The organism is Pseudonocardia oroxyli, from assembly GCF_900102195.1.
In the GTDB taxonomy this organism is placed as follows: domain Bacteria; phylum Actinomycetota; class Actinomycetes; order Mycobacteriales; family Pseudonocardiaceae; genus Pseudonocardia; species Pseudonocardia oroxyli.
This window is the reverse complement of record NZ_FNBE01000019.1, coordinates 115,344-157,346: the sequence shown is the minus strand read 5'-3', so window position 1 is coordinate 157,346 and position 42,003 is coordinate 115,344. Positions and strand designations below refer to the sequence as shown.

At 74.5% G+C, this 42,003-nt stretch carries 37 protein-coding genes and 1 pseudogene (1 of these 38 cut by a window edge); 25 read left to right on the top strand and 13 right to left on the bottom strand.

What is annotated here, in order from left to right:
* Nucleotides 1-88: 88 nt before the first annotated feature.
* A complete protein-coding gene (locus tag BLS43_RS25075) occupies nt 89-739 on the bottom strand; it encodes a FadR/GntR family transcriptional regulator (protein WP_093089150.1) in 651 nt (216 codons plus the stop codon).
* 47 nt (nt 740-786) lie between these two features.
* Here BLS43_RS25075 and BLS43_RS25070 point away from each other — a divergent pair, with 47 nt between their 5' ends.
* Both BLS43_RS25070 and BLS43_RS25065 read left to right on the top strand, forming a co-directional pair.
* Nucleotides 787-2,049 carry a CynX/NimT family MFS transporter gene (locus BLS43_RS25070; RefSeq protein ID WP_093089149.1) on the top strand — a complete coding sequence of 421 codons (1,263 nt, stop codon included), beginning with the start codon at nt 787-789 and terminating at the stop codon, nt 2,047-2,049.
* 57 nt (nt 2,050-2,106) lie between these two features.
* Nucleotides 2,107-2,562, top strand: coding sequence for a hypothetical protein (locus tag BLS43_RS25065; RefSeq protein WP_143030210.1), 456 nt, complete (start codon nt 2,107-2,109; stop codon nt 2,560-2,562).
* Here BLS43_RS25065 and BLS43_RS25060 read toward each other — a convergent pair.
* On the bottom strand, nt 2,535-3,305 hold the full coding sequence (locus BLS43_RS25060) for an SGNH/GDSL hydrolase family protein (protein ID WP_176921530.1): 771 nt from the start codon (nt 3,303-3,305) through the stop codon (nt 2,535-2,537). The two genes, BLS43_RS25065 and BLS43_RS25060, sit on opposite strands and share 28 nt — an antisense overlap.
* Before the next feature lie 256 nt (nt 3,306-3,561).
* Here BLS43_RS25060 and BLS43_RS30660 point away from each other — a divergent pair, with 256 nt between their 5' ends.
* From BLS43_RS30660 to BLS43_RS25040, 4 genes are all read left to right on the top strand, one after another.
* The gene (locus BLS43_RS30660) at nt 3,562-3,843 is read left to right on the top strand and encodes a thioredoxin domain-containing protein (RefSeq protein WP_218130000.1); all 282 of its coding nucleotides are present in this window, start codon (nt 3,562-3,564) and stop codon (nt 3,841-3,843) included.
* Between the two features lie 96 nt (nt 3,844-3,939).
* Nucleotides 3,940-4,242, top strand: coding sequence for a hypothetical protein (locus BLS43_RS30655; protein ID WP_218129999.1), 303 nt, complete (start codon nt 3,940-3,942; stop codon nt 4,240-4,242).
* Nucleotides 4,233-4,751 carry a UGSC family (seleno)protein gene (locus tag BLS43_RS31780; protein WP_425438569.1) on the top strand — a complete coding sequence of 173 codons (519 nt, stop codon included), beginning with the start codon at nt 4,233-4,235 and terminating at the stop codon, nt 4,749-4,751. Before BLS43_RS30655 ends, BLS43_RS31780 begins: the two co-directional genes overlap by 10 nt.
* Nucleotides 4,752-5,197: 446 nt before the next feature.
* A complete protein-coding gene (locus BLS43_RS25040) occupies nt 5,198-6,196 on the top strand; it encodes a M23 family metallopeptidase (RefSeq protein WP_245707782.1) in 999 nt (332 codons plus the stop codon).
* A 7-nt stretch (nt 6,197-6,203) separates the two neighbouring features.
* Here the strand turns inward: BLS43_RS25040 and sthA are convergent, their stop codons facing one another.
* Entirely contained in the window at nt 6,204-7,613 is a 1,410-nt protein-coding gene (gene sthA, locus BLS43_RS25035) for a Si-specific NAD(P)(+) transhydrogenase (RefSeq protein WP_093089145.1), read from the bottom strand.
* Nucleotides 7,614-7,898: 285 nt separating this feature from the next.
* Here sthA and BLS43_RS25030 point away from each other — a divergent pair, with 285 nt between their 5' ends.
* Complete coding sequence (locus BLS43_RS25030; protein WP_176921528.1) at nt 7,899-8,927, top strand: DUF4192 domain-containing protein; 1,029 nt, start codon at nt 7,899-7,901, stop codon at nt 8,925-8,927.
* 11 nt (nt 8,928-8,938) lie between these two features.
* Here the strand turns inward: BLS43_RS25030 and galE are convergent, their stop codons facing one another.
* Nucleotides 8,939-9,898: a UDP-glucose 4-epimerase GalE gene (gene galE / locus BLS43_RS25025; RefSeq protein ID WP_093089143.1), complete on the bottom strand. Its 960-nt coding sequence runs from the start codon at nt 9,896-9,898 to the stop codon at nt 8,939-8,941.
* 165 nt (nt 9,899-10,063) lie between these two features.
* On the bottom strand, nt 10,064-10,783 hold the full coding sequence (locus BLS43_RS25020; protein ID WP_093089142.1) for an iron-dependent transcriptional repressor DtxR: 720 nt from the start codon (nt 10,781-10,783) through the stop codon (nt 10,064-10,066).
* 452 nt (nt 10,784-11,235) lie between these two features.
* Between BLS43_RS25020 and BLS43_RS25015 the strand changes: the two genes are divergently transcribed.
* Together BLS43_RS25015 and BLS43_RS25010 are read left to right on the top strand one after the other, a co-directional pair.
* The gene (locus BLS43_RS25015) at nt 11,236-12,408 is read left to right on the top strand and encodes an acetoin utilization protein AcuC (RefSeq protein WP_093089141.1); all 1,173 of its coding nucleotides are present in this window, start codon (nt 11,236-11,238) and stop codon (nt 12,406-12,408) included.
* A 3-nt stretch (nt 12,409-12,411) separates the two neighbouring features.
* The gene (locus tag BLS43_RS25010; RefSeq protein ID WP_093089140.1) at nt 12,412-15,216 is read left to right on the top strand and encodes a bifunctional acetate--CoA ligase family protein/GNAT family N-acetyltransferase; all 2,805 of its coding nucleotides are present in this window, start codon (nt 12,412-12,414) and stop codon (nt 15,214-15,216) included.
* A gap of 97 nt (nt 15,217-15,313) precedes the next feature.
* On the opposite strand, the gene BLS43_RS25005 is transcribed toward BLS43_RS25010, so the two are convergent.
* A complete protein-coding gene (locus tag BLS43_RS25005) occupies nt 15,314-16,969 on the bottom strand; it encodes a fumarate hydratase (RefSeq protein WP_093089139.1) in 1,656 nt (551 codons plus the stop codon).
* 95 nt (nt 16,970-17,064) lie between these two features.
* Here BLS43_RS25005 and BLS43_RS25000 point away from each other — a divergent pair, with 95 nt between their 5' ends.
* The 4 genes and pseudogenes from BLS43_RS25000 to BLS43_RS24985 all read left to right on the top strand — a co-directional run bounded on the left by BLS43_RS25000 (nt 17,065) and on the right by BLS43_RS24985 (nt 22,271).
* Nucleotides 17,065-19,422: a xanthine dehydrogenase family protein molybdopterin-binding subunit gene (locus BLS43_RS25000; protein ID WP_093089168.1), complete on the top strand. Its 2,358-nt coding sequence runs from the start codon at nt 17,065-17,067 to the stop codon at nt 19,420-19,422.
* A 53-nt stretch (nt 19,423-19,475) separates the two neighbouring features.
* Nucleotides 19,476-20,630 (top strand): annotated as a pseudogene (locus BLS43_RS24995) (serine hydrolase domain-containing protein).
* 76 nt (nt 20,631-20,706) lie between these two features.
* Nucleotides 20,707-21,546, top strand: coding sequence for a fumarylacetoacetate hydrolase family protein (locus BLS43_RS24990; protein WP_093089138.1), 840 nt, complete (start codon nt 20,707-20,709; stop codon nt 21,544-21,546).
* On the top strand, nt 21,543-22,271 hold the full coding sequence (locus BLS43_RS24985; protein WP_093089167.1) for a maleylpyruvate isomerase family mycothiol-dependent enzyme: 729 nt from the start codon (nt 21,543-21,545) through the stop codon (nt 22,269-22,271). The genes BLS43_RS24990 and BLS43_RS24985 overlap by 4 nt, the downstream gene beginning before the upstream one ends.
* 16 nt (nt 22,272-22,287) lie before the next feature.
* Here the strand turns inward: BLS43_RS24985 and BLS43_RS24980 are convergent, their stop codons facing one another.
* The 3 genes from BLS43_RS24980 to BLS43_RS24970 form a co-directional block, all read right to left on the bottom strand.
* The gene (locus tag BLS43_RS24980; protein ID WP_093089137.1) at nt 22,288-22,977 is read right to left on the bottom strand and encodes a hypothetical protein; all 690 of its coding nucleotides are present in this window, start codon (nt 22,975-22,977) and stop codon (nt 22,288-22,290) included.
* A 173-nt stretch (nt 22,978-23,150) separates the two neighbouring features.
* Nucleotides 23,151-23,330, bottom strand: coding sequence for a hypothetical protein (locus BLS43_RS24975; RefSeq protein ID WP_093089136.1), 180 nt, complete (start codon nt 23,328-23,330; stop codon nt 23,151-23,153).
* An 88-nt stretch (nt 23,331-23,418) separates the two neighbouring features.
* Nucleotides 23,419-24,435: an esterase/lipase family protein gene (locus BLS43_RS24970; RefSeq protein WP_093089135.1), complete on the bottom strand. Its 1,017-nt coding sequence runs from the start codon at nt 24,433-24,435 to the stop codon at nt 23,419-23,421.
* 38 nt (nt 24,436-24,473) lie between these two features.
* Between BLS43_RS24970 and BLS43_RS24965 the strand changes: the two genes are divergently transcribed.
* Nucleotides 24,474-25,859, top strand: a complete 1,386-nt coding sequence (locus BLS43_RS24965; RefSeq protein WP_093089134.1) for an RNB domain-containing ribonuclease — start codon at nt 24,474-24,476, stop codon at nt 25,857-25,859.
* A 55-nt stretch (nt 25,860-25,914) separates the two neighbouring features.
* Nucleotides 25,915-26,991, top strand: coding sequence for a glutamate-cysteine ligase family protein (locus tag BLS43_RS24960; RefSeq protein WP_093089133.1), 1,077 nt, complete (start codon nt 25,915-25,917; stop codon nt 26,989-26,991).
* Nucleotides 26,992-27,018: 27 nt separating this feature from the next.
* Here the strand turns inward: BLS43_RS24960 and panB are convergent, their stop codons facing one another.
* Nucleotides 27,019-27,894: a 3-methyl-2-oxobutanoate hydroxymethyltransferase gene (gene panB / locus BLS43_RS24955; RefSeq protein WP_093089132.1), complete on the bottom strand. Its 876-nt coding sequence runs from the start codon at nt 27,892-27,894 to the stop codon at nt 27,019-27,021.
* 395 nt (nt 27,895-28,289) lie between these two features.
* Here panB and BLS43_RS24950 point away from each other — a divergent pair, with 395 nt between their 5' ends.
* Together BLS43_RS24950 and glnA are read left to right on the top strand one after the other, a co-directional pair.
* A complete protein-coding gene (locus BLS43_RS24950; protein WP_237190905.1) occupies nt 28,290-29,849 on the top strand; it encodes an alpha/beta hydrolase in 1,560 nt (519 codons plus the stop codon).
* Nucleotides 29,850-29,923: 74 nt separating this feature from the next.
* A complete protein-coding gene (glnA, locus tag BLS43_RS24945; RefSeq protein WP_093089130.1) occupies nt 29,924-31,264 on the top strand; it encodes a type I glutamate--ammonia ligase in 1,341 nt (446 codons plus the stop codon).
* A gap of 61 nt (nt 31,265-31,325) precedes the next feature.
* On the opposite strand, the gene BLS43_RS24940 is transcribed toward glnA, so the two are convergent.
* Nucleotides 31,326-31,919, bottom strand: coding sequence for a hypothetical protein (locus tag BLS43_RS24940; RefSeq protein ID WP_093089129.1), 594 nt, complete (start codon nt 31,917-31,919; stop codon nt 31,326-31,328).
* A gap of 35 nt (nt 31,920-31,954) precedes the next feature.
* Between BLS43_RS24940 and BLS43_RS24935 the strand changes: the two genes are divergently transcribed.
* Both BLS43_RS24935 and BLS43_RS24930 read left to right on the top strand, forming a co-directional pair.
* Entirely contained in the window at nt 31,955-32,320 is a 366-nt protein-coding gene (locus BLS43_RS24935) for a DUF6027 family protein (protein ID WP_093089128.1), read from the top strand.
* A 25-nt stretch (nt 32,321-32,345) separates the two neighbouring features.
* Entirely contained in the window at nt 32,346-35,360 is a 3,015-nt protein-coding gene (locus BLS43_RS24930; protein ID WP_093089127.1) for a bifunctional [glutamine synthetase] adenylyltransferase/[glutamine synthetase]-adenylyl-L-tyrosine phosphorylase, read from the top strand.
* A gap of 13 nt (nt 35,361-35,373) precedes the next feature.
* Here BLS43_RS24930 and BLS43_RS24925 read toward each other — a convergent pair whose 3' ends face one another.
* Nucleotides 35,374-36,474, bottom strand: coding sequence for a DUF5685 family protein (locus tag BLS43_RS24925; RefSeq protein WP_176921527.1), 1,101 nt, complete (start codon nt 36,472-36,474; stop codon nt 35,374-35,376).
* 77 nt (nt 36,475-36,551) lie between these two features.
* Between BLS43_RS24925 and BLS43_RS24920 the strand changes: the two genes are divergently transcribed.
* Both BLS43_RS24920 and BLS43_RS24915 read left to right on the top strand, forming a co-directional pair.
* Nucleotides 36,552-37,187, top strand: a complete 636-nt coding sequence (locus BLS43_RS24920) for a LysE family translocator (RefSeq protein WP_093089126.1) — start codon at nt 36,552-36,554, stop codon at nt 37,185-37,187.
* A gap of 64 nt (nt 37,188-37,251) precedes the next feature.
* Nucleotides 37,252-38,292 (top strand): M23 family metallopeptidase, encoded by a 1,041-nt coding sequence (locus BLS43_RS24915; protein WP_093089125.1) that lies wholly within the window; start codon nt 37,252-37,254, stop codon nt 38,290-38,292.
* A gap of 222 nt (nt 38,293-38,514) precedes the next feature.
* Here BLS43_RS24915 and BLS43_RS24910 read toward each other — a convergent pair whose 3' ends face one another.
* The gene (locus BLS43_RS24910; RefSeq protein WP_093089124.1) at nt 38,515-39,417 is read right to left on the bottom strand and encodes a helix-turn-helix domain-containing protein; all 903 of its coding nucleotides are present in this window, start codon (nt 39,415-39,417) and stop codon (nt 38,515-38,517) included.
* A 39-nt stretch (nt 39,418-39,456) separates the two neighbouring features.
* Between BLS43_RS24910 and BLS43_RS24905 the strand changes: the two genes are divergently transcribed.
* From BLS43_RS24905 to BLS43_RS24890, 4 genes are all read left to right on the top strand, one after another.
* On the top strand, nt 39,457-40,302 hold the full coding sequence (locus tag BLS43_RS24905) for a TIGR03619 family F420-dependent LLM class oxidoreductase (RefSeq protein WP_093089123.1): 846 nt from the start codon (nt 39,457-39,459) through the stop codon (nt 40,300-40,302).
* Nucleotides 40,303-40,315: 13 nt separating this feature from the next.
* Nucleotides 40,316-40,987, top strand: a complete 672-nt coding sequence (locus BLS43_RS24900; RefSeq protein WP_093089122.1) for a M50 family metallopeptidase — start codon at nt 40,316-40,318, stop codon at nt 40,985-40,987.
* Between the two features lie 15 nt (nt 40,988-41,002).
* The gene (locus tag BLS43_RS24895; RefSeq protein ID WP_093089121.1) at nt 41,003-41,434 is read left to right on the top strand and encodes a nitroreductase family deazaflavin-dependent oxidoreductase; all 432 of its coding nucleotides are present in this window, start codon (nt 41,003-41,005) and stop codon (nt 41,432-41,434) included.
* 62 nt (nt 41,435-41,496) lie between these two features.
* A protein-coding gene (locus BLS43_RS24890) for an efflux RND transporter permease subunit (RefSeq protein ID WP_093089120.1) crosses the window boundary here: on the top strand, nt 41,497-42,003 show its 5' end (the start). 2,988 nt of this gene lie beyond the right edge of the window; only the first 507 of its 3,495 coding nucleotides appear in the window; its start codon is at nt 41,497-41,499; its stop codon lies off the right edge, out of view.

The following is a 42,003-nucleotide window of genomic DNA, read 5'->3' as shown; positions in this document are numbered from 1 at the left end:
GCGGATCAGACCGTCCCTGCACCCCGACAGCCTCCCAGCCGGGCGAGATCAACACCCGATCCCACGCCAGCGGATTTTCAGCAGTCTCCTAGGCGCCCCCGCCGTCCAGTGCCGCGTCCAGGAAGTCCCGGGCCTCGGCCGCCGCGGCCTCGCCGTCGCCCGCCCGGATCGCTGCGAGCAGGCCCGTGTGGCACGTGAACGGGTGGGCGGCGGCCACCGCCGCGACGCTGGCGTGCACCACCTCGGTCAGCCCGCGGTAGAGCTCGGCGAGCACGGCGTTGTGCGCGGCGGTGAGCACGAGCTGGTGGAACCGCAGGTCCGCGTCGACGAACGCCACCTGCCCGTCGGCCTGCACGCACTCGGCCATGGCGGCCTCGAGGGCGGTCAGGTCCGCGGCCGTGCGATGGCGGGCGGCGAGCCGGGCGCCCTCGGACTCGATCATGCGCCGCACCTCGAGGACCTCGCGCAGCTCGGTGCCCGCGAGCCTGCGCAGCGCCCCGGAGATCTCGCTGGTCGCGCGCACGTAGGTGCCGTCGCCCTGGCGGACCTCGAGAATGCCCGCGTGCGCGAGCGCCCGGACGGCCTCGCGCACGGTGTTCCGGCCGACTCCGAGGGTGGCCGCCAGCTCGGGTTCCGGCGGGATCCGGGTGCCGACCGGCCAGTCCGTGCCCACGACCGCGCGCAGCTGCGCGATCGCCTGGTCCACGAGCCCGGTGCGCCGGGTGGTGGCGAGAGGCATAGCGGATCCTTTCGTCCGAACATCGGATGTCTGACAGACTACTGGGTATGGCAGTGGGTGAGGCGGGCAGCTCCGGCGTGTCCGAAGGCAAGGTGTTCCCGGAGCTCGCGGGGGAGGCGGCCGCCGAGGGCAGGCTCGCCCGGATCGGACCGTTGCGCGGGACCGTGCTCCTCGCGGTCGGTGTGGTGCTGGCCGCGCTGAACCTGCGGGCGGCGGTGACCAGCGCGTCCTCCCTGCTCGGCGACGTCCGCGGCGGACTCGGGGCCTCGGCCGCCTGGACCAGCCTGCTGACCACCGCACCGACGCTCTGCTTCGCCTTCGCGGGGCTCGCCGCGCCCGCCGTGGCGCGGCGGATCGGCCTGGCGCGGGCCATCGGGTTCGCGTTGGTGGCGCTGGCGCTCGGGCTGGCGGTGCGGGTCTGGGGTGGTCCGGCCGTGATGCTCGGCGGCACGTTCGTCGCGTGCGCCGGGATCGCCCTGGCGAACGTGCTGGTCCCGGTCGTGGTCAAGGAGTCGTTCGCCGGGCGGGTCGGGTTGATGACCGGGCTCTACACCGCGGCGCTGCAGGGCAGCGGTGCCCTCGGCTCGGCCGTGACCCCGGTGCTCGAGGGGCCCGCGGGCGGCTGGCGCCAGGCGCTCGTGCTGTGGTCGGGCCTGGCCCTGGTGGCACTCGTGGTGTGGGCGGTCGGCGCCCGTCACCGGACCGCCCCCGCGGGTACGCAGGAGGCTCCGCCCGTGCCCTGGCGGCGGTTGCTGCGCAGCCGCGTGGCGTGGTCGGTGACCGCGTTCATGGGCTTGCAGTCCTTCCTCGCCTACGTCGTGATGGGCTGGCTGCCGGAGATCTACCAGGACGCGGGCCTGTCCAAGGGGGCCGCCGGGGTGATGCTCAGCCTGGCCTCGCTCGTCGCGGTCCCGTTCAGCCTGCTCGTGCCCGCGCTCGCGGCGCGCAGGCGCAGCCAGTCGGGGTGGAACGCCCTCATCGCGGTGCCCCCGATCGTCGGCGCGGTCGGGCTCATGCTGGCGCCCGCCACCCTGCCGTGGCTCTGGGCGCTGCTGCTGGGCTCGGGGTTCACCGCGTTCGGGCTGGCCATGACGGCGATCGCGCTGCGTGCCGTGGGCCCCGAGACCGCCGCCGGGCTGTCCGCGATGGCTCAGGGCTTCGGCTACCTGATCGCCTCCACCGGGCCGATGCTCGTCGGTCTCCTGCACGACGCCACGGGCTCCTGGACCCTCTCGCTGACCGTCCTGGTCGCGGCGCTGGTGGGCCAGCTCCTCGCGGGCGTGGCCGCGGGGCGACCCCGCGTCGTCTGACACCCGTCCGTGATCCTACGGAGGCGGGCGGGTGGGATCGCGGGGAAGCTGGGCGTCATGACCGGAGTACCGCCCGTGACCGCAGCTCTGCTGCGCGGCCCCCGACGGCTGGTCGGGGCCGCGGCCCTCGTGCTGCTCACCGCCGCGTCCTGGCTGCTGTGGTCGGGGTGGGCGGCACTCGCGCCCGGGCTCGAGCGGTTCGCCCCGTGGCAGGTCGCGGGCACCGCGGTCACCGCGGCGGTGCTGGCGATCCTCGCGCCGCGGTGGCTGCCCGCCTGGCTGGTCGGGACCCTGATGCCAGTGTCCTTCACCGCCGCGTGGGGGCTCACGGCCGCGGCGACGGACGACTCCGGGCTGTGGGTGATCGGCGCGCTGACCGTGCTGGTGGGCGCGGTGGTGGCGGCCGCCGTGCTCGTGCCGCTGGGGGTGGCGTTGCGGCCCGTCCGGCTCCGCGGCCCGCAGGGACTGCTGGGCGCCGGGGACGGTCAGGACCGCGCGAGCGCGGGCAGGTAGCCGCGGGCGTACCCCGTGGCCGTCGGGTGGAAGGCGCCGGGGGAGCCGGGGCCGACGATCCACGGGTCCGCCGAGCAGAGGCCGTGGCCCGCGAAGGCCGCGCGGACGTCCACGAACTCCGCGCCCCACCGCTGCACGCTCTCCGCGAGCTGGGCGTTGAGGACGTCCGCGCCCGCGTCGATCCGGTCGCGGCGGGCCTGGGTGAGCGGGCACGAGGTCCCCGCGCCGAACAGGTGCGGGTAGCCGAGCACCACGACCCGCGCCTTCGGGGCCTGCGCCCGCACGGCCCAGACCACGCCCGCGACCGTCGACGGCACCACGTACCGGGCGATCCGCTCGCCGGCCCGGACGGCCTGGTCGCAGTCCGCGTCCGAGGGTGCCGTCGCGCAGCGGGCGAGCACCGGCCCGAACCCGCTGTCGTTGCCGCCCACCGTGATCGTGACGAGGTCGGTCGCCCGGGACACCGCCCGGACCTGGTCCGCCAGGACGCCCGCGGTGGTGGCGCCGCTGCAGGCGACGAACGTGAAGGACCGGACGCCCTCCCGCGCGGCGTACCGGGCCGGGTAGGAGGCGTCGGTGCGCCCGCACGGGCCCGTGCCCGCGCCCACCCCCGCGGCGTAGGAGTCACCGAGCGCCACGTAGTCCACCGGTGCGGCCGCGGCTGCGGTCGCCGCCGGGGCGACCGCCAGCGCGGCCGCGAGGGCCAGCACGAGCGGGACGACCGTCCGGCGGAGAGCGCGCACCGATCCAGTAGGCCATCGGGCGGTCCTCGGCCACAACCGCCGAGTGAGCGGCGGGAGCTACCCGGCGGCCGTCCGCCCGGCCACCGTGCGAGGTGTCGACGCCGACCCGCGCACTTCCCACCGACGGGTTCGTCGCCGTGGTGAAGGCGGACTGCCCCACCTGCCGGCTGGTGGAACCGGTGTTGGCCGCGTTGCCGCAGGTCGCGGTGTTCACCCAGGACGACCCGGACTTGCCGACCGGCGGGACGACACGGCGTTGGACGGCGGCCTCGCGCTCGAGGTCGAGACCGTCCCGACGCTCGTCCGGTTCGAGGACGGGCGCGAGACCGGGCGGATCGTCGGCTGGCTGCGGGAGCAGTGGCAGGACTTCACCGGGGTCCCGGAGCTCGGCGCGGAGCTGCCCGAGCACCGCCCGGGCTGCGGTTCGCGGACCCTGGACCCGGACCTGGCCGACGCGCTGCTCGTCCGGGCCAAGGAGGGGTCGCTGCGGTCCCGGCGGCTGCAGATCGCCGAGCTCGAGGACGAGCTGGAGGACTAGATCTCGCGCACGCCGGAGTCCCTCGCCGGCTCGCTCGCGCAGGCCCTGCGGTCGGTCTGCCACTGGAGGCTGGCGGGCGGGTTCGACGCCTCGCTGGTGCTCAGCCCCGAGCACGGCCGGACCTTCCGGGAGGCGGGCTGGGACCGGGCCCGGCTGCACCGCGAGCTCGACGCGCGGTTGCTGCTGGACCGCGCGGAGATCGCCCGCGGGGCGGGCGGGATCGACGAGGGGATGCCCGGCGGGGGAGCGGACCGACCGCTGCCCAAGTTCCGGCCGGGCGGCTACATGATCATGTACGCCGGTGGCGGCGCCGGGATGTTCTCGGCCGTCATCGGGGGGTGGGCGGGCGGCCCCGGTGGCAGCGCGCCCGTGACGAGGGAGGTCGACCCGTGGCGCTAGAGATCCTGGACCCGACGGACGAGTCGACGGCGGACAGCCGCACCGCCCTGGACCGGCCCGCCTCGCTGGACGGGCTGCGGGTGGGCCTGCTCGACATCTCCAAGGCGCGCGGCGACGTCTTCCTCGACCGGGTGGCGGAGCTGCTGGCCGAGCGGGGGATCACGGTGCGGCGCTACGCCAAACCGACCTTCACCAAGCCGATGCCGCCGGACCTGAGGCGGGAGATCACCACCGAGTGCGACGTCGTCATCGAGGCCCTCGCCGATTGAGGCTCGTGCACGTCGTGCAGTGTGCACGACTTCGCCGCCCTCGAGGGCCGGGGCGTCATCGCGGCCTTCCTCGCGTCCACGGAGTTCGTCGTGGCCGCGGCCGCGCAGGCGTCGGCGCTGGGCTACCGCGCGGTGCCCGCCGTGTTCGTCTCGCACCCGATCCAGGACCGCACGGACGCCGAGCTGCGGGCGCTCGCGGACGCGGCGCTGCCCGAGATCCTCGCCGCGGTGACCCGGTAGCGGGCGCGCCCGGGGCACTTGACGACGCACGGATCCCGCGTTCCCGATCTTGTGGCGCGCGTCGCAGAACACCGTTCGTCGCGTCCGCGCCGCGCCACCCTCGTGGCCCGCGCCACGTCGTGGATACGCAGAGCGACGTCTCCGCTGCTCAGAGGCGCGCCGAGCGGGCGGCGATGCCGATCGCTGCGCCGAACGGCAGGCCCGAATGCGGCGTGCCTGCGCCGACACGCCGGGCCTCGGGCTTCCCCGCCGTTCGCCGCGCCGCTCGATCCTCCCGTCTCGCCGGACGCAACCGCGTGGGGCCGACGCCCGGTGGACCGGCTAGCGTCCTCCTCGGATCACGACGAGGTCACGAAGAGGACACCCGGGTCGACTCCCCCGACCGGCCCGGCTCCGGACCCCCGACCGGAACGTCCGGCCTCGCCCGATCCACGGAAAGGTTGATCGTGGCACGGCATCGCTCCCCCCGGAGCCGTCGCACGATCGCCGGATCCCCGCCGGCCGCCGCACTCGCGGCGCCGGCGGGGGGCGGCGGACTGCGGACGGCGTTCCCCCTCACCACTCTCGCGACCGGTGCGCTCACCGACCGGTCCCTCCAGTGGCGCATGGCCGCCGTCGTCGCCGCGGGCGGCGTGGTCGCCGCCGCCGGGCAGGCCGCCTACACCGGCGCACTGCCGGACTTCGAGGCGGGCGCCAACGCCCTGCAGGCCGGCGTCACCGAGCTGGCCGCCACCTTCACCACCGCCCCGGACCCGACCGCGCTCGCCGAGCCCCCGGTGACCGGCCCGGGGATCGCCGAGGTCGCCGAGCTCGGTGGCCGTGCCGTGCGGATCCCGCTGGCCCCGGTCGCCGCCCCGCCCGCCGTCGGCGCCCCGGGCACCGTCACCGGCGCGGACGTGGTCGCGGACGTCGTGAAGGCCGCCGACCTGCACCAGGCCGCCGCGGACGCCGCCCGCAAGGCCGCAGCGGAGGCGGAGGCCGCCCGCCAGGCCGCCGAGGCCGAGGCGAAGCGCCAGGCCGACGAGCTGGCGAGGGTCGGCGCCTCGGCCTCCGCCGCCGGGGGCATCCAGATGCTCGTCGGCCGCGTGAGCAGCGGGTTCGGCCTGCGCGGCGGGGCCTCGCACATGGGGTTGGACATCGCGGCGCCGATCGGCACCCCGATCCACGTGCCGCTCGCGGGCACTGTGATCAGCTCCGGCCCGGCCAGCGGCTTCGGCCTCTGGGTCCGGGTGCAGCACGCGGACGGCACCATCACCACCTACGGCCACATCAACCGGTCGTTCGTGAGCGTCGGTCAGCAGGTGGCCAAGGGCGAGCAGATCGCCGAGGTCGGCAACCGCGGCCAGTCCACCGGGCCGCACCTGCACATCGAGGTCACCACGCCGGGCGGCACGAAGATCAACCCGAAGCCCTGGCTCGACGAGCACGGGATCGGCTACACGTAGTGCGGCGCTAGCGATACGACTCCAGCGCGCGGATCTTGTTGGTGACGTCCAGGGCGGCGACCTTGTAGGCCTCCGAGAGGGTCGGGTAGTTCAGCACCGCGTCGACCAGGTAGTCGACGGTCCCGCCGCACCCCATGATCGCCTGCCCGATGTGCACGAGGTCGGTAGCGTTGGTGCCGAACACGTGCACCCCGAGCAGGGTGCGGTCCTCGGTGCTGACCAGCAGCTTCAGCATCCCGTAGGAGTCGCCGACGATCGCGCCGCGGGCCAGCTCGCGGTACCGGGACATGCCCACCTCGTACGGAACGGCCTCCTTGGTCAGCTCCGCCTCGGTCTTCCCGACGTAGCTGATCTCCGGGACCGTGTAGATGCCGATCGGCTGCAGCCCGTGCAGCTCCCGGGCCGGCTCGCCGAACGCGTGGTAGGCGGCCAGCCGCCCCTGGTCCATGCTCGTCGCCGCCAGCGCCGGGAAGCCGATCACGTCGCCGACCGCGTAGATGTGCTCGACCTCGGTGCGGTAGTGCTGGTCCACCGAGATCCGCCCGCGCGCGTCCGCGCTCAGGTTCGCCTTGTCGAGGGCGAGCTCGTCCGTCACGCCCTGGCGCCCGGCGGAGTACATCACCATGTCCGCGGGGATCTTCTTCCCGCTGGCCAGCGTGGTGATGGTGCCCCGCGCGGTGTTCTCCACGCGGCTCACCTCCTCGCCGAAGCGGAAGGACAGGCCCTGGTCGCGCAGGTGGAACTTCAGCGACTCCACGACCTCGGGATCGCAGAACTCCAGCAGGTTCCCGCGCCGCTCGACGACGGTCACCTTGGTCCCGAGCGCGGCGAACATGCTGGCGTACTCGATGCCGATCACCCCGGCGCCGACGACGACCATCGAGGTGGGGATGCGGTGCAGCTGCAGCACCGCGTCCGAGTCCACCACGTGGTACTCGACGTCGTCGAACTCGACCTCCGGCGGGCGCGCGGGCCGGGTCCCGGTGGCGATGACGATCTTGTCGGCGGTGACGGTGGCGTGGTCGCCCCGGTCCGTGCCCTGCACGGTGACGGTGTGCGGGTCGTCGAAGTGGGCGGTGCCGCCCAGGATGTCGACGTGGTTGCGCAGCAGCTGGTTGCGGATGATCTCCACCTCGCGCCCGACGACGTGCTGGGTGCGCGCCAGCAGGTCCGCGATGGTGATCTCCGACTTGACCCGGTAGCTCGCGCCGTACATCTCGCGCTGCGCGAACCCCGTCAGGTACAGGACGGCCTCGCGCAGGGTCTTCGACGGGATCGTCCCGGTGTTGACGCAGACGCCGCCCATCATGTCGCGGCGCTCGGCGATCGCCACCCGTTTCCCGAGCTTGGCCGCCGCGATGGCGGCCTTCTGGCCGCCGGGGCCCGAGCCGATCACCAGCAGGTCGTAGTCGTACACCGACCGTCCCTCCGTCCGTCCCGCGCCTCTCGGGAAGCCTCCCCGGCTCCGGGGACGGGGGCAAGCAGACGACGTTACATCTCCGCGACGACCAGACGACCGCCTCGGCGGCGCCCGCGCGCGGTTCCTCCACACCCCGGGTTCCGTGACACCGTTTCGACGGGTTGTCCACAGCCCGCTCGCACCGGTCTGGAGACGGTCCGCGGTCTCGCGCACGGTGGCGCCATGACCTCCTCAGTACCCACCCCCTCAGGACCCACCCCCTCGGCACCCACCCCACCGTCCGTGCCCGATGCCGGGCCCGCCCCCGAACCCGACGCGGTCGTGAGCGTCGGGACCGCCGGTCTGCTCGCCGGTCTGCCCGTGCTCCTCGGGTTCCGCCCGCGGGACTCGTTGGTCGTCGTCGCGTTGGGTGGGGCCACGGGCAGGCGCGTCGGGCTGACCCTGCGCGTCGATCTCCCGCCCCCCGGTGAGGACGCGCTGCGGGCGTCGGTGTGCGCGAGCGCGGCAGTGGCCGTCGCCCGCGAACGGCCCGCGGCGGCCGCGGTGGTCGTGGTCGGGGGCGGACCGGCCCCGGCCCTGGTGGCCGAGGGGGCGCCGCCGCGGGTGGACGTGGCGGCGGAGGCGGTGCTCGCCCTGGCGGACGCCGGGGTCGCCGTGCCCACCGTCGCGTGGGTCGCCGAGCTGGAGCCGGGGGCGCCGTGGTGCTGCTACCCCCTGCAGGGCTGCGGCTGCGCGGGGCGGCTGCCGGACCCGGCGGGGACCGAGCTGGCGGCCACCGCGGTGGCCCAGGGCACCGTGGTCTACCGCTCCCGGGAGGAGCTCGAACACCTCGTCGCCGCCGCCGAGCCCGCCCGGGAGCCCGTCGGGGGTGCCGAGGACCGGTCGGCCGGGGTCCGCGGCGCGCCGCGGTGGCCCGCCGAACCGGAGCACGCGCTGCGGGCCGCGCTGGACGCCGCGTCGGCGAACCGGTTGGTGGTCGACGCGCAGCTGGTCCGGATCATGACCTCGGCGTTTCGGCGTGCGGCGTTCCGGGACCGGTGCCTGAGCGTCTGCACGGGCCCGGACGCCCCGGCGGCCGAGCAGCTCTGGGCCGCGCTCGCGCGCACCTGCCGCGGGCCCGCGGCCGCCGACCCGGCCGTGCTGCTCGCCGTGTGCGCGCTGGCGCGGGGCGCCGGGGCGCTCGCCGACATCGCCCTGGAACGGGCGGAGCGGGTCCGGCCGAACCATCGGCTGGCCCGCGACCTGCGGGCCGCCATGGCCGCCGGGTGGGGTCCCGACCGGGTGCGGGCGTGGTTGGCGGGCGAGCTGTGAGCCCGCTGCGCTCAGGCCCCCGCGCGGTCCCGGGTGAAGCGCCAGGCGTCCCCGACCATGTCCTCGAGCGTCCGCACGGGCTTCCAGCCCAGGTCGCTGGCCGCGGCCTCGCTGGAGGCGATCAGCACGGCGGGGTCGCCGGCGCGGCGCGGCGCGGTGGTCGCGGGGATGGGGTGACCCGTCACGGCCCGGCAGGCCTGCACGACCTGCAGCACCGAGTAGCCCGTGCCGCTGCCGAGGTTGTAGATCGCGTGGGTGCCGGGCTGCGCCTTCTGCAGCGCCAGCTGGTGCGCCTCGGCCAGGTCGTCCACGTGGATGTAGTCGCGCACGCAGGTGCCGTCCGGGGTGGGCCAGTCGTCGCCGTACATCGCGACGGACTCGCGGGAGCCGCTCGCGACCTGCAGCACGATCGGGATCAGGTGGGTCTCCACGGCGTGGCGCTCGCCGAAGCGGCCGTGCGCACCCGCGACGTTGAAGTAGCGCAGGCTGACCGCGGCGAGGCCGTGGGCGTGGGCGTAGGAGGTGATCATCGTGTCGATGGCGAGCTTGCTGGCGCCGTAGGGGTTGGTCGGCCGCGTCGGCGCGTCCTCCCGGATCGGGGTCCGCTCCGGCTCGCCGTAGGTGGCGGCGGTCGACGAGAAGACCAGCCGCGGGGTGCCGTGCTCCCGGATGGCCTCGAGCAGCCGGAAGGTGGCCACCACGTTGCCGTCCCAGTAGAGCTCCGGCTTCGCCACCGACTCGCCGACCAGGGACTTCGCCGCGAAGTGGAGGACTCCGTCGAAGCCCTCGGCCAGCAGCGGGCCCGCCGCCTCGGACAGCTCGCCCTCGACGAACCGGGCCCCCTCCGGCACCGCGTCCGCGTGGCCGGTCGAGAGGTCGTCGAGCACGACGACCTCGTGCCCCGCCTCGACCAGGTGCGCCGCGTTGACGCTGCCGACATAGCCTGCGCCGCCGGTGACGAGCAGCTTCACGAGGGTCTCCTCTTGTCCGTGGCTCTCGGTGCGGGAACCGTCTCACGACGGCTCCCGCACGGTGCGCGCGGGGCGGCGGGTGCCGAGAGGAACTCGGTGAGGGGCCCGGCGAGGGACGCGGAGAGGGACGCGGCGAAGAACTCGGAGCGGCGCGGGCGGCCGGGCTCAGGCCGCGCGGACGAGGACCGCGTGGGCGATCAGCGGGGCCACGGCGGAGGTCTCGCCGTCCGCGGTGACCGGCACGGCGTCCCCGAAGCGCGGGATCCCGCCGACCTCGACGTCTCGACCGGGCACGATGCCGGCGAGCTTGAGCTCGCCCATCAGGTCCGCGTCCACCTGGACGTGCTCGGCGATCCGGCGCACCTCGACGCGGCCGCCGCCGCGGCGGGCGAACTCGTCGAGCCGCTGCAGCCCGACCTCGAGCGTCGGCGGGGCGGTGACCGGGCGCGGGGTGCCGTCCACGCTCTCGCGCAGCTCGTCCAGCCCCGGGATCGGGTTGCCGTAGGGGGAGACCTGCGGGTCGTCGAGCAGTGCGACGAGCTTGCGCTCCACGGCGTCGCTCATCACGTGCTCCCAGCGGCAGGCCTCGGCGTGCACCAGCTCCCACTCGAGCCCGATCACGTCGATCAGCAGGCGCTCGGCCAGCCGGTGCTTGCGCATCACCGCGACCGCGCGGGCGCGTCCGTCGTCGGTCAGCTCCAGGTGCCGGTCGCCCGCGACGACGACGAGCCCGTCGCGCTCCATGCGCGCGACGGTCTGGCTCACGGTCGGACCGCTCTGGCCGAGGCGTTCGGCGATCCGCGCGCGAAGCGGGACGACACCCTCCTCCTCCAGCTCGTAGACTGTCCGGAGGTACATCTCGGTGGTGTCGATGAGATCGTTCACGGCCGGCCCCTTCGTTCGGTAGACCAGTCTAGCGGCGGGCTCGTGCGGGTCGCCGCCGCGGCGGCCGGGCGGGGCCGCGCGTGGTCGTGGATCGCGTGGTCGTGGGTGTCGGCGACCACGGCGCGGGCGGGGCCCGCGGTGATCGACTCGGTGGACTCGGGTGGACAGGAGTGGAGCCGGCCCCGACGGCGGTCGCCGTGGGGTCACCGCGTGGTGGGTGGTGCCGCTCGGGTGGGCCGGCGTGCGTCCCGTGCCGGGCCGAGCGCGCCCGAGGGCCCGTCGGCCCCCGCGGGCATCAGCCTGGCGCCCAGGATAGACGGTGCGCGGCGGTTCGGGTGGCGGTGCCGACCAACGCGTCGGAGGGTGGCCCGCGGAGGCGGGCGGGCCCGGGACGTGCGCCCGTGCGGCCTCGTCCGTGGCCCCCGGGGCGCACTTCGCCTACGGTCCGCAGCATGAGTGCGCGCACCTCGGTGGTCTGGACACCGGAGTTCCTCCGTTACCAGCTCTCGGACGACCACCCGCTCAACCCCGTGCGCCTGGACCTCACCATGCGGCTGGCCCGTGAGCTGGGCGTGCTCGACGGAGTGGAGCTGCTCGAACCCGAGCCCGCGACCGAGGAGGACCTGCTGCGGGTGCACGAGCCGGGACTGCTCACCGCGGTGCGGTCCGCGCCGGAGATGCCGTTCGACGTCGGACACGGGCTCGGCACGGACGACAACCCGATCTTCTTCGGGATGCACGAGGCCGCGTCGCTCATCTGCGGGGGCTCGCTGCTCGCGGCGCGCGAGATCGCCGAGGGCCGAGCGGACCGCGCGGTGAACCTCGCGGGCGGGCTGCACCACGCCATGCCGGGGCGCGCGGCGGGCTTCTGCATCTACAACGACTGTGCGGTGGCGATCGCGTGGCTGCTCGAGCAGGGCTACGAGCGGATCGCCTACGTGGACGTCGACGTGCACCACGGGGACGGTGTCCAGGTCGCCTTCTACGACGACCCACGGGTGATGACGGTGTCGCTGCACCAGCACCCGCTGACGCTGTGGCCGGGCACCGGCTGGCCCGCCGAGCTGGGCAAGGGCCCGGGGGAGGGGTACTCGGTGAACGTGCCGCTGCCCCCGGGCACCCGCGACCAGGGCTGGCTGCGGGCCTTCCACGCCGTGGTGCCGAGCCTGCTGGAGGAGTTCCAGCCGCAGATCCTGGTCAGCGAGTGCGGGGCGGACACCCACTCCGAGGACCCGCTGGCCAACCTGGAGCTGACGGTCGACGGGCACCGCGCCACCTACCAGGCGATGCGCGAGCTGGCCGAGCGCGTCGCGGGCGGGAAGTGGCTGGTCCTCGGCGGCGGCGGGTACTCGCTGTTCCGGGTGGTGCCGCGCTCCTGGACCCACCTGCTCGCCACCGTGCTGGACCGCGACCTCGACCCGGCGACCTCCATCCCCGCGGACTGGACCGCCCACACCACGGGCCTGACCCGCGCCCCGCTGCCGGTCGCGATGACCGACGGCGGGGACCCCACCTTCAGCGCCTGGGGGGACGGCGAGGCGGACCGGGTGGACGCAGGCCTGGTCGACGCCCGCCGCGCGCTGTTCCCCCTCCACGGCCTCGACCCTGACGACCCCCGGGACTGAGCCATGCCGGACACCACCGAGAGCACCCCCGCCGCGACGACTGCCGCCGCGACGACTGCCGCCGCGACGACCCCCGCCGCGACCACCGCCACCGCGGACGCCGACCCGACCGACCCGGCCGGGCAGGCGAGTACGGCCTACCCGCGGCACTGGGAGGCGGACATCGTCGCCTCCGACGGCCGGATCGTGCACCTGCGCCCGATCCTCCCGTCGGACGCGGACGCACTGCTGGCCTTCCACCAGCAGCTCTCCGACCGCACCCGCTACCTGCGCTACTTCGGGCCCTACCCGCGGATCCCCCCGCGCGACCTGGAGCGGTTCGTCACCGTGGACCACGACAAGCGCGTGGCGTTCGTGGCGCTGCTCGGCGACGAGATCATCGCGGTCGGCCGGTACGAGGGCCTGTCCGACCCGAAGGACCCGCAGGCCCCGGTCACCTCCGCCGAGGTGGCGTTCGTGGTGCGGGACGACCACCAGGGCCGCGGGCTCGGGTCGATCCTGCTGGAGCACCTCGCCGCGGCGGCGCGGGAGAAGGGCCTCGACCGGTTCGAGGCCGAGGTGCTGGTCGAGAACCACACGATGGTCCGCGTCTTCCGCGAGGCGGGCTACCAGGTGCGGCGGGCGTTCGCCGAGGGCGTGCTGCACCTGGAGTTCGACATCGACCCCACCGAGCGCTCGCTCGCGGTGCGGGACTCGCGCGAGCAGGCCGCCGAGGCGCGCAGCGTGACCAACGTGCTGCACCCGACCTCCGTCGCGGTGATCGGGGCGAGCACCGACCCCTCCAAGGTCGGCCACGCGGTGCTGGCGAACCTGTTGCGCGCCAACTTCTCCGGGCCGGTCTACCCGGTGAACCCGGACGCCCGCTCGGTGCGCGGTGTGCGCGCCTACGCCTCGGTGACGGACATCCCCGACCCGGTGGACCTCGCCGTCGTCGCGATCCCGGCGGCCGGCGTCGACGAGGTCATGGACTCGTGTCTGGAGAAGGGCGTCAAGGCGCTCGTGGTCGTCAGCTCCGGGTTCGCGGACGCGGGCGCGGACGGCACCAGCGCCGAGCGCAAGCTGGTCACCGAGGCCCGCGCCCACGGCATGCGGGTCATCGGCCCGAACGCCCTCGGCGTGGCGAACCTCGACGACGGGGTGCGGCTCAACGCCACCCTCGCCCCGGACCTGCCCAGCCGCGGCCGGGTCGGCTTCTTCTGCCAGTCCGGCGCGCTGGGCACCGCGATCCTGGCCAGCGCGCAGTCGCGGGGCCTGGGGCTGTCCACGTTCGTCAGCGCGGGCAACCGGGCGGACGTCTCGGCGAACGACCTGCTGCAGTACTGGCAGACGGACACGGCCACGGACGTCGTGCTGCTGTACCTGGAGACCTTCGGCAACCCGCGCAAGTTCGGCAGGCTCGCCCGGCGGCTGGCCCGCAGCAAGCCGGTGGTCGCGGTCAAGTCCGGCCGCAACACCTCGCCCGCCCGGCTGCGGGAGGCCGCGGTCCCGATCGACGACGCGAGCGTGCGCGCGCTGTTCGAGCAGTCCGGAGTCATCCGCGTGGAGACGATCGCCCAGCTCTTCGACACCGCGCTGCTGCTGGCCTACCAGCCGCTGCCGCGCGGGCGGCGGGTCGCGGTCGTCGGCAACTCCACGGCGCTGAACGTCCTGGTCACGGACGCGTTGATCGACGAGGGCATGACGGCGGCGGCCGACCCGGTGGACGTCGGCGCTGCGGCCACGCCGGAGGAGTTCGGGGTGGCGGTGGAGCGCGCGCTCGCCGCGGACGGCGCGGACGCGGCGGACGCGCTGGTCGTGGTGTTCGTGCCGCCGATCGCGACCCCGGGCCTGGAGTACGCGCGGGTGCTGCGCGAGACCTCGGCCAAGGCGGACAAGCCGGTGGTCGCGGTCTTCCTCGCCGTCGAGGGCGTGCCCGCCGAGCTGGCCCAGCCGCTGCCGGACGGCACGCCGGGACCCGGGTCCGTGCCGTCGTACGCCAGCCCCGAGCGGGCGGTGCAGGCGCTGTCCCGGGTGGCCCGGTACGCGGACTGGCGCGAGCAGCCGATGGGTGAGCTGGCGCGGCCAGAGGGCATCGACCTCGAGGCGGCGCGGGAGGTCGTCGACCGGCTCGGCGTGGGGGACTGGGCGGCGGCCGGGGAGCGGGCGCTGACCGACGCCGAGGCCGTGGAGCTGCTGGCCTGCTTCGGGATCAGCCTCGTCGAGTTCCGGCTCGTGGAGGGGGAGATCGCCGTGGCGAAGGCGGCGAAGGAGCTCGGCTACCCGATCGCGCTCAAGGCGGTGGGGGACCGCTGGCGGCACCGCACCGACCTGGTGGGGGTGCGGCTGGACCTGGGTTCGGAGGCCGCGGTGCTGCGTGCCTACGCGGAGCTGATGAAGGTCACCGGGAAGTCCGAGGTCTACGTGCAGCGGATGGCGCCGAAGGGGCCGTCGTGCGTGATGGAGGTGGCGGAGGACCCGTCGTTCGGCTCGCTGCTGTCCTTCGGCCTGTCCGGCATGGCCACCCAGCTGCTCGACGACCGCGCCTACCGGGTCGTCCCGCTCACCCGCGAGGACGCGGCCGCGCTGGTCCGCGCGCCGCGGGCGGCACCGCTGCTCACCGGCTACCGCGGCGGCGAACCCGCCCGGCTCGACGCCCTGGAGGACCTGGCCCTGCGGGTCGGGGCCATGGCCGAGGAGCTGCCGGAGGTGCGCTCGCTGGCCCTGGACCCGGTGCTGGCCGGCCCGGAGGGCGCCTTCGTGACCGGCGCGAGAGTGGTCCTGGGCCCATCCCCGACCAGGGACGACCAGGGCCCGAGACGCCTCCGCTGAACCCTCCGCCGAGCTGACCGCAGTGTGGAGCCACAACCGCCGGATCCGGGGTCGGAAACGGCAGTTGTGGCCCCGCAATGCGGACCGGCTGCGGGGGTCAGGTGCGGAAGGTGACCTGCAGGGTGGGGGTGCTGGTCTCGGCGAAGAAGTCGTTGCCCTTGTCGTCGACCACGACGAAGGCGGGGAAGTCCTCGACCTCGATCCGCCAGACCGCCTCCATGCCGAGCTCCGGGTACTCCAGCACGTCGACCTTGCGGATGCAGTCCTGCGCGAGCCGGGCCGCGGGGCCGCCGATGGAGCCCAGGTAGAAGCCCCCGTTCGCGGCGCACGAGTCCGTGACCTGCGTGGACCGGTTGCCCTTGGCCAGCATCACCAGCGACCCGCCCGCCTCCTGGAACTGCTTCACGTAGGAGTCCATGCGGCCCGCGGTGGTGGGGCCGAAGGAGCCCGACGCGTAGCCCTCGGGCGTCTTGGCGGGCCCGGCGTAGTAGACCGGGTGGTCCTTGAGGTACTGCGGCATCTCCTCGCCCGCGTCGAGCCGTTCGGCGATCTTCGCGTGCGCGATGTCGCGGGCCACGACCAGCGGCCCGGTCAGCGACACCCGGGTCTTCACCGACAGCGAGGACAGCAGGGCGCGGATCTCCGACATCGGCCGGGTGAGGTCGACCTGCACGACGTCCCCGGCCTCCTCGAGGTCGGCGTGCTCGACCTCGGGCAGGTACTTCGCCGGGTCGAACTCGAGCTGTTCGAGGTACACGCCGTCGGCGGTGATCTTGGCCTTGGCCTGGCGGTCCGCGGAGCACGAGACGGCGATGCCGACGGGCAGCGAGGCGCCGTGGCGCGGCAGCCGGATCACCCGGACGTCGTGGCAGAAGTACTTGCCGCCGAACTGCGCGCCGATGCCGAAGTCGCGGGTCAGCTCGAGGATCTGCTGCTCGAGCTCGGGGTCCCGGATGGCGTGCCCCAGGTCCGAGCCCTCCGTCGGCAGCGTGTCGAGGTACCGCGCGGACGCGAGCTTGGCGACCTTGAGGGTGTACTCCGCCGACATCCCGCCCACGACGACGGCGAGGTGGTACGGCGGGCACGCGGCGGTGCCCAGCGAGCGCAGCTTCTCGTCGAGGAACGCGGCCAGCTTCTTCGGGTTCAGCAGCGCCTTCGTCTCCTGGTAGAGGAAGGTCTTGTTGGCCGAGCCCCCGCCCTTGGCCATCACCAGGAACTCGTAGGAGGGCTTCCGGCCCGGCTTCGAGTACAGCTCGACCTGCGCGGGCAGGTTGGTGCCGGTGTTGCGCTCGTCCCAGAACGACAGCGGGGCCATCTGCGAGTACCGCAGGTTGAGCTGGTCGTAGGCCTCGTAGACGCCGCGGGAGATGGCCTCCTCGTCGTCCCCGCCGGTGAGGACCGTCTCGGTCTTCTTGGCGACGACGATCGCGGTGCCGGTGTCCTGGCACATCGGCAGCACGCCGCCCGCGGACACGCACGCGTTCTTCAGCAGGTCGGTGGCCACGAAGCGGTCGTTCCCGGAGGCCTCGGGATCGTCGATGATCGCGCGGAGCTGGGCCAGGTGGGATGGCCGCAGGTGGTGCTGGATGTCCTTCACGGCCTCGCGGACGAGACCGGTGATCGTGGTGGGGTCGATCTCGAGGAACGTCCGACCGGCAGCCTCGACGACCTTCCCGGCGGGAAGGTCGAGCTCGCGGTACTCGGTCGTGTCGTCCCCGAGCGGAAGCACGTCGGTGTGGTGGAACTCGGGCATGGGAGGACGCTACCCCCGGGCGGGCGGCGACCGGGCGTGATCTCCGGCGCCGGTACAAGCGGAGGACCCACCGTTTCCGGGGTAGGGTGGTCTCCATGCCTGGATCCATCCTGGGAACCTCGGTGCGCAGGGTCGAAGACCCCGAGCTCCTGACCGGCGCCACCACCTATGTCGGCAACCTGGCCGCGGCGCGCACGGACGTGCTGCACGCGGTGTTCGTCCGCTCGCCGGTGGCGCACGCGCTGATCGAGGGGATCGACACGGCGGCGGCCGCCGGGGCGGACGGCGTCGTCGGCGTCTTCACCGCCGCCGACCTGGACCTGCCGCCACACCACGGCCTGGTGGTGCTCAATCCGGGCACCCCGCGCCCGCCGCTGGCCACCGACCGGGTGCGCTTCGTGGGGGAGGCGGTGGCCCTGGTCGTCGCCGGGACCCGCGCGCAGGCCGTCGACGCCGCCGAGCTGGTGGAGGTCGACTACGACCCGCTGCCCGCGGTCGTCGACCCGGAGGCGGCGCTGGCGCCGGACGCCGAGCTGCAGTTCCCCGAGCTGGGCTCGAACGTCGCGGCGGGGCTCCGCGCGTCGGACAGCGCGGCGGCGCTGGAGGGCGCCGAGGTCGTCGTCCGGGCGCGGATGGTCAACCAGCGCCTCGCCGTGGTGCCGATGGAGGGCAACGCGATCCTGGCCGACCCGACGACCGGTGCGGACCTCCCGCTCACCGTGCACGTCTCCACCCAGATGCCGCACGGCTTCCGGAACCAGCTGGCCGGCCTGTTCGGCCTCGAGCCGGAGCGGGTGCGGGTGATCGCGCCCCACGTCGGCGGCGGGTTCGGCGGCAAGGCGGGGGTGCTCGCCGAGCACACCGCCACGGTCGCGGCCGCCCGCGCGCTCGGTCGGCCGGTCGCGTGGGTCGAGACGCGCAGCGAGAACCTGCTGTCCATGCCGCACGGCCGCGGCCAGATCGCCTACTACGAGCTGGGCCTGACCCGGGACGGTCGGATGACCGGCCTGCGCTGCCGCGTGATCGGGGACGCGGGCGCCTACTCCGGCTTCGGCGGGGCGCTGGCGCTCCACCAGACCTACACGATGGCGCCGGGCGTCTACGACATCCCGAAGGTCGGCTACGACGCCGTCTCGGCGATGACCACGACCACCCCGATGGGGGCGTTCCGCGGGGCCGGGCGGCCCGAGGCCGCGGCCCACCTGGAGCGGCTGGTGGACATCGCGGCGGCCGAGCTGGGCCTGGACCCGATCGAGCTGCGCCGCCGCAACCTGCTCGACCCCGCGGCGTTCCCGCTGGTCACGCCGGTCGGTGCGCACTACGACGTCGGCGACTACGACCTGCCGTTGCGCGAGGCGCTGCGGCTCGGCGACTACGAGAAGCTCCGCGAGGAGCAGGCGAGCAGGCGCGAGGCGAAGGACCCGGTGCAGCTCGGGATCGGGCTCGCCGTCTACGTGGAGATCACCGCGGGCGGCGGGGGGAGCGAGTACGGCTCGGTCCGGGTGCATCCGGACGGGACGGCCACGGTCCAGGCGGGCACGTCCGCGCACGGGCAGGGCCACGCGACGGCGTTCGCGATGCTCGTGTCCGACCGCCTCGGCATCCCGATGGACCGCATCCGCTACGAGCAGTCGGACACCGCGAGCGTGCCCCGCGGCGGCGGCACCGGCGGCTCGCGGTCCCTGCAGATGGGCGGGTCCGCGGTGCGGGTCGCGGCGGACGACGTCCGGGAGCAGGCCCTGCGGCGGGCCGCGGCGCTGCTGGAGGCCGACCCCGCGGACGTCGAGCTGACCGAGGGCGTGTTCGGCGTGGCGGGCGTGCCCACCTCGACCGTGAGCTGGGAGCAGGTGCTGGCCGAGGGCGAGATCGTCGCGGGCGCCGACCAGGAGCAGGCGGGCCCGACCTTCCCGTTCGGCGCGCACCTGTCGGTGGTCGAGGTCGACACCGAGACCGGGCGGGTCACCCCGCGCACCCACCTCGCCGTCGACGACTGCGGGCGGGTGCTGAACCCGCTGCTCGTCGAGGGGCAGCAGCACGGCGGGCTGGCGCAGGGCATCGCGCAGGCGCTGTTCGAGGAGGTGCTGTTCGATGCGGACGGCAACCCCACCACGGCCACGCTCGCGGACTACCACATCCCCACCGCGGCGGACCTGTTCTCCTTCGACGCCGTGACGACCGAGACACCCACCCACATGAACGTGCTGGGCGCCAAGGGGATCGGGGAGTCCGCGACCATCGGCTCCACCCCGGCCGTGCAGAACGCGATCATCGACGCCCTGGCGCCCTTCGGCGTCCGGCACATCGACCTGCCCTGCACGCCGGAGCGGATCTGGCGGGCGGTGCAGGCCGGGGCGACCGACCCGTGGCGCGAGCCGCCCGCGCCGGTCGCGGCGCTGCTGACCCGGCTCCCCGTCCGCGGCGGAGACGTCGAGGACGAGAGCGGCGCGATCTGACGCGGCGTCCTCGCCTTTCGGAGGGTGCGCTCATCCCCTCGCGGGACCACAGTATGACGCAGGTCACGCGAGGGGAGTCGGGCATGGACGCCATCGACCGGGTGCTGCAGGAGGCCGTCGAGGCGGGGGTGGTGCCGCACGTGGCCGCCATCGCCGCCGACCGGGACGGGACCGTGTACGAGGGGTCGGCGGGCGGCGTCTCGACCGACACCACGTTCCGGATCATGTCGATGACCAAGATGGTCGCGACCACGGCGGCGTTGCAGCAGGTCGAGCAGGGCAGGCTGAACCTCGACGCCCCCGTGGACGACTACTGCCCGTCCTTCCGGGACGTCCAGGTCCTGACCGGGTTCGACGGCGACGAGCCCCTCCTCAAGCCGCCCGCGACCCGGGCGACGGTCCGCCAGCTCGTCACGCACACGACCGGGCTCGGCTACTGGTTCTGGAACGCGGACGTCCTGGCCTGGGAGACCGCCACCGGCACGCCGAACGTGCTCTCCGGCTCGGAGGTGATCTTCACCGCGCCGATGGTGGCGGAGCCCGGGTCGCAGTACGTCTACGGCATCAACACCGACTGGCTGGGCAAGGTCGTCGAGGCGGCGAGCGGGGACACCCTGGACGTCGCGGTGAAGGAGGGCATCACCGGCCCGCTGGGCATGGACCGGACCACGTTCGCGCCCACCTCTTAGGCGCTCGCCGCGGCGGTCCCGATCCACGTGAAGGGGGACGACGGGTGGGTCGCCACGGACGTCGAGCTCAGCCGGGACCCGGAGTACTACGCGGGCGGGCACGGCCTCTACTCCACGCCGCGGGACTACATCCGCTTCGAGCGGGCGCTGCTGCGCGGCGGAGAGCTCGACGGGCAGCGGATCCTGCGCGAGTCCACGGTGGCCGAGGCCTTCACCAACCAGATCGGGGACCTGGACTTCCCGGCGGTCATCCCGACGGCCGACCCGGCGTCGGCGTGCACGTTCGAGGTCCCGCCCGGGATGAAGTGGGGGCTCGGGCTGCTGCTGAACCCCGAGGACGAGCCGGGGCGGCGCCGGGCCTGGTCGGGTTCCTGGGCGGGCCTGTGCAACACCCACTTCTGGGTCGATCCCACGACGGGGGTCTGCGCGTCGATCTACAGCAACTTCCTGCCGTTCGCCACACCCGAGGCGATGGCGCTCTACGCCGACTTCGAGAGAGCGCTTTACGCCTCACTCTGACCCCCGAGGCTGAAATCCCGCAGCCGGTGCCGCAGACTCGTCGCGTGACGCGAGAAACCAGCACGGGGTGCGCCCGATGAGGTTGGCGACGATTCGGACGGCGGCGGGTACCCGGGCCGTCCGGGTGGACGAGACGACCGCGACCGAGACCGGCGAGGCGGATCTGCGGGCGCTGCTCGCCCGCCCGGACTGGCGGGCCCACGCCGAGGCGGCGGCGGGCCCGTCGCACGCCGTGGCGGGCCTGGACTACGCGCCGCTGGTCCCCAGCCCGGAGAAGATCATCTGTGTCGGCCTGAACTACCGCGACCACGTCCTGGAGATGGGCAACGAGCTGCCCGCCTACCCGACGGTGTTCGCGAAGTACGCCCCGGCGCTCATCGGCGCCTACGACGAGATCGAGCTGCCGACGGTCTCCGAGCAGGTGGACTACGAGGCCGAGCTGACCATCGTGATCGGGCAGCCGGTGCGCCACGCGGACGACGCCGCGGCGGAGGCGGCGATCGCCGGGTACACCGTGCTGAACGACGTGAGCGTGCGGGACTACCAGAACCGCACCAAGCAGTTCCTGCAGGGCAAGACGTTCGAGCACTCCACTCCGCTGGGGCCGGTGCTGGTCACCCCGGACGAGCTCGCGGGGGACGGGGCGAGCAACGGCGGCTGGGCGATCTCCTGCACGCTCGACGGCGAGGTCATGCAGTCCTCCACCACCGACCAGCTCGTGTTCGGGGCGGTCGAGCTCGTGAAGTACCTGTCGGTGATCATCACCCTGAACCCGGGCGACGTGATCGCGACGGGCACGCCCGGCGGAGTCGGGCACGCCCGCAAGCCCCCGCGCTATCTGACCGACGGGGCGGAGATCGTCGTCGCTGTCGAGGGGATCGGGGAGTGCCGCAACGTGTGCCGGTCGGCGAAGTGACGCGCACCCTCAAGCTGTCCCTGGAGTGGGCCGGGGACGGCGCGGCGCACCTGCGCGGGCTCATGGACCGGATGGGCGACGAGGCGTTCGGCAAGCCGTCCGCCCTGCCGGGATGGACCCGCGCGCACGTGCTGACCCACGTCGCGCGCAACGCCGACGGGCTGATGAACCTGCTGCAGTGGGCCCGCACCGGCGTGGAGACCCCCGCCTACGCCTCCCGGGAGGCGCGGGCCGCGGACATCGAGGCGGGCGCGCAGCGCGAACCCGCGGCGATCCGCGAGGACGTGGTGGCGACGTCGGACCGGCTGGCGCAGGTCGTCAAGGCCATGCCCAAGGAGGCCTGGACAGCCTCGGTCCGCAACTCGCAGGGGCTCGAGGTCCCGGCCACGGAGATCGCGTGGATGCGCGCTCGCGAGATGTGGATCCATTCGGTGGACCTCGACGTGGGCGCGTCCTTCGAGGACTTCCCGCGGCCGATGCTGTGCGAGCTCGTCGGGGACGTCGTCGGCATGCTGGCGGACCGCGACGGCGTGCCCGGGGCACGGCTGGTCGCGTCGGACGACCCGGAGAAGGCCTGGACGCTCGCCGACGGCCGGGTCACGGTCGAGGGGCCGGTGGCCGACCTGGCCGCCTGGGTCTCCGGCCGCGGCCGCTCCCGTGCCCTGCGGGCCCACACGGTCGAGGGCGAGCGCACCACGCCGCCAGACCTCCCCGCCTGGCTGTAGTGCCCCGTACGGGGCGCTAGCGTCCGTTCTGTCGGGACTCCAGCGCGTCGAGCCGGGTCAGGGCCTCGTCCAGGCGCGCGTGGAGGACGGCGATCTCCGCGGAGAGCAGGGCCACGGTGCCCGGGTCCTCGGCGGGCGGTGTCGCGGTGGGCGCCTCGACCGGGGGGCCGTCGAGCAGCACCCGGCTCACCTGGGCCAGCTCGCCGAACCGGGCCGGGTCCAGCGCGGGTCTGCCCGCCCCGCAGCGGGCACAGACCGGGAGCAGCTTGCGCCAGCCCACGGTGCCCGCGCCGGAGTCGGCGAGCTGTTCGGCCGCGCGACCGCACTCGCACCGCCCGATCCGGACCGCGGTGACCCGCTGCCGGGCGTAGCGCAGGCCGCGCTCGTAGCGGCGGTAGCGGCCCGACGCGGCGATCTCGAGGAGCACGGCGTTGCGATGGTCCGGCTCGCAGGCCAGATCGCGCGCCGCGGCGATGTCGTGGAAACAGTAGAACCCGCAGTCGCACCAGCGTGAGGGACACGCGTGCCGTGAGCCGTGGGCGCACAGCGCGTCGTCCACCGCGCGGTAGACGTGCGCCCTGCCGAGGGTCACCCCGCTGAACCCGCACGCCCGGCCGTCGGCCGCGAGCATCGGGTAGGCGAGCTTGAACCCCGGCAGGGGCTCGTCGGAGTGTTCGCGCGGGCCCCGGGCGAACGGACCGCCCATCCCCGGTCCGCTAGGCCGTGTCCCGCGGGTCATCGCCGTCGGGCCCGGTGATCCACGTCGCTCTCGGCAAGGCGCCGGGCCACCCTCATACCGGGCGTATCCGGGTGGTCCGGCGACGCCGCCGAGGGCGGCGTGGGCGCTGGGAGCGGTGGTGGTGATCCGCGGGACACGGCCTAGGCCCGGACCGGCTGCTCGGCCGGGACGGCCGGGACGTCCTCGATCTCGGCGACCGCGGCGGCCGTGACGACCGGGGTCCGGTCCACGGCCCGCTCGGACGGCTCTCTCGTCTCGGCCAGCCGTTCGGCCTCGCGGTCGACGGCCACGCCCTCCGCCAGCTTCCTGCCCAACCTCATGACGCCTCCCGATACTCGGTGACACGCTCGTGTACCAGGGTGATCCCGTGGGCCGCGGATGTCCAGAGGAGGGTGTGACGACCCTGTTTCAGCACGGGTCCGCGCGGGTGTAGCAGGGCAGCGGCGGCTCGCCGTTGACCGGCGCGCCCGTGACGTTCTGGGCGGCGAGCACCGCCGCGGTGCCCCGCTCCTGCGGGCCGGGCTGGATCTCCACCGGCCGGGCGTCCCTGCAGGTGGCGGGCGGGATGCGGGTCGGGTCCACGGGCCCCGGGTTGCGCAGCGCGTCGACCGCCAGGGCGAGGGAGACGGCGTCGGACAGCCCGAGGGACAGGTGCTCGACCTCGCGGCCCGGGCACACCTGCTGCACGGTCGTCGACGCGACGCCGGGCAGCGCGGCCGCGGCGGGCGGGACCCTGGTGTCCAGGTCCGAGGTGATCACGGAGTAGTCGATCCCCGGGAAGGTCGCGGCGCCGGAGTCCAACGCCTGGAAGAACGGCGAGCCCGTGGCCAGCTGCCAGTCCGCCGCCGAGCAGCCCGCCGAACAGAGCGGCAGGCCGCCGTTGGGGGTCCCGAGCAGCACGACGTCCGACACCTGGTCGCGCAGGTCCGGCCAGAACCGCAAGGCCCACCGCGCCGCGATCCCGCCCTCGCCGAACGCGACGACCGCGACCTTGCGCTCGGTGTCCGCCGCGATCGTCCGGATCGCGTGGGCGACGTACTCGGCGCGGACGGCGACGTCCCCGGTGTTGCGGTCGGGGGCGGTGGAGTAGCAGGAGCGGAAGCCCTCCGCGGTGAGCAGCGGCCGCACCCCCCAGTCGAACGAGGTGGCGGGGTCGGCGCCCGTCCCGGACAGCAGCAGCGCGGTGTCCCTGCTCGCGCGGGTGGCACGGGTGCAGGCCACGCTCGCCTCGAGCTCCGCCGCGGGGACGGTGAGCGCGGGACCGGGCCGGTCGACCGGCGCCCAGGCCACCGGGGGCGCGGGTGCGGGCGTGACCACGGGGGCCGCGGACCGCACGGCCATCCCGCGCACGGCCGCGAACACCCCGATCACCAGCACGAGCACGATCGCGACGGCAGCGCCGATCCGCAGGGCACCACTGTTCACCCGGGCAGTAAGTCAGCTCCGGCCGCTACTGTCCAGCAGTGCTTCCCGATCTCACGGCGATCCGCACCGAGTTCGCGCTGCCGGACGGCTTCCCCCCGGAGGTGCTGGCCGAGGCCGAGCGGGCGGCGGCGGAGGCGGCGGCGGGGGAGCGGTTCGACGCCACCGACGTCCCGCTCGTGACCATCGACCCGCCCGGCTCCAAGGACCTCGACCAGGCGGTCGGCATCACCCGCTCCGCGCGCGGCTTCACCGTGCACTACGCGATCGCCGACCTCGGCGCCGTGGTCACGCCCGGGGGCGCGCTCGACGCCGAGGTCCGCCGCCGGGGCCAGACCGTCTACCTCCCGGACGGCGCGGTCCCCCTGCACCCGCCGGTGCTCTCCGAGGCGGCCGCCAGCCTGCTCCCGGACGGCCCGCGCCCGGCGGTGCTGTGGCGCCTCGAGCTCGACGCGCAGGGCGAGACCGTCTCCGTCGACGTCCGACGGGCGCTCGTCCGGTCGGTCGCGCGGCTGGACTACGCGGGCGTCCAGGCGGACGTCGAGGCGGGCCGGGTCCACCCGGCCATCGCCCCGCTGCCCGAGCTCGGCCCGCTGCGCCGGGAGCTCGCCGTCGCGCGCGGGGCGGTGGAGCTGGAGCTGCCGGAACAGGAGGTCGTGCCGGACGGGGCGGGCGGCTGGACCGTCCGGATCCGGCACCGGACCGTGGTCGAGGACTGGAACGCCGAGATCTCCCTGCTCACGGGCATGAGCGCGGCGCGGATGATGCTCGACGCCGGCGTCGGGATCCTGCGCACGCTGCCCGCCCCCGAGGCGGAGGCGGTCGCGGAGCTGCGCCGCACGGCGCTCGCGCTCGGCGTCGAGTGGCCCGCGGGCGCGACCCCGGCGCGGGTCCTCGCCGGCCTCACCCACGCCGACCAGGAGCCGCGCACGCTCGCGCTGCGCCGGGCGGCCACCACGCTGCTGCGCGGCGCCGCCTACGAGTCGTTCGGCCCCGGCGTCGCACCGCCCGCGGACCCGGGGCACGGCGGCATCGGCGCACCGTACGCGCACGTCACGGCCCCGTTGCGGCGGTTGGTGGACCGGTTCGGCGCCGAGGTGTGTCTCGCGGTGGCGGCGGGGGAGGAGGTCCCCGCATGGCTCGCGGAGGCCCTGCCCGTGCTCCCGGAGCTGATGAGCGCCTCGGACCGTGTGGCGAACGCCGTGTCGCGGGCCTGCATCGACCGCACCGAGGCCGCGGTCCTGGCCGACCGGGTGGGTCGAGAGTTCTCGGTCGTCGTGCTGCGTGCGGACCCGGGTGAGGTGTTCCTGCCGGACCCGCCGGTCATCGCCCGGTGCAGCGGCACCCTGCGCCCGGCGGAGGTCGCGACCGTGCGGCTGGAGGAGGCCGACCCGACGACCGGAACGGTGAGGTTCGCCTCTCCTTAGTGTCACGCCGGCCCGAGTAGTGTCCTCCGGCGGCGCACGGGACAGGAGGACACGGGTGACGCGACTGCGGTACGGGATCGAGCACGAGCTGGCGTTCCGGCACCCCGACGGCTCGTTCGCGGACTTCACCAACACCCCGTTCGACCTGCTGCAGGGCATCGTGGACGCGCTGCCCGAGGATCCCGCCGACTACCCCGACCTGCGGATCGGGGACCAGGGGATCAAGCGCAAGCGGTGGTACGTCGAAGGGTTCGAGCGCTTCGACGAGGCGGGCGCGCTGCTGCGCTGCGACCCCAAGGGGATCGAGGTGCGCACCCGCATCCACGACACCGTGGAGGCGGCCGTCGCGGCGCTCACCGCGGACGTCGCGGCCCTGGAGGAGCTCGCCCGCGCCCGCGGGCTGCAGCCGTGGGTGACGGGGTTCAACCCGGTCCGCTCGAGCTACCCGATCACGCCGCCGTACAACGCGTGGGAGCGGGCCCACCGGATCGGCTCCCCGGAGGAGCGGACCGCCCACCTGCACATGGTGACGCACGGGCCCGACCTCAACCTGTCCGTCGCCGGGCTGGACGGTCCCGACCTGGTCGACGCGGGCGCGAAGCTGACCCACTACTCGCCCTGGATCGTGCCCTTCTCGTTCTCCTCGCCCTTCCGGGACGGCGTGGCGTGGGGCGGTCTGTCCGCCCGGACGGCGGTGCGGACCGGCGCGCGGCCCGCGGCGATGGTGTTCCTGGCGCCCGGATCGCCCCACCTGCGCGCCACCGACCCGTCGCTCACCCAGCCCGCGCGGCTGGCCGCAGAGGTCGGCCGGATCGAGTTCAAGGCCTGCGACGCATGCCCCGACCCGGCCCTCTACGGCGAGCTGCTCAGCCTGCTCACCGGCCTCGTCCTGGACGACACCCTGCCCGGGCGGGCCCTGGTGCCGGACGCCGCGGCCCACCGCCACGTCGCCGTCGCCGGGCTCGCCGACCCGGACACCCACGCCCGGGCCGGCGAGCTGCTGGCGGCCGCGGAGCGGGCGCTGGCGGGGCGGCCCGCCGACCTGGCCCGGCTCAGCGGGCTGCGCGGTCGGTGGGAACGCCGCGAGTGCCCCGCCGGGGCGATGCTGGAACGGTCCCGCGTCCTGCACTGACTCCTGCGCGGGGTCCTCCGGCGGAGGTCAGTGGTAGGTGTGGGCCTCGTCGGGATAGGTCCCGCCCTTGACGTCCGCCGCGTAGGCCTTGGCCGCCTCCAAGAGCGCGTCCCCGACCCGGGCGTACTGCTTCACGAAGCGCGGGATGCGGCCGCGGTTCATGCCCGCCATGTCCGACCACACGAGGACCTGGGCGTCGCAGTCCGGGCCCGCGCCGATGCCGACCGTCGGGATGGTGAGCTCGGCGGTGACCCGCTTCGCGACCTCGCCCGGCACCATCTCCAGGACGACCGCGAAGGCGCCCGCCTCCTGCAGCGCCAGGGCGTCCTCGACCAGCTTCTGCTCGGCGGACGAGCCGCGACCCTGGATGCGGAACCCGCCCAGCGCGTGCTCGGCCTGCGGCGTGAAGCCCAGGTGCGCCATCACCGGGATGCCCGAGCCGCTCAGCGCCTCGACGTGCGGGGCGAACCGCGCGCCGCCCTCCAGCTTGACCGCGTGCGCCCCGGCCTCCTTCAGGAACCGGATCCCCGTGCCGACGGCCTGCTCGACGGACACGTGGTAGGAGCCGAACGGCAGGTCCGCGACCACGAGCGCGTGCGGCGCGCCCTGCACCACCGCGCGGGTCAGCGGGACGAGGTGGTCGACGGTGACCGGGATGGTGTTGTCGAAGCCGAAGACGTTGTTGCCCGCGGAGTCGCCGACGAGCAGGACCGGGATGCCGGCCTCGTCGAAGATCTCGGCCGAGTAGACGTCGTAGGCGGTCAGCATCGCCCAGCGCTCGCCGCGCTGCTTCATCTCGGCGAGGTGGTGGATGCGGGTGCGCTTGCGCGGGGCGGCGGCGCGGTAGGGCGCCTCGACCTCCTGCGCGGCGGAAGAGGCGTGCGCGGAACTCGGCTCAGACATCGCTGTCCGTCCTCCCTCGAGGCCTGACGAGCAGGTCCCCGGGTCGTCTGGGGTGTGCGCGATCAGCGTGACATCCGGGTTACACGCAGCGCACGAACCGGCGACGCACCTCACATGTGCGAGGTGCCGGGGGAGCGGATCCGCGGGCAGTGCAGCTCTGTCCGCGGATGCGCACTCGCGGCCAGTGCAGCTCTGCCCGCGGATGCGCACTCGCCGCCAGAGCGGCACTGCCCGCGGATCCGCACTCGCGGGCAGTGCGGCTCTGTCCGCGGATGCGCACTCGCGGCCAGTGCAGCACTGTCCGCGGATGCGCACTCGCCGCCAAAGCGGCACTGCCCGCGGATCCGCACTCGCCCGCGCGACGCCGACCCCCGCACCACTGTCATGCTGACTCGGTGCTCCCGCGCCGTCGCTCCCCGTTCACGGCCACCCTCCGGACGCTGACCGCCCTCGCGGCGGTCGTCGCCGTCGCGGCCGGGTGCTCCGCCACCCCCGCGACCCCGGATCCGCCGTCACCGGCCCCGGATCCCCTGCAGCGCTTCACCTCCCAGCAGCTGAGCTGGGGGAGCTGCGACGGCTTCGCGGCGAGCCCGGACGTGGCGAACGCCTACCGGGACCCGTCCCTGGAGTGCGCCAAGCTCACCGTCCCGCTCGACTACGCGAACCCGGACGGCCGGACCGCCGAGCTCGCCGTCCTGCGCGCGAAGGCGACCGGCCAGCGGATCGGCTCGATGCTGGTCAACCCGGGCGGCCCCGGCGTCTCGGGCACCTCGCTGGTCCCCAGCCTCGTCCAGTCCGCGCCGGACCTGTTGCAGCGCTTCGACTTCGTGGGCTTCGACCCGCGCGGGGTCGGCGTGAGCTCGCCGGCGATCGACTGCCTCACCGACGCCGAGCAGGACGAGTACCGCGCCCAGGTCTTCGCCGACCCGTCCCCGGCCGGGGTGGCGGCGTTGGAGGCGCACAACAAGGAGTACGCGGATCGCTGCACCGCGCGCGTCGGCGCGGACGTGCTGGCCAACCTGGGGACCCGGGACGTCGTCCGGGACCTGGACATCCTGCGGGCCGCGCTGGGCGACGAGAAGCTGACCTACTACGGCTACTCCTACGGCACCTCGATCGGCACCCAGTACGCGGAGGCCTTCCCGGACCGGGTGCGCGCCATGGTGCTCGACGGCGCCGTCGACCCCACCCAGGACACCGTCGAGTCGAACATCGACCAGAGCGCGGGCTTCCAGCAGGCCTTCGACGCCTACGCCACCTGGTGCACGACGCAGCCGAACTGCCCGCTGGGCACCGATCCCGCCCGCACCACCGAGACGTGGCTCGCGCTCGCCCGCCCGCTCCTCGACGACCCCGTGAAGACCGGCGACCCGACCCGCAGGCTCTCGTTCACCGACGCCGTCACCGGGGTGCAGCAGGCGATGTACGTGCGCCAGCTCTGGACGGTGCTGTCGCTGGGCATCTCGCAGCTCGCCGCGGGCGACGGCTCCCTGCTGCTCACCCTGGCCGACCTCTACTACAAGCGCTCCGGCGGGCACTACGACAACTCGCTCGAGGCGTTCCAGGCGATCTCCTGCATGGACAACACCCGGGTGACCGACCCGGCGGCGCTGGCCGACGGGGTCGAGAAGGCCGCTCCGTTCACGACGACCGGGCGCGGGCCGGTCGCCGCCCGGGACGTCTGCGCGTTCTGGCCGGTCCCGCCGACCACCGAGCCGGGCAGGCCGGACGTCCCGGGGCTGCCGCCCGTCGTCGTCGTGTCGGTGACCGGGGACCCGGCCACCCCGTACCAGGCGGGCGTCGACCTGGCCGCCGACCTGGGGGGACGGCTGCTGAAGGTGGACGGCAACCAGCACACCGCCGGGCTGCAGGGGAACGCCTGCGTCGACTCCGCGCTGACCGCCTACCTCGTCGACGGCACCCTTCCGGGGGACGGAACGGAGTGCCGACTGTGAGACTCACCCGAAAAGGACCCGGTCTGATCAGGGACGAAACATTCACGTAACACGCGATTCCTAGCCTGGCCGCCATGGACCGCCAGCAGGAATTCGTGCTGCGCACGCTCGAGGAACGAGACATCCGCTTCGTGCGGCTCTGGTTCACCGACGTGCTCGGCTATCTCAAGTCGGTGGCGGTGGCCCCCGCCGAGCTCGAAGGAGCCTTCGCGGAGGGGATCGGGTTCGACGGGTCGGCCATCGAGGGCTTCGCCCGGGTGTACGAGTCGGACATGGTCGCGCGGCCGGATCCGTCGACGTTCCAGGTGCTGCCCTGGGAGTCCGGCGGCGAGCACTACTCGGCACGCATGTTCTGCGACATCGCGATGCCGGACGGCTCGCCGAGCTGGGCGGACCCGCGCCACGTGCTGCGCCGCGCGCTCTCCAAGGCGGGCGAGGCGGGCTTCACCTGCTACGTCCACCCCGAGATCGAGTTCTACCTGCTCCGCGGACTGCCCGCCGACGGCACCGCGCCCGTGCCCGCGGACTCCGGCGGCTACTTCGACCAGGCGAGCCACGACGTCGCCCCGCACTTCCGGCGCAACGCCATCGAGACGCTCGAGTCGATGGGCATCTCGGTGGAGTTCAGCCACCACGAGGGCGGCCCCGGCCAGCAGGAGATCGACCTGCGCTACGCCGACGCGCTCACCATGGCCGACAACATCATGACCTTCCGGTACGTGGTGAAGGAGGTGGCGCTGACCCAGGGCGTGCGGGCGAGCTTCATGCCCAAGCCCTTCACCGACCACCCCGGGTCGGCGATGCACACCCACTTCTCGCTCTTCGAGGGCGACCGCAACGCCTTCCACGACCCGGACGACCCCTACGAGCTCTCCGAGACCGGCAAGGCCTTCGTCGCCGGGGTGCTGCGGCACGCCCGCGAGATGAGCGCCGTGACGAACCAGTGGGTCAACTCCTACAAGCGGCTGATCACCGGCGGCGAGGCGCCGACGGCGGTGTCGTGGGGCCACGCGAACCGCTCCGCGCTGGTCCGGGTGCCGATGTACTCACCCGGCAAGTCGTCGACCCGGCGGGTGGAGATCCGCACGCTGGACTCGGCCTGCAACCCCTACCTCGCCTTCGCGGTGATCCTCGGGGCCGGCCTGCAGGGGGTGCAGAAGGGCTACGAGCTGCCCGCCAGCACCGAGGACGACGTCTGGTCGCTGACCGACACCGAGCGCCGCGCGCTGGGCTACGAGGCGCTGCCCCAGAACCTCACCGAGGCCCTGGCCGCCATGGAGCACAGCGAGCTCGTCGCCGAGATCCTCGGCGAGCACGTCTTCGACTTCTTCCTCCGCAACAAGCGGGCGGAGTGGGACGCGTACCGCAAGAACGTCACCCCGTACGAGCTGGCGACGTACCTCCCCGTCCTCTAGCCGTGCGTGGTAAGTGGTGCTCTGGCACCACTTACCACGCACGAGGTGCGTCGGCGCCGGTTCAGCGCTGGTGGCGGACCTGGGACTGCAGGAAGTCGATGCCGGCGCGGAGGGCGGCGGCGCCGTCGGCCGCGTTCGTGCCGAGGGCCCGGACGTCCTCGCCCGTGGTGGCCCGGGTGGCCTCGCGGACCGCGGTCCGCAGCTCGGCGGCGATCTCGCAGAGCTGCTCGGTCCAGAGCCGCGCCTCGGGCAGCGCCGCCTCCACCCGGTCCGCCGCCGGTTCGTCCTGCAGGGTGCGCAGGTGGGCGTCGAGGTCCGCGGCCAGCCGGCGCAGCTCCCGGTGCTGCTCGGCGACCGTCGCCCCCACCAGCGCGGACGGGGCCGCGCCGAGCTGGCGGTCGGTCGCGGCGACCGACTCGGCGAGCCGCCTGCGCAGCTCCACGGCCCGGCGCCGGGGCCCCTCCGGCAGCCGCAGCGCGGCGATCTCGGTGCGCGCGCGGTCGAGGCGGTGCTGGTGGGTGCCCGCGAACGTCCGTGCGCGCTTCCACATGCTCCGCAGCACGAACCCCACCACGATCACCAGGACGAGCAGCACGCCGCCCAGCACCGCCAGGGCGCCCGGGTTCATCAGCAGGGCCTCGAGAAGCTCGTCCACCCCGTCAGGATACGGACACTCCGGACAGGAGACACATGAGTGACGAGCTGACCCTGAGCCCCTGGACCGGGCCCTGGCCCGACGACGACCCGGACGCCACGTTCAAGGCCGAGGTCGCCGACTACAACCGGCTCGACCCCCTGCACACCCTGCGGGGCCTCTCCGCACACACCGGCATCCCCGTCGGCGGGCTCGCCCGGTACGTCCTCGCCCGCTTCGCGACGACCGGCTCCGGCGGGTTGCTCGAACTGGGGCCCGCCATGGTCGAGCGGCTGCGCGAGCCGGTCCGGCGGGCCGAGGAGGCGGGCACCGACGAGGCGCGCCTGGCCGCGTACCGCGAGCTCGCCGGGATGCTGTCGTGGCTGGCCTTCCCACTCGATCACCCGGACTCGTATCCGTAACCCCGTCGCAATAGGATCGTTCGCCGTGGCGGACCGCACTCGCACCTCCCTGGCCAGGCTGGGCCTGACCGAGCCCTGGGCCGAGGGCACCCTGCGAGACCTCGGCTGGTGGGACGGCGACCGGCCGGTCCAGGGCGCCGAGGAGATCATGTGGGCGCTCGCCAGGGCCCCCGACCCGGACCTCGCACTGCGTCAGGTCGAGCGGCTCGCGCACGCAGCGGCCGACTGGAAGCGGATCGAGGCCGAGCTGCACACCGACGTCGGGCTGCGCGGGCGGCTGTTCGCCCTGCTCGGAGCGTCGACGGCGCTCGGTGACCACCTGATCGCCCACCCCGACCGGTGGCCGCTGCTCGCCGACACCGCGGACCGGTTCGACCCGCCGCCGGACTGCGCGCGGCGCACCGCGAACCTGCTGCGGGCCGTGGGCGCCGCCCCGGCCGCCGAGCGGCCGCGCGCCCAGGCCACCGGCACCGCGGCCGTCACCGCGCTGCGGACGGCCTACCGGGACGAGCTGCTCGGGCTCGCCGCGGCGGATCTCGCCGCCGTCGGCGAGCCCGCGCTGCCCGTGATGGAGGTCGACGAGGTCGCGGCCCAGCTGGCCGACCTCGCGGCCGCGGCGCTGACGGCCGCGCTCGCGGTGGCCGTCGAGGAGACCGACCCGCCCGAGGACACCCGCCTCGCCGTGATCGCGATGGGCAAGTGCGGCGGCCGCGAGCTCAACTACGTCTCGGACGTCGACGTGATCTTCGTCGGCGAGGGCGACCTGCAGGTCGCCACCAAGCTGGCGAGCCGGGTGATGCGGATCGCGGGCGAGGCCTGCTTCGAGGTCGACGCGAACCTCCGCCCCGAGGGCAGGCAGGGCGCGCTGGTCCGCACCCTCGACGGGCACGTCAACTACTACAAGCGCTGGGCCAAGACCTGGGAGTTCCAGGCGCTGCTCAAGGCGCGGCCGATCGCCGGGGACGCCGCACTCGGCCGGGCCTACGCCGAGGCCGTCGCGCCGATGGTGTGGAGCGCCGCGGGCCGGGACGACTTCGTGACCGACGTGCAGGCCATGCGCCGCCGCGTCGAGGAGCACGTCCGGCCCGACCACGCCGACCGCGAGCTCAAGCTCGGGCGCGGCGGCCTGCGGGACGTCGAGTTCGCCGTGCAGCTGCTGCAGCTCGTCCACGGCCGCACCGACCCGACCCTGCGGTCGCCGTCGACCCTGGAGGCGCTCGCGGCGCTCAGCGAGGGCGGGTACGTCGGCCGCGACGACGGCGCCAACCTCGCCGCCTCCTACCGCTTCCTGCGGCTGCTCGAACACCGGCTGCAGCTGCAGAAGATGCGCCGCACCCACCTGCTGCCCGCCCGGACCGACACGGACGCGCTGCGCTGGCTCGCCCGGGCGGCGCGGATGCGCCCGGACGGCCGCAACGACGTCGTCGGCGTGCTGACGAACGAGTGGCAGCGCAACGTCCGCCGGGTGCGCCGGCTGCACGAGAAGCTCTTCTACCGGCCGCTGCTCACCTCGGTCTCGCGGCTGTCCGCGGACGACAACCGGCTCTCCGAGAAGGCCGCCGCGGCCCGGCTCAAGGCGCTGGGCTGGGCGTCGCCGGAGGGTGCCCTCGGGCACCTGCGGGCCCTGACCGGCGGGGTGTCGCGCGCGGCGTCGATCCAGCAGACCCTGCTGCCCGTCCTGCTCGACGCGCTCGCCACCACCCCCGATCCCGACCGCGGGCTCCTCGCCTACCGGCAGGTCTCCGAGGCGCTCGCGACCACCCCCTGGTACCTGCGGCTGCTGCGCGACGAGGGCCAGGTCGCCGAGCGGCTGATGTACCTGCTCGGCACGTCCGCGCTGGTCCCGGACCTGCTGGTGCGGGCGCCGGAGATCCTCCGGGTGCTGGCCACCCCGACGCCGGGCCAACCGGACGAGCTGACCCGCGACCCCGCCGCCGTCGGGCAGTGGCTGCTGGCGGCCGTGGCCCGCCAGCCGGACCTGACGTCCGCGGTGGCGAGCGCGCGCTCGATGCGCAGGCACGAGCTGCTGCGGGTGGCGTGTGCGGACCTGCTCGGCACGCTGACCGTCGCCGAGGTGTGCGAGGCGCTGTCCACGGTGTGGATCGCGGTGCTGCGCGCCACGCTCGCCGCCACGACCAAGGCCGTCGCAGGGGACGGGCCGGTCCTGGCGCGGATCGCCGTGATCGGGATGGGGCGCCTCGGCGGGGCGGAGCTCGGCTACTCCTCCGACGCGGACGTGCTGTTCGTCTGCGCCCCCGCCGCGCCGGACGTGTCCGACGCCGCGGCCGTGAAGTTCGCGACGGCCGTCGTGGAGGGGGTGCGGACCCGGCTCGGCGCACCGAGCCCGGACCCCGCCCTGATCGTCGACGCCGACCTGCGCCCCGAGGGCCGCTCCGGCCCGTTGGTGCGCACGCTGGAGTCCTACCACGCCTACTACGCGCGTTGGTCGGAGGTGTGGGAGGCCCAGGCGCTGCTGCGCGCCAAGCCGGTCGCGGGCGACGTGGAGCTGGGGCGGGCGTTCGTCGAGCTCATCGACCCGATCCGGTACCCGGCCGAGGGCCTGGAGACCGAGGCGGTCACCGAGATCCGGCGGATCAAGGCCCGGGTGGACGAGGAGCGGCTCCCGCGCGGCGCCGACCGCTCGACCCACACCAAGCTCGGGCACGGCGGCCTGGCGGACGTCGAGTGGACGGTGCAGCTCCTGCAGCTGCAGCACGCGGGCGACGTCCCCGAGCTGCGCACCACCTCCACCCTCGACGGCCTGCGCGAGGCCGCCGGGGCGGGCCTGATCTCGGCGGACGACGCCGCCGAGCTGCGCGCGGGCTGGGAGGCCGCGACCCGCGCCCGCAACGCGATCATGCTGGTCAAGGGCAAGCCGGGCGACCAGCTCCCGCGCAGCGGCCGCGAGCTCGCCTCGATCGCGACGGCGCTCGGCTACCCCGCCGACGGCGACCCCGGCCAGTTCCTCGACGACTACCGCCGCACCACCCGACGCGCCCGCGCCGTCGTCGAACGCGTCTTCTACGGCTGGACCGCGTAGCCGCGGGGGGCGGTCAGCAGTCGCAGCAGTCGCAGCTGCTGCAACAGTCGCAGCAGTCGCAGCTCACGTCGGTGCAGTCGCAGCAGCCGTCGCAGGTCTCGTTGCGGCACCAGCCCTCGACGGGCTCGCCGGTCCACGGGTGCGGGAAGGTGTCGGCGCAGCACATCTGGCAGGTGCAGAACAGGCCCGCCGCGGCGGCACAGCCGGGGACGAGGCCGCGCGTCGGGCCGCGCCGGGGACCCTCGTCCTTCTTCGTGTCCCCCTCGTCGGCCGAGGCGTGGGCGAACGCGTGGCCGATCGCGCGGTCCAGCTCGTGGACCAGCAGCCGGTGCGCCAGCCGCCGGTGGGTCCAGGTGACCTCGTCGAGGGCGAGGCGGATCCCGAGCGCGGCGTCGTCGGCGAGCGTGCGGGCGGCGGCGAGGTCGGTGCCGGTCGCGGCCAGGGGGTTCCAGGCGCCGGTGGCGGCGTCGTCGCGGAGGTCCTCCACGGCGTCGAGCAGGTGGGCGAGGCGGCCGAACAGCCCGCCGACCTCGGCGAGCGCCGCGGCGTTCTCCGGTCGCCCGGCGAGGGTCGCGGTGTGGGCGAACGCGGCGGCGGTGGCGGTCTCGGTCGGTTCGGTGACCGCCAGGAGCGCGGACCCCGGGCGCTCCAGGACAGGCTGGCGGGCGACCGCGTCGAGCAGGACGCCGGCGTCGAGCCCCAGGTCGGCGGCCGTGCCCGAGGCCCGGCGCGCCCAGGTCCCGGCCACCCGGCGGGCTGCCGCGGTGACCAGGCGGGAGCCGTAGTCGCCGTCCGCGGCGTGGTCGCTCAGCTGCGCGGACGCGAGGATCAACGAGACGGTCGCCGCCAGCCGCGCGCCCTCGCCCGTCGCCACGGACTGCCGCCGCATGCCGCGCAGCGGGCACGGGCCCGCGGTGCGCCGGGCGTGGCGGGAGCGGGGGGCCTGCGCGTCGAGCAGGACGGAGATCACGAGGCCGTCGTAGTTGGTGGCGAGGCGGGCGGCCTGGCCGTGGTCGTCCCGCAGGGCGTAGCAGAGGCCGCAGAGGTGCCCCATCCACTCGGTGCGCAGGGCCGGGGTCAGGGTGTGCCGGCAGGGCCGGATCATGCCGAACACGGGACGGGAGCGTAGCGATGATCCGTGCGCGCCGAAATGGCGTGGTGAGGATGCGGACACGGCGTTAACGTCCGGCCGTGCCCTCCCTCGACGTGGTCCTCACGTTCCTCGCCGCGTCGATCGCGCTCGTGCTCATCCCCGGCCCGAGCGTGCTGTTCATCGTGGGCCGGGCGCTGGCGCACGGCAGGCGCGCCGCCCTGGCGAGCGTCGCGGGGAACACGGTCGGGGTGACGATCCTGGTCGGCGTGGTCGCCACGGGGCTCGGCGCGGTCGCGGCGGCCTCGGCCGTGGTGTTCACCGCGGTCAAGTTCGCGGGCGCGGCCTACCTGGTGTACCTGGGCGTGCAGACCTTCCGGCACCGCGGGGACCTGGTCGCGGCCCTGCACCGGCCCGAGCGGGCGACCGACCGGCGGGCCTTCGGGCAGGGGGTCGTCGTGGGACTGACCAACCCGAAGGCGCTGGTGTTCTTCGCGGCCGTGCTGCCGCAGTTCGTGGGGCCGGAGGTCGCGCACCCGGGGGTGGCGTTGCTGGTCCTCGGCCTGGTCTTCTGCGCGACGGCGGCGGTGCTGGACTCGGCCTGGGGCCTCGCCGCGGGCGCGGCGCGGGTGTGGTTCGCGACGAGCCCGCGGCGGCTGCGGCTGCTCGGCGGGACCGGGGGCGTGGTGCTGGTCGGCATGGGGGTGGGGCTCGCCCTGACGCAGGAGCGCGCGTAGCCCTTCCTCCGCTCGCCCGGCGTCAGTAGTCTGTTCGCGGGTCGGGATTGACCTGGGAGTTCGGATGTCCGTTCGTCGTTTCGGGCTCATCGCCGCCCTCGTGCTGACCGCCACCGCGGGGTGCGCGGCCGCGCCCGTCGAGCCCGCGCTGCAGCCGCCCGAGGTGCCGAAGGGTGGGATCGCGCCCACCACCCGCTTCACCCCGCTCGCGGGCGCCATCGTGACCACGCCCGCCCCCGTCGTGGGCACCGACGGCAAGACCCACGTCACCTACGAGCTGCTGCTCACCAACGCGACGCCCGCCCCGGTGACCGTCGAGAAGGTCGACGTCCTGGCAGGCGACCGGGTCGTCGACTCACTGACCGGCCCGCGGCTGGCCGCACAGAGCACCCTGCTCGCCGAGCAGTCCGCGGACCCGGCCAACGGCGACCCGGCCGCGCCCGTGACGCCGATCCCCGCGTCCGGCGTCGGCGTGGTCTGGCTCGACGTCCTGTTCGACAGGGCCGCCCCCGACTCGCTGACCCACCGGGTCACGGCCTCGATCGGGGGCGGCCCGGCCGTCGAGGTCGACACCGGCACGGTGGCCGTGAGCACCGCGCCCGTGCTCGGCCCGCCGCTGCGGGGCGGGCCCTGGTATGCCAGCGACGGCTGCTGCGTCGACAACACCCACCACCGCCGCGGCCTCGCGCCGATCGACGGCCGGATCCTCGTGCCGCAGCGCTACGCCATCGACTGGTACCTGCTCGACGACCAGCACCGCGCCTGGGTGGACGACCCCTCACAGATCACGAACTTCCTCGCCTACGACCAGCCCGCGATCGCCGTCGCCGACGGGGTGGTCGTCGACGCCACCGACGGCTTCGCCGACACCACCTCGCTGCCCGCGCCGCCGCCGGTCCCGCCCATCGTCGAGACCGTGGGCAACCACGTCACGCTCATGATCGCGCCCGGTCGGTACGCGTTGTACGCGCACTTCAAGCAGGGCTCGGTCGCCGTGCAGACGGGGCAGCAGGTGAAGCAGGGCGACGTGCTGGGCCACATCGGCAGCTCCGGCAACTCGACGGCGCCCCACCTGCACTTCCAGCTGAACACCGAGCCGACGTGACCTTCTGCTGATCCCGGCTCGCACAGCCGCCCGCTGCCCCCTGACGCTTGGGACGCCCAAGCACCGCTGAGCGACGCTTGGGACGCCCAAGCGTCACCGCCCCGCCGCGCCCGCTGACGCTTGGGACGCCCAAGCACCGCTGAGCGACGCTTGGGACGCCCAAGCGTCACCGCCCACGCGTCACCGCCCAAGCGTCACCGCCCACGCATCACCGCCCACGCATCAGGACCGCGCGGCCAGTGCGTCGGCGAGCCATTCGAACGCCGGCGCTCCCAGCGGGTAGGGCTCGCGGTCCTGGAGGATGCACAGCAGCGTCCAGTACCGCTCCACCCGGACGTCGGTGAAGGTCCGGATCATGTCGGCCATCTCGTGCGCCTCCGCGACCGGCAGCTCCCCGACGATCCGGGTCGCCACCTGCTGCCCCTCGGCTCCCGCGGGGTCGAGGCCCGCCGCCTGGGCCGGGCCCGCGTGCGCGATCACCGCCTGCGGGTCGAGTGTCTCCTCGCGCTCGGTGCGGTTCGCCCCGGCGACGGCCATCTCCCGCACCCGCGCCTTGAAGGCGGGGTCGGCGACCAGGTCGGCCAGCTCCACCCAGGCCTCCACCTGGGCGGTCGTGGGTTCGTCGGGCAGCTCCGGTGGCAGCGCCCGCATGGCGCGCGCGATCCCGGCGCCGGGGGCGTCGTCGTCGATGCCGGCGAAGGCCTCCGCGACGAACTCGTCGATCATGCGCTGGCGGTCCTCGGCGGACAGTCGGGTCAGGTCGTTCATCAGTCTCAGCTCCTCGGTCGTGTGCCCGCCGCGGGCCAGCAGCGTGCACACGGCACGCTGCACCCGCAGCGAGCGGATCCGGTCGTCGATGGCCGCCACATGGGCGGCGGCCACCTCCGCGAGGTCCGTCTTCTCGGCGAGGACCGCGCGGACGTCGTCGAGCCCCATCCCGAGCTCGCGCAGGGTGCGCACGAGATCGAGCCGGGCCACGGCGGACGCGTCGTACATGCGGTAGCCCGACGGCGACCGGTCGCTCTCCGGCAGCACCCCGGAGTCCGACCAGAACCGGATGGTCCGGACGGGCACTCCGCTGCGGCGGGCCAGCCTGCCGATCGTCACCAAGCTTTCCTCAAGCACGGATAGGTACCTTCCGGGTTCCAGCGACTGGAGGGTCAAGTGCGAATCGGTGTCACTCTTCCGCAGTTCGGTGACCAGGCAGAGGAGGTGGGGGAGATCGCGCGGTTCGCGCGCGAGGCGGAGGCGCTCGGCGCCGCCAGCCTGTGGACGGGCGACCGGCTGCTCGCCGCGGTGGAGCCGCGGGTCAACTATCCCGGCCTCGACCACGTGCCCGCGGAGTTCCGGCGCAGCCTGGACCCCGTGGTCCTGCTCGCGGCGGCCGCGGCGGCGACGACCACGGCGCGGCTCGGCACGAGCACGCTCAACGCCCCCTGGTACCCGCCCGCGATCCTCGCCCGCACCGCGCTGTCCCTCGACCGGCTCAGCGGTGGACGGCTGGTGCTCGGGCTGGGTCTGGGCTGGTCGCCGGAGGAGGCCGAGGCCGTCGGCAGCCCGATGGCCGAGCGCGGCGCCCGGCTCGACGAGTTCCTCGACGTCCTCGACGTGTGGACCACCGGCGACCCGGTCTCCTTCGTCGGGAAGCACACCGAGATCGCCCCCGCCCACGTCGACCTGAAGCCGCACGGCATCGGCGTCTATCTCGGCGGCTGGGCGCCGCGGTCGTTCGCCCGCATCGCGGCGCGGGGCGCGGGCTGGCTGCCCGCGATGGTGCCCGGGCAGCCGCTCGACGGGCTCGTGGGGCTCTGGGACTCCCTCGGAAGGCCGCCGGCGTTCCTGCGGGTCAACGCGGTCGCCGGCATGTCCGTGGAGCTGATCCGGGACGCGCTCGGGTCGGCGGCGGAGGCCGGGTTCACCGACGCGTTCGTGGAGCTGATGTACCTGTGCCGCGGCGTCGACGGGGGGATCGACGAGGCCCTCGCGCTCACCGCGGAGTTCGTGGGCTGACAGACTCGGGCGCGTGGTCGAGGCCCTGCTGACCGAACGTCCCGCCGAGCTGGCCGCGGCGGGCGCCGCGTTGGTCGTGGTGCTGTGGAGCCTCACCTGGCGGCTGACCCGCACGGTCGTGACGATCGCGCACGAGGGCGGGCACGCCGTCGTCGCGGTGCTGGTCGGGCGCGGGCTGACCGGCATCCGGCTGCACGCGGACACCTCCGGGGTCACCCATTCGACGGGCGCGGGCCGCGGCCCGGGCGTCGTGCTGATGTTCCTGGCCGGGTACGTCTTCCCGCCGCTGCTCGGGCTCGGGGGTGCGGCGCTGGTCGCCGCGGGCCACCCGGACGTGCTGCTGTGGCTCGGCGTCGCGCTGCTCGTGGCCACGCTCGTCTCCGTCCGCAACCTGTTCGGGGCCTTCGCCGTGCTGGTCACCGGGGGTGTGTTCGGCGGGGTCGCGTGGTGGGCACCCGCCGAGTGGCAGGCCGGGTTCGCCGCCGCGCTGTGCTGGTTCCTGCTGTTCGGCGGGCTGCGGGCGGTGCGCGAGCTGGCCCGCTCCCGGCGCAGGCGCCGCACCCGGACCTCGGACGCCGACCAGCTCGCCGCGATCACCGGGGTCCCGGGTGGCCTCTGGACCGGACTGTTCGGTGTGATCGGCACCGCGGCTCTCGTGGCCGCGGCCTGGATCGTGTTCGTCTAGCAGGGAGAGAGCGCAGTGCCCGAGGACTTCAACAGTCGAGTCATCCGCGAGTTCAAGGAGAACGACGGCAAGGTCGGCCCGCCCTTCGAGGGCGCCGACATGATCCTGGTGCACCACAAGGGCGCCAAGTCCGGCACCGTGCGGACCACGCCGCTGGTGTACTTCACCGACGGCGACACCTACCTGATCGTCGCGTCCGCGGCGGGCGCGCCGAGCCACCCGGCCTGGTACCACAACGTCAAGGCGCACCCCGAGATCGAAGTCGAGCTGGGCAAGGCCTCGGGTGGCGTGACGCCGCTCACCGTGCGCGCCGAGGAGCTCACCGGCCCCGACCGCGATGCCGCCTACGAGCGGATCGTCGCTGCGGCACCCGGCTTCGGCGACTACGCCGAGAAGACCGAGGGCATCCGCACCATCCCGGTGTTCGCGCTCACTCCCGCGGCCTGATCCACAGCCTTCCCTCAGCCGGGGATTTCCCTCCGGGGCGGGCGAGCGGTTTACATCCCCGCGTGACCTGGCTCGCCCGCCTCAGCCTGCGCAACCGTGCCCTCGTCGGGCTCGTGACCGTCCTGCTCGTCGCCTTCGGCGTCCTGAGCACCACGTCGCTGCGCCAGGAGCTCTTCCCGTCCCTCGACTCCCCGGTCGCCACGGTGGTGACGCCCTACCCGGGCGCCTCACCGGACGTCGTCGAGCAGCAGGTGACCACGCCCGTCGAGCAGGCGGTCGGGTCGCTCGCCGGGGTCACCGGCACGAGCTCGACCAGCACCACCGGGTCGAGCGTGGTCACCCTGCAGCTCGAGTACGGCACCGACCTCGACGCGCTCACCGCGCAGGTCCAGCGCGCGGTGCAGGGGGTCTCGCTGCCCGCGGACGTCACCCCGCAGGTGGTCACCGGCGGCATCGACTCGATCCCGGTCGTGCAGCTCGCGGTGTCCTCGAACCTCGGCGCCGACCGGATCGCCGAGATCCTCCGCTCAGATGTCCAGCCCCTCCTGCAGGGGCTCGACGGCGTGTCG

Bases quoted from the DNA above. Each gene is read 5' to 3' on its own strand.
- BLS43_RS24980 (WP_093089137.1), bottom strand. From the start codon at position 22,977: ATGGGCGGTCCGTTCGCCCGGGGCCCGCGCGAACACTCCGACGAGCCC.
- BLS43_RS24915 (WP_093089125.1), top strand. From the start codon at position 37,252: ATGTCCGTTCGTCGTTTCGGGCTCATCGCCGCCCTCGTGCTGACCGCC.
- BLS43_RS25010 (WP_093089140.1), top strand. From the start codon at position 12,412: ATGCCGGACACCACCGAGAGCACCCCCGCCGCGACGACTGCCGCCGCG.
- panB (WP_093089132.1), bottom strand. From the start codon at position 27,894: ATGTCTGAGCCGAGTTCCGCGCACGCCTCTTCCGCCGCGCAGGAGGTC.
- BLS43_RS25005 (WP_093089139.1), bottom strand. From the start codon at position 16,969: ATGCCCGAGTTCCACCACACCGACGTGCTTCCGCTCGGGGACGACACG.
- BLS43_RS24935 (WP_093089128.1), top strand. From the start codon at position 31,955: ATGAGTGACGAGCTGACCCTGAGCCCCTGGACCGGGCCCTGGCCCGAC.
- BLS43_RS24975 (WP_093089136.1), bottom strand. From the start codon at position 23,330: ATGAGGTTGGGCAGGAAGCTGGCGGAGGGCGTGGCCGTCGACCGCGAG.
- BLS43_RS25015 (WP_093089141.1), top strand. From the start codon at position 11,236: ATGAGTGCGCGCACCTCGGTGGTCTGGACACCGGAGTTCCTCCGTTAC.
- glnA (WP_093089130.1), top strand. From the start codon at position 29,924: ATGGACCGCCAGCAGGAATTCGTGCTGCGCACGCTCGAGGAACGAGAC.
- BLS43_RS25075 (WP_093089150.1), bottom strand. From the start codon at position 739: ATGCCTCTCGCCACCACCCGGCGCACCGGGCTCGTGGACCAGGCGATC.
- BLS43_RS25000 (WP_093089168.1), top strand. From the start codon at position 17,065: ATGCCTGGATCCATCCTGGGAACCTCGGTGCGCAGGGTCGAAGACCCC.
- BLS43_RS25065 (WP_143030210.1), top strand. From the start codon at position 2,107: ATGACCGGAGTACCGCCCGTGACCGCAGCTCTGCTGCGCGGCCCCCGA.
- BLS43_RS24990 (WP_093089138.1), top strand. From the start codon at position 20,707: ATGAGGTTGGCGACGATTCGGACGGCGGCGGGTACCCGGGCCGTCCGG.
- BLS43_RS25070 (WP_093089149.1), top strand. From the start codon at position 787: ATGGCAGTGGGTGAGGCGGGCAGCTCCGGCGTGTCCGAAGGCAAGGTG.